This window comes from Pseudomonas sp. IT-P4 (genome assembly GCF_949767755.1).
GTDB classification, from domain to species: Bacteria; Pseudomonadota; Gammaproteobacteria; order Pseudomonadales; family Pseudomonadaceae; genus Aquipseudomonas; species Aquipseudomonas monachiensis.
Genome location: NZ_CATKPX010000045.1, coordinates 453,139 through 509,141 on the forward strand (window position 1 = coordinate 453,139; position 56,003 = coordinate 509,141).

Here is a 56,003-nt window from a genome sequence, read left to right on the forward strand (position 1 = left end):
GCCAACGGGCGCGATTGAATCAATGGCTTCGGTGATGACGGGCTGTTGGCCGCGGGGCTCAACGTCAGATCGGTTACCGCAGTGGCCGGGTTGTTTTTAGAAGTCATTGTTCGCCATCTACCTGGGCTGATTGGTTGGCCGACTCGCAGTCGTCGAACCGTCACGGAATACAATCGCGTCTTTTTTCAGCGCGTACTTGGACCATGCCTTGGTCTTTAGCCTGAGTATTGCTCGGGGTGAATCCTTTCCTAAGTCATGATGAATCGGCCAATATTCGGTGATCTTTAATCAAGAAGAGGCAAAATGATGTCAACGCTACCTTCGCTAGGGTTTGCCGGGATCGGCCTGATGGGGCTGCCGATGTGCCGGCGCCTGCTGGCCGCGGGTTACCCGCTGGCGGTGTGGAATCGCAATCCGGACAAGTGCAGGCCGCTGGTGGAGGCGGGCGCGCGTCAGGTCGCCAGTCCGGCCGAGCTGTGCCGGCACGCTGACGTGGTGATGCTGTGCCTGGCGGATACTTCGGTCGTACGCGAGGTGGTATTTGGTCCGGCAGGCGTTGTGGAGGGCGCAAAAAAGGGCCAGCTGCTGGTGGATTTCTCCAGCCTGGAGCCCAACGCCACGCGGGAAATGGCCGCAGCACTTGCCGCTAGAACGGGCATGGGCTGGCTCGACACGCCGGTGTCCGGCGGCGTGGTCGGTGCCGAGGCTGGAAGCCTGGCGATCATGGTCGGCGGTGAATCACAGGATCTGGAGCGGGTCCGGCCTGTGCTGTTGAACCTGGGGCAGCGTGTAACACACATGGGCGGCGTCGGGGCAGGGCAGGTGACCAAGGCGTGCAATCAGATGATCGTCGCCTGCAATGCATTGGTGATTGCCGAAGTGGTCGCGCTGGCGGAGCGTTCCGGGGTCGATGCCAGCCTGATCGCCGAAGCGCTGGCCGGCGGCTTTGCCGATTCGAAACCCTTGCAGATCCTGGCCCCGCAGATGGCGCAAAACCGTTTCGAGCCAGTCAAGTGGCATGTGCGCACCTTGCTCAAGGATCTGGATACAGCGGTGAAGTTTTCCCGTGAGCAAGGCTCGGCAACACCGATCAGCGGCCTGGCCGCGCAGTTGATGCGCCTGCATGGAAGTCAGGGTTTCCTTGAAAAGGACCCGTCTACATTAGTGCAGATGTACCGTGAGCCAGGCTCAGCGTCGTGACGGTGCAGGTGTCCTTGCGCTGGTTGATTTCGTTCAGCACCGGAAGCAACTCGGCCAGTGGCACTGGCCGGCTCAGCAGATAGCCCTGAACGAAGTCACAACCGTGGTTTTCCAGGAATTGGTACTGCTCGAAGGTTTCGACCCCTTCGGTGACCACTTGCAGGTGCAGGGTATGGGCCATGACGATGATGGCCTGGACAATCTCCATATCCTGGGTCGCCTTGGGAATGTCCTGGATGAACGAACGGTCGATTTTCAGCGTGTTAAGCGGCAAGCGCTTGAGGTAGGCCAGGGATGAATAGCCGGTGCCGAAGTCATCGATCGACAGCGAAACGCCGAGAGCGCGTATCTGCCGCAGTAGCACCAGGGTGTTGGCGATATTGCCCATCAAGGCGTTTTCGGTAACCTCCAGTTCGAGCCGGTGGGGCTGCACACCGGAGGCTCGCAATGCGTATTCGATTTCATCGGCCAGTTCTTCGCGCGCCAGGTTCAGGGGCGAACAGTTCACGGCGATCTTCAGGTCCTCACAGCCTTGGCGCGACAACTCGCCCAAGTCTTCGCAGGCCTTGCGCAGCACCCAATTGTCCAACTCGGCGATCAGGCCGTTGGCCTCGGCGATGGCGATAAAACGATCCGGTACGAGAAAACCGTGGACCGGGTGTTGCCAGCGGATCAAGGCTTCGAGTTTGCTGACCTGGCCGGTCTTGAGGTCATAGATGGGCTGGTAATAGAGCATCAAACCGGTGTCTTCACGCAGGGCGTGGCGCAACTCCTCTTCCAGTTGCAGCTCGAGTGTGGCGCGGGTCTTCAGGTTGGCGCTGAAAAAATTCAGTCCATTGCGACCGCTGCCTTTGGATTGATACAGCGCCAGATCGGCGTTCTTCAACAGTTCCTCACAGGTCTTGCCGTCCTCCGGAAACAGGCTGATGCCGATGCTTGTGGTCATGACCATGCGCCTGCCGGCCAGCTCGATGGGCTCCTTCATCTTGAGCATGATGCGTTGGGCCATATGCCGCGCTTCTTCACGATCACGCAGATCGATGAGCAGGCAGAACTCGTCACCACCGAAGCGCGCGACCACGTCCTCGTGACTGCGAATCGAGCTCTTGATGTGCCCGGCAAGCACCTTTAGCAGTTCGTCACCGGCATCGTGGCCAAGGCTGTCGTTGATCCGCTTGAAATGGTCGATGTCCAGGAACAGGACCGCCAGCATTCCACCTTCGTTGGTTTTCTCGATGAGTTTTTCGGCGAAGATCTGGTTGAACCCGCGGCGGTTGATCAGGTTGGTCAGCGCGTCGTAGTGCGCCACCTGTTGCAGCGACATGCGCGCCTGGTCCAGTTGGCTGAGCAGGGAGTTGACCCGTTGCAGGTCGTGGTCCTTGTGTTGCAGTTTTTTGTCCGCCAGTGCCGCGCTGATGCTGCTGCCGATGATCAGCAGGGCCATGACCGTCACGGTCAGTGCCAGTTGCAGGTGGCTGTGTTCGCCGGATTGCACCGGCACGCTGTCGCTGGGCAGCACCAGGTTGAAAGCGGCCATGGCCGTGAGGTGCATGCCGAGGATACCCGCCCCGAGCACCAGGCTGGCGCAGCATTTAAAGAGCTGATGCAGCATGCCGACGCCGTCGCGCAGATACCATGCCAGCAATAAGGCGGCCAGCGCGGCACCGATCGCGATCGCGATGGAAAGGGCGAACAGGCCCGGATGGTAATAGACCGAGGCCTCGGAGTGCATGGCCGTCATGCCCACGTAATGCATGGTCGCGATGCCCAGGCCGATTCCGATCGATGCCTTGAGACAGCGCTGCAAACTCAAGTCCGGTAGGCTGAGGGTATGCATGGCCAGCCACGCGGCGAGCAGCGCGATGGTCAGCGAAAACAGCGTGACAGGCAGTTGGTAGTGAAGATCGACAGGCGCCTGGAAGGCCAGCATCCCGACGAAGTGCATGGCCCAGATACCGCCGGCCAGGCATCCGCTGCCCACCCAGCGCCAGAGTGTCTTGGACGCGGATTTCTCAGCGTGAGCAACCCGTTCGGCCATGTCCAGTGTCGCGAAACAGCCGACACAGGCGACCAGATAAGCGAGCAGCACCAGAAAAGGGTCATGTGTGCAATTGAGTATGACCTGCCCGCTCTCTGGTAGCTCGGTAATGAAATGCAAACCAAGCCACTCCATAGCATGCCCCATCGTTATCCTTCAGGCCGGCGCAAGTGGCGACGGCGAATGCCTTGGAGTATAGAGGGCGTGGATGGAGCGCAAGCGGTAGTGGCACATTGGTGCCAATGATTTTGACATTAGCCTGATAGCGATTAGTGCTAGTAGTCAGGCGATTTGCTTCTGAGGCGTCTCGAACGCAGGTTGCAGTGCCGGCAAGCCGAAAGCGGCACGGGCCGCATCGCAATCGGGATTGGCCAGGCCATCGACCCAGGAAGCGTCGAATTCCCGACAGGTGCTGGAGCGTTTTTCGTAAATCGAGCACTGCACCGTACTGCCCACGTCTCCGACCAGGCTGGTGCAGCGTACGGGTTTGCAGCCGGTGCCGAGCATCGCGACCCGACTGGGGCTGATCTGCTCGACAAGCTCATCGGGTACCGTCCCCCCGGACGAGGCGCATTCACCCCAGAAAAATGACACGCGAAAGTGAGAACAGCAGGCACCGCAATTCAGACACGGACTGGCTTCGGACATGGGCAATTATCTAAGGAAAAGTGGAGACACAGGGGGGAAACAAGGCCGCTATTCTAGGCTTCGCCAACGGCTTGGGAAGGGGGGCTCAAAGGTATTTTTCATAGGCTGGACGGGCTACGAAATACCCTGTGGGAGCGGCGGTGCGCGATGGGTTGATATCAGCCTGGCGAATAATGAAAGACAGTCGTGGCCGGCCTGTCTAGATTGCAAAGTCCGGGGGCAGTGACGCCCCAAAAACAATAAAAGAGACGGACCCATGCAGAACTCGACCCAAGCGGCCAATGCCTGGCGCATTCTGTTCCTGTTGTTCCTGGCCAACCTGTTCAATTTTTTCGACCGCACCATCCCGGCCATCATCATCGAACCCATTCGCATGGAATGGCACCTCAGTGATTTCCAGTTGGGGATCATCGGGACGGCATTCACCATCGTCTACGCCATTGCCGGCTTGCCGCTGGGGCGCATGGCCGATACCGGTTCGAGGAGCAAACTGATGGGCTGGGGGCTGGCGGTGTGGAGCGGGTTGACCGCCGTCAACGGCATGGTGGGCAGTTTCTGGAGCTTCCTGATCGTGCGCATGGGCATCGGCATTGGCGAGGCCAGCTACGCGCCAGCCGCCAACTCGCTGATCGGCGACTTGTTTCCGGCTCACCGCCGGGCGCGGGCCATGGGGATCTTCATGTTGGGGCTGCCATTGGGGCTGTTGCTGGCGTTCTTCACCATTGGCTGGATGGTCAAGGCCTTTGATAGCTGGCGCGCGCCGTTCTTTATCGCGGCGGTGCCCGGGCTGATCCTGGCGATCTTCATGTTTTTCATCAAGGAACCCAAGCGCGGCGCCGCCGAGAGCGTTCAGGTTTCGCAGGAAAAGATCGATCGACCGATCCGGCGGGTACTGGCTGTGCCAACCTTCCTGTGGCTGGTGATGGCCGGCCTGTGTTTCAACTTCGCTACCTATGCCTGCAACTCGTTTCTGGTACCGATGCTGCAACGCTACTTCCTCATGCCGTTGCAGGATGCCGCGGTCGCCACCGGGGTTATTGTCGGCGTGACCGGTTTGGTCGGCCTGACCCTCGGAGGCTGGATTGCGGACAAGATTCACCAGCGGGTCGCCAACGGGAGGCTGTTGTTTGCCGCCTTCAGCCTGGTGATTTCGACGGTTTGCACCGCATGGGCGTTGCATTCCGGGCGAATCGAGATCGGTGTGTTTGTTGCGGTGTTTAGCCTGGGTTGGTTGTTTGCCTACAACTTCTACACCTGCGTGTACACGGCGATTCAGGATGTGGTCGAACCGCGTTTGCGGGCAACGGCGATGGCGCTGTTCTTTGCCGGGCTGTACCTGTTGGGCGGTGGCCTGGGGCCGGTGGTGGTCGGGGCCTTGTCGGATCACTTCGCCCACACGGCGATGCTTGCGGCGGGCGCGGAACAGATGACCGAGGCGTTTAAAGCAGTCGGCCTGCATGACGCGATGTACCTGATTCCGGTGGCGCTGTTGTTCACCGTGGTGTTTCTGTTCCTGGCTTCACGGTGTTTCGTGCGCGATGCCAAGCGGATGAAGGAAGGGTTGGTGGCGGTGGTTGAGCCTGACAGTTCTGCAGTGACTGCTTAACCGCCTTCGCGAGCAAGCCCGCTCCACATTGGTTTTGTGAACGCCACAGATCAAGTGTGGAGCGGGCTTGCTCGCGAAGAGGCCCTGCGCATCACTACAAAAACCAGATAAACAAAAAAGGCCCGCATCACTGCGGGCCTTCTTTTTATAGCGGTGGAAGAGGGTTGTTAACCCGCCACCAATACTCGAATCGCTTCCAGTCGCAGCGCAGCCTTGTCGAGCATGGCCAGGCCTTGCTCGCGTTGTTTGCGCAGGGCCACCAGTTCGCTGTCGCGCACGGTCGGGTTGACCGCTTGCAAGGCGGTCAGGCGCGCCAGTTCTTCGTCGGTATCGGCGGCCAGGCGACGTTGCGCCTCGGCGACACGTTCAGTGTGGCGCGGCAGGATCTTCGCTTCACCGGCGTTGATCCGTGGCGTCAGTTGGTCACGCTGGGCCTGGATGAACTTGTTGGCGCTGGCACGCGGCACGCTTTCGAGCTGGTCGTTCAAGGTCTCGAACGACACGCGGGCCGACAGGTCGTTGCCGTTGGTGTCGAGCAGGCAGCGCAGGGCGGCCGGCGGCAGGTAACGGCCCAGTTGCAGCGAGCGCGGGGCAACCACTTCGCTGACATACAGCAGTTCCAGCAACACGGTGCCCGGCTTGAGTGCCTTGTTCTTGATCAGCGCCACGGCGGTGTTGCCCATGGAACCGGACAGCACCAGGTCCATGCCGCCCTGGACCATCGGGTGCTCCCAGGTGATGAACTGCATGTCTTCGCGAGACAGCGCCTGGTTACGGTCGTAAGTGATGGTCACGCCTTCGTCATCGCCCAGCGGGAAGCTGGCATCGAGCATTTTTTCACTCGGTTTGAGGATCAGTGCGTTTTCCGAATGGTCTTCGCTGTCGATGCCGAAGGCGTCGAACAGGGTTTCCATGTAGATCGGCAGCGCGAACTGATCGTCTTGCTCAAGGATATCCTCCACCAGCGCATCGCCTTCGCCCGCGCCGCCGGAGTTCAGCTCCAGCAAACGGTCGCGACCGGTGTGCAGCTCGGCTTCCAGACGTTCACGCTCGGTGCGGGCTTCGTCGATCAGCGCCTGCCATTCGCCATCGTCGGCTTCTTCGAGCAGTGGCAGCAGGCGCGGGCCGAACTGGTGCTGCAAGGCGTTGCCGGTCGGGCAGGTGTTGAGGAATGCGTTCAGCGCTTCGTGGTACCACTGGAACAGGCGCTCTTGCGGGCTGGTTTCCAGGTATGGCACGTGCAGTTCGATGATGTGCTTCTGGCCGATCCGGTCCAGACGACCGATGCGTTGTTCCAGCAGGTCCGGGTGGGACGGCAGGTCGAACAGCACCAGGTGATGGGAGAACTGGAAGTTGCGACCTTCACTGCCGATTTCCGAACAGATCAGCACTTGCGCGCCAAACTCCTCATCGGCGAAGTAGGCAGCGGCGCGGTCACGCTCGAGGATGTTCATGCCCTCGTGGAACACCGTGGCCGGGATGCCGGAACGCACGCGCAGGGCGTCTTCCAGGTCCATGGCGGTTTCGGCGTGGGCGCAGATCACCAGTACTTTGGTGCGCTTGAGCATCTTCAGCTGGTCGATCAGCCATTCGACGCGCGGGTCGAACTTCCACCAGCGTTCCTCTTCGCTGGCGTCCGGTTGGGCCTGGAAGCTGACTTCCGGGTACAGCTCGGCGTGATCGCCCAACGGCAGTTCGAGGTATTCGTCCGGGCACGGCAGCGGGTACGGGTGCAGCTTGCGCTCCGGGAAACCCTGCACGGCGGCGCGGGTGTTACGGAACAGTACGCGGCCGGTGCCGTGTCGGTCGAGCAGTTCGCGCACCAGACGGGCACTGGCTTCAGTGTCGCCATCATTGACCGCGGTCAGCAGGGCTTCGCCTTCATTGCCGAGGAAACCGTGGATGGTCTTGTGCGCTTCAGGCGACAGGCGTCCCTTGTCGAGCAGTTCCTGAACGGCTTCGGCCACCGGGCGATAATTTTCGCTCTCGGCGCGGAAGGCTTGCAGGTCATGGAAACGGTTCGGATCCAGCAGGCGCAGACGAGCGAAGTGGCTGTCCTGGCCCAGTTGTTCCGGGGTGGCGGTCAACAGCAGCACGCCGGGAATGGTTTCGGCGAGTTGCTCGACCAGCGAATATTGAGGGCTGACCTGATCTTCATGCCACACCAGGTGGTGAGCTTCGTCGACCACCAGCAAGTCCCAGCCTGCCGCGAACAGCGCGTCCTGGGCCTTCTCGTCGTCCACCAGCCACTCAAGCGCGACCAGCGCAAGCTGGGTGTCTTCGAACGGGTTGCTGGCATCGCTTTCGATGAAGCGTTCTTCGTCGAACAGAGCGACCTGCAGGTTGAAGCGGCGGCGCATCTCGACCAGCCACTGGTGCTGCAGGTTTTCCGGAACCAGGATCAGCACGCGGTTGGCACGGCCCGAGAGCAATTGGCGATGGATCACCAGGCCGGCTTCGATGGTTTTGCCCAGGCCCACTTCGTCGGCCAGCAGAACCCGTGGCGCGATACGGTCGGCGACTTCGCGGGCAATGTGCAACTGGTGCGCGATCGGTTGCGCACGCACGCCGCCCAAGCCCCAAAGGGCGGACTGCAACTGGCGGCTGGTGTGTTCCAGGGTGTGATAGCGCAGGGAGAACCAGGCCAGCGGGTCGATCTGGCCGGCGAACAGACGGTCGCTGGCCAGGCGGAACTGGATGAAGTTCGACAGTTGGGTTTCCGGCAGGGTGACCACTTCGTTCTGTCCGTTGAGGCCGTGGTAAACCAGCAGGCCATCGACGTCATCGACTTCGCGAACAGTCAGCTTCCAGCCTTCGAAGTGAGTGATGGAATCACCGGGCGAAAACCGCACACGGGTGAGGGGCGCATTCCTTAGCGCGTACTGGCGAGTGTCGCCAGTGGCCGGATAGAGCACGGTCAACAAGCGGCCGTCCTGTGCCAGAACGGTGCCTAAACCCAGCTCGGCTTCGCTGTCACTGATCCAGCGTTGCCCCGGTTGATACTGCTGCGCCATGCTGCCTGACTCCCACCTGAAAAAGCGGGCTATCTTAACGGAATGAGGGCTTCAGGGCCAAAGGACTCTCAGAAAAACTCACAGTCATACGTTAGTCCACCTGTGCATGACGCGCCGCCCGGTGCACTAATGAGTGCCAAATGAGTCACAGTTTGCGACCGATGGCTCAAGTCGCCATCCCCGCAGCCGACAGCCTGCTGACAGGAGACTGAAAACCATGCTGCCACCGATGCTCCCCTTGAGTGCCGTGCCGATCACTTCACAGACCGACCCGATCCGTCAGCGTCCGGATATTCCTCCGGTGGTGCCGGTGCAGGAAAGCTCCAGTGAAAGTACGATCGACCTGCAAAAGCGCAATCCTGAAGAGGACGGGCTGGTGCTGCGCGAGGAACAGCGCCGCAGACAGGAGCAGGAACGACGTCGCCACGAGGCCGATCATGACCCCGAGGCTCACATGGCGATTCCCGGGGATGAACTCAATGCCGATAACACCGTGCCGGTGGCACCGCTGATGGAAGATCAGCCGCGGCAGGGGCTGTGGGTCGATATCGAGATTTGAGCGCAGGCTGGTCAGCTCAGTCATCAAGCCGCATTATTAGCGCAGGGTTGCCGACCGCTACGGCAGCTGAAACTCATTTCAAGCGATGCACTGACCGCCATGAGCCAAGACGACAAACTGATTGACCTCAATGCCGAGCGCGCCAAGCGCGTTCATGACCTCAATGAAAAGCGGCTCAATGAAGTTCGCCAGGCGTTCGAACAGGCCATGCCGTTGGGCAAGGCTAAAAAAAAGCCGAAGAACAAACCGAAAAAACGCTGAAATCCCCCCGCATTCATTGATGCGGGTCAAACTTCTCCCTTCCTCTTGCCCAGTCTCGGGCGACATTGATCCCGGTCAATATTCTCTCCTGCCCGTTTGGTTAACTTAGCCCTATCGCAACAGGGCAGGTACAGGAGACGCGTCATGTTTTTCGACAACGTGGTGATCGCCGGAGTGCTGACTGTCAGCCTCATGTTTGTATTTTTTGCAGGGTTCGGACTTTTTATCTGGAAGGATTCGCACAAGCGGAAATAACCGCAGTTCTTTCCAGATGTAATGAGCACGCAAGGCATTTTGGGCAACTTCGGTTGCCCTTTTTTTTGTCTGCAGATTTGTACGATATTCCCTGTAGGAGCTGCCGCAGGCTGCGATCTTTTGATCTTGCTTCTTAAAAATAAAATCAAAAGATCGCAGCCTGCGGCAGCTCCTACAGGGGGAGTGTGGTGTTTTGGCAGCAATAAAAAAGGCGCGTTCCTTGCGGAGCGCGCCTTTTCTGGTTTGGCTGCTTATCAGCTGCCAAGGGCCTTCGAGGCCAGCCAGAACAACCCGGCCGACAGGGCCACGGTGGCTGGGAGGGTCAATACCCAGGCCAGCAGGATGGTTCTGACGGTGCCGCTTTGCAGGCCGCTCTTGTTGGCGACCATGGTGCCCGCCACGCCCGAGGACAGCACGTGGGTGGTGGAAACCGGCAGGCTGAAGATGTTGGCCATGCCGATCAGGCTGGCGGTGGTGATCTGCGCCGACATGCCTTGGGAGTAGGTCATGCCTTGCTTGCCGATTTTCTCGCCAATGGTCAGTACCACGCGTTTCCAGCCGACCATGGTGCCCAGGCCCAAGGCCAGTGCAACCGCCAGGATCACCCAGAACGGAGCGTATTCGGTGGTGGTGGTCAGGTCCTTGCGCAGTTTGTCCAGGTCAGCCTTTTCACGGGGGGCGAGCGTTGGCAGCTTGCTGACTTTCTTCGCCGTGTCGTCCAGGCAGAGCAGGTAGCGACGTACTTCGATGCGGCTTTCCGACGGCAGCGAGTGGTAGTCGGCTACACCCTTGAGGGTGCCGAGCAGGGCGGTGATGGTCGGTTCGGTCTGTTGCGGGTTGCAACGGAATTTCTCCGGCAGATCGCCATCCAGGCTCTTGCCCAGGGCCAGGAACTCGCCCAGTGTTTCGGAATTACGCTGGTAGAACTGGCTCAGGTGCAACGTGGCGTCGCGAGTCCGCTCGATCTGGTAGGTCGTGCTGTTCAGGTCGAGGACGAACTGCGCCGGCACGATACCGATCAGGACCAGCATGATCAGGCCGATACCTTTCTGGCCATCGTTGGAACCGTGCACGAAACTCACGGCCATGGCCGAGATCACCAGTACCAGGCGATTCCAGAATGGCGGGTGCTTCTTGTCGTCGATCTTGCGGCGCTGTTCCGGCGTCTTGTGCATCTTCGACAGTGGACGCCACCATTTAAGGCCGATCAGGATCAGCGCGGCGATCAGGAAGCCGGCCATCGGCGAGAACACAAGCGACATGGCGATATCGATCGCCTTCTGCCAGTTCACGCCATCGGCCAACGGTATGTCGTTGATCAAGGCGTTCGCCAGGCCCACACCGAGAATCGAACCGATCAGCGTGTGGGAACTGGACGCGGGAATACCGAAGTACCAGGTGCCCAGGTTCCAGGTAATGGCGGCGGCGAGCAACGAGAACACCATGGCCAGCCCGTGACCGGTGTTCACATTGATCAGCAGTTCTACCGGCAACAGGTGGACGATGGCATACGCCACGCCGACCCCGCCCAGCAGCACGCCGAGGAAGTTGAACACACCGGAGAAGAACACCGCCAGATGAGGCGGCATGGCTTTGGTGTAGATAACGGTCGCCACCGCGTTAGCGGTGTCATGAAAGCCGTTGATGAACTCGAAGGCGAGGACAAAGGCCAGGGCGAGCAAGAGGCTCACAAGCACCCAAGCATCCAGTCCGCTGAATAAATCGATCATGAAGGTTTTCTGACCCGGTCATAAGGGGGCGCGATTATGCCAGAAAAGACTGCTAATCAATGCACTAGCTGCTCATCGGTAACATTCTTCAACGAATTTTTTTGCCGCCGTACCTGAAAACCCACGGTTTTGCTGCGTTTTTTAAGTCATTGATTTAATTGAAAAAATACACTGTCACAAAACCTTCACGGCCCGTTAAGAGGGGCTTGAACGGATGTGAGAAAAATCTGAGAAATAGGTCAGATCCCGGAATTCTGTCGGATTCGGCGACGGTGATGGCCGCTGCCCGCTCGTAGCGGGCGCGAAAGGCAGCATCCATACATCCCGCTTTTAGCGGGTGCAGAGGCAGGCCTTTGTCAGGATCAGGCCGAAGCAGTCATGGCTCTTCGGCTTTGAGTTCCTTTTCCATTTTTTGAATTTCCTGCTGGAAAACCTGATCCTGAACAGTGGCGCGTTTACGCCAGGGTTTGCGTTCCGGTTCGGGCTGAGCGGCGTAAGTGGTGACTTCTCCGCCGTAAACTTCCTTGTAACGTTGTTCCTGGCGCTCTAGTTCCGCGCGCAGTTCGTCTTTCGTCACAGTGCTACCTGATTGAGTTGGGATAAATTCTGGTGAAAACGCGCTGCATCAAATCGTTTGATCACGTTCGTCGAATGAGACAATGCCGTCAAGGCATCGTTTTTGACAACAACGTGATCAATACTTCCATGTCACAGGCGGCCACGGCACCAGAGATAAACAGCTGACGTAGCTTCAGTTTCCTGGTTCGGCAAGCGCATCGGCAAGGCTGTGCAATGCGAATCTGGCGCTTGCAACGGGCAACGGCGATGGATCAGCGCGTTGCCGGGCAGCGGGTTCGGCAAGTAAAAAACCGGAGCGCTACTAAATTGTATTATAGCGGCCGATTTGAAGAACACTATCTCCAAAGAGTTAAAAGTTGTTCTTGGTGTGTGACCGTTTTGTTGCCTGCAACTTTACAATGAAGTAGAGCGTCGACTGATACCAGATCGCTGCGATGCCTTTCTGACGCCATTAAGTCAGGTAAGTTTCGGTAATTGGATTGCCCCATTAAGTCCTGTGCCGAGTCAACGTAAACATAGGGGTGAGAGTCGGCGAAAACCGGGTGTCGGTGGATCGGGTTGTTCATAGGGTGGATTGCGATTATCGGTCGATCGTTCGATAATCGCACGGAGTTGGCAGGCCGGGCTTGAGCGTCAGGCGCCAGCCCTTTGTAATAGTCGCTGATCCGAATGGGTAAAAGGACCTTGTATGAACGATCAAATGCGCAATTCCTTCGCTTCAGTGGCTCCTCCCATCGTTGCCTCACCAGCCAAACGGATCCAGGCGCTGACCGGCGACCCGGATTTCATGACGTCCCTGGCCCGTGGCCTGGCCGTGGTGCAAGCGTTCCAGGAGCGCAAGCGGCACCTGACCATCGCCCAGATCAGCCACCGCACGGAAATCCCCCGCGCCGCCGTGCGCCGTTGCCTGCACACCCTGATCAAGCTCGGCTACGCCACCACCGACGGCCGCACCTATTCGCTGCTGCCCAAAGTGCTGACCCTCGGTCATGCCTATGTGTCATCCACGCCGCTGGCGGTTTCCGCCCAGCCTTACCTGGACCGCATGAGCGAACAACTGCACGAGGCCTGCAACATGGCCACGCTGGAGGGTGATGACATTTTGTACATCGCCCGCTCCGCGACCACCCAGCGCCTGATTTCGGTGGATCTGTCAGTGGGTGGGCGCTTGCCGGCCTATTGCACGTCGATGGGGCGCATCCTGCTGGCCGCGCTGGATGACACGTCCCTGGGCGAATACCTTGACCACGCCGAATTGCAGGCCAAGACCAGCCGCACGATCCACACCCCCGAGGCGCTACTCGAATGCCTGCAAGAAGTACGACTGCAAGGCTGGTGCATCGTCGACCAGGAACTCGAGCAAGGGCTGCGTTCGATTGCCGTCCCGGTGTACGACGCTTCCGGGCAGGTGGTTGCGGCCCTAAACGTCAGCACCCATGCGGGGCGGGTCAGCCGCAATGAACTGGAGCAGCGTTTCCTGCCCGGTTTGTTGAGTGCCAGCCGAGACCTCAGCGCCCAGCTGTTTGCCTAAGCTGTTCGATAAACGCACAGAGTCGCGTTTATCGAATTGACGCTGTTTCCTCCGGATCATTACTGTCGCGGCTTCGTCAGCATCTGCTGACACCGTTCGACTGCGATCCGTGGAATAAAAATAATGAACCAGCCTCAGTCTGCTGTAGGTAACTGCCTCGACGTGCAGTCCTTCATCAATGCCCAACCCATTTCGCGCTACCAGTGGCGCGTGGTGATCCTGTGTTTCCTGATTGTCTTCCTCGATGGCCTCGACACCGCGGCCATGGGTTTCATCGCCCCGGCCCTGTCCCAGGACTGGGGTATCGACCGCGCCAGTCTCGGCCCGGTGATGAGTGCGGCGTTGATCGGCATGGTCTTCGGCGCACTGGGCTCCGGCCCTCTGGCTGACCGCTTCGGGCGAAAAGTCGTACTGGTCGGCGCGGTGCTCTTGTTCGGTGCCTTCAGCCTGGCCTCGGCCTACAGCACCAATGTCGATCAGTTGCTGGTGTTGCGCTTCCTGACCGGCCTGGGTCTGGGTGCCGGCATGCCAAACGCCACCACGCTGCTGTCGGAGTACACCCCTGAGCGCAAAAAGTCCCTGCTGGTGACCAGCATGTTCTGCGGCTTCAACCTCGGCATGGCTGGCGGCGGATTTATCTCGGCCAAGCTCATTCCGGCCTTTGGCTGGCACAGCCTGTTGCTGATCGGCGGAGTTCTGCCGCTGATCCTCGCCGTCGTTCTGCTGTTCTGGCTGCCGGAGTCGGCGCGTTACCTGGTGGTGCGCAACCGCGGCACGGACAAAGTGCGCAAGGCACTGGCGCCGATCGACCCGACGGTAGTGGCCCAGGCGTCCAGCTTCAGCGTGCCGGAACAGAAATCCGTGAAGGCACGCAATGTGTTCGCGGTGATCTTCTCCGGTACCTACAGCACCGGCACCTTGCTGTTGTGGCTGACTTACTTCATGGGCCTGGTAATCGTTTACCTGCTGACCAGTTGGCTGCCGACCCTGATGCGTGACAGTGGCGCGAGCATGGAGCAGGCCGCCTTCATCGGCGCGCTGTTCCAGTTCGGTGGCGTTTTGAGTGCGGTAGGCGTGGGCTGGGCAATGGACCGGTTCAATCCGCACAAGGTCATCGGCACTTTCTACCTGCTGGCCGGGGTGTTTGCCTACGCGGTAGGGCAGAGCCTGGGCAACATCACAATCCTGGCGACCCTGGTACTGGTGGCCGGGATGTGTGTCAACGGTGCGCAATCGGCAATGCCGTCACTGGCGGCGCGGTTCTATCCGACTCAGGGGCGGGCCACCGGCGTGTCGTGGATGCTCGGCATCGGCCGCTTCGGCGCCATTCTCGGGGCGTGGATGGGTGCGACGCTGCTGGGGCTTGGCTGGAACTTCGAGCAGGTGCTGACGGCGCTGGTGATTCCGGCGGCGCTGGCAACGACGGCGGTGGTGATCAAGGGCATGGTCAGTCATGCGGATGCGACCTGATTCCGGTTTGAAATAGTGGTGTAGCAGTAAAAGATCGCAGCCTGAGGCAGCTCCTGCAGGGGAATGTGTAAATCTGTAGGAGCTGCCGCAGGCTGCGATCTTTTGGGGGGCAGGCTATAAAGATAGCCAGGCAACAATATGTTCGATAATCGAACGGTTAGTCGATTATCGGATTGTTTGGCGTTTTGCACGGGCTTAATCTTCAGTCATTCCGGCGCTGCGCATCGGCGCCTTCTTCCACTGTCGGTTAACAATAAACGGGAGCCTGCCCCAATGGCTGAAATCCTTTCGCTGCACGACGCGGTGAAGCAATTCGTAAACGACGGCGATACAGTCGCGCTCGAAGGCTTTACTCACCTGATCCCGACGGCGGCGGGTCACGAAATCATTCGCCAGGGCAAGAAAGACCTGACCCTGGTGCGGATGACCCCTGACTTGATCTACGACCAGTTGATCGGTGCCGGTTGTGCTCGCAAGCTGATTTTCTCCTGGGGCGGCAACCCGGGTGTCGGCTCCCTGCATCGCCTGCGTGACGCCGTAGAGAAACAGTGGCCCCACGCGCTGGAAATCGAAGAACACAGCCATGCCGACCTGGCCAATGCCTACGTCGCCGGCGCTTCCGGCCTGCCATTCGCGGTGTTGCGTGCCTACGCCGGTTCCGACCTGCCGAAGGTCAATCCACTGATCAAATCGGTTACCTGCCCGTTCACTGGCGAAGTGCTGGCCGCCGTGCCTTCGGTGCGCCCGGACATTACCGTGATTCACGCGCAGAAAGCCGACCGCAAGGGCAACGTGCTGCTCTGGGGCATCCTCGGCGTGCAGAAAGAAGCCGCACTGGCCGCCAAACGCTGCATCGTCACCGTTGAGGAAATCGTCGACGACCTCAATGCACCGATGAACTCCTGTGTATTGCCAACCTGGGCCTTGAGCGCGGTTTGCCACGTACCTGGTGGTGCGCATCCTTCCTACGCCCACGGTTACAACGAGCGCGACAACCGCTTCTACCAGGCCTGGGACCCGATTGCCCGCGACCGTGAAACCTTCACCGCGTGGATCAACGAATACATCCACGGCAGCGCTGACTTCAGCGAGTTCCAGGCCAAACTGGCCGCCGCTTCGGAGGCGAAGTAATGACTTACACCACCAATGAAATGATGACCGTCGCCGCCGCTCGCCGTCTGAAGAACGGTTCGGTGTGCTTCGTCGGTATCGGCCTGCCGTCGAAAGCGGCCAACCTGGCGCGCCTGACTTCCTCGCCTGATGTGGTCTTGATCTACGAATCGGGTCCAATCGGTGCCAAGCCAAGCGTACTGCCGCTGTCGATTGGTGACGGTGAACTGGCGGAAACCGCTGACACCGTAGTCCCGACCGGCGAGATTTTCCGTTACTGGCTGCAGGGCGGGCGCATTGACGTCGGCTTCCTCGGCGCGGCGCAGGTCGACCGTTTCGGCAACATCAACACCACCGTCGTGGGTGATTACCACTCGCCGAAAGTGCGTCTGCCAGGTGCCGGTGGCGCGCCGGAGATTGCCGGATCCGCCAAGAGCGTGTTGATTATCCTCAAGCAGTCGTCGCGCTCCTTTGTCGACAAACTGGACTTCATTACCTCGGTCGGCCACGGCGAGGGCGGTGATTCGCGCAAGCGTCTCGGCCTGCCAGGCGCCGGTCCGGTGGGGATCATCACCGACCTGTGCATCATGGAACCGGAGGAGGGCACCCACGAATTCGTGGTCACCGCACTGCACCCGGGCGTGACCCGCGAGCAAGTGGTTGCGGCCACCGGTTGGGCGATTCGCTTTGCCGACCATGTCGAGCAAACCGCCGAGCCGACTGAAGTCGAACTGACCGCGCTGCGCGACCTCGAGGCCCGCACCGCTGCCGCACACGGCCAAGCCCCCGGAGAAGCGTGATGCGTGACGTTTATATCTGCGACGCGATTCGTACCCCCATCGGCCGCTTCGGCGGTGGCTTGTCGACGGTGCGTGCCGACGACCTGGCTGCCGTGCCGATCAAGGCCTTGATGGAGCGCAACCCGTCGGTGGACTGGAACGCCGTGGACGAGGTGTTCCTCGGCTGCGCCAACCAGGCCGGTGAAGACAACCGTAACGTCGCGCGTATGGCGCTGTTGCTGGCGGGCCTGCCGGAAAGTATTCCTGGCGTGACCCTCAACCGCCTCTGCGCTTCGGGCATGGATGCCATCGGCACCGCGTTCCGCGCCATCGCCAGCGGCGAGATGGAGCTGGCGATCGCCGGTGGCGTCGAATCGATGTCCCGTGCGCCGTTCGTGATGGGCAAGGCCGATACCGCGTTTTCGCGCAACATGAAGCTCGAAGACACCACCATTGGCTGGCGCTTCATCAATCCGTTGATGAAAGCGCAGTACGGCGTGGACGCTATGCCGCAGACCGCTGACAACGTGGCCGACGACTACAAGGTGTCCCGCGCCGATCAAGACGCGTTCGCCCTGCGCAGTCAACAACGCACGGCCGCTGCGCAAGCCGCCGGGTTCTTCGCCGAAGAAATCGTTGAAGTGCGCATTGCTCACAAGAAGGGTGAAACCGTGGTCAGCCAGGACGAACATCCTCGCGCCGACACCACCCTGGAAGCCCTGACCAAACTCAAACCGGTCAACGGCCCCGACAAAACCGTCACCGCCGGCAACGCCTCGGGTGTAAACGACGGCGCCGCCGCGTTGATCCTGGCCTCGGCCGAAGCGGTGAAAAAACACGGCCTGACTGCCCGCGCCAAAGTGCTGGGTATGGCCAGCGCCGGTGTTGCCCCGCGTGTAATGGGCATTGGCCCGGTGCCGGCGGTGCGTAAACTGATCGAACGCCTCGGTGTGGCGGTCAGCGATTTCGACGTGATCGAACTCAACGAAGCCTTTGCCAGCCAGGGTCTGGCGGTGCTGCGTGAACTGGGGATCGCGGACGACGCGGCCCAGGTCAACCCGAACGGTGGCGCGATTGCCTTGGGCCATCCATTGGGCATGAGCGGTGCGCGGTTGGTACTGACCGCTTTGCATCAACTGGAAAAAACCGGCGGCAAGAAAGGTCTGGCGACCATGTGCGTCGGTGTTGGCCAAGGTCTGGCTTTGGCGATCGAGCGCGTCTGACGCGCTCTGAAGACTTATAAGAACTGAGGAATGTTTCATGACTGACAAGCCTGGTTACCGTCGTCCGCAGGAAGGCACTCAACCGCCGTACCTGCATCCGACCTACCAATCAACCAACCTGCGCTCGCCGTCGAAACCGTTGGTGTTCCTGCCGCATTCGTTGTCGGAAATTACCGGTCCGACCATCGGCGCCGAGCGCGTCAATGAGAAGGACAGCGACCTGACCGCCCAGCACGAGGGACAGCCACAGGGTGAGCGCATCATCATCCACGGTCGCGTGCTGGATGAAAACGGTCTGCCGGTGCCCGGGATTCTGGTGGAGATCTGGCAGGCCAACGCCGCCGGTCGCTACGCCCATGCCCGCGACCTGCACGACGCACCGTTGGACCCGAATTTCACCGGCACCGGCCGCACCGTGACCGACGCCGATGGCTGGTACCAGTTCCAGACCATCAAGCCTGGTGCCTATCCGTGGGGCAACCACCACAACGCGTGGCGCCCGGCGCACATCCATTTCTCGCTGTTCGGGCCGAGCATCCTGACGCGTCTGGTGACGCAGATGTATTTCCCGGGCGACCCGTTGCTGGCGTACGACCCGATCTACAACTGCGTGCCCGATACCAGTGCCAAGGAGCGCTTGATCGCCGCGTTCGATCTGGAAAAAACCATCCCTTCCTATGCCCTCGGTTATCGCTGGGACATCGTTTTGCGCGGCCGCGACGCCACGCCGATGGAGAAATAAGATGACGCTGACTGCTACCACGTCCCACACCGTCGGGCCGTACTACCACATCGGCCTGACCTGGCTGAACCGCGAAAACCTGACCGTCGAACAAACCCTGGGCGAACGGGTGGCGATCACCGGGCAAGTGGTCGATGGCAATGGCGACATCGTCAACGACGCGATGCTGGAAGTCTGGCAGGCCAACGCCGCCGGCAAGTATGACCACCCGGAAGACGACCAGGACAAACCCCTGGACCCGAACTTCGAAGGCTTTGGCCGGGTGCCGGTGGATGCCGAAGGGCGTTTTCGTTTCACCACCATCAAGCCCGGTACGGTCGAGGGGCTCAAAGGCACGACCCAGGCTCCGCACCTGGTGGTACTGGTGTTTGCCCGTGGCCTGGTCAAGCACTTGCTGACGCGGATTTACTTTGATGGCGAAGCCGCCAACGTCAACGATCCGTTGCTGGAATGCGTGCCGGCCGAGCGTCGCAATACGCTGCTGGCCAAGCGGGATGCGGCGGGTGTGTACCAGTGGAACGTGATTCTGCAGGGCACCGATGCCGAGACGGTGTTCTTCGACTATTAAGTGAACACCATCCCCTTGTGGGAGCGGGCTTGCTCGCGAAAGCGGTATGTCAGGCAACATTTTTATCAACTGACACTACGCCTTCGCGAGCAAGCCCGCTCCCACAGTGGATTTTTGTTGCTGACGTATTGTGGAACGGGAGTGTTGCTAAGTGTGTCTAGACTCTCACTGTCCCCAAAGAGTGAAAAAACAATGACAACACCCACTGCGCCCATAGCTCTTTATACCGGCGAAGAACGCAAGAAGCGGATCTTCGCCATTGTCGGTGCCTCGTCCGGCAACCTGGTCGAATGGTTCGACTTCTACGTCTACGCCTTCTGTGCGATCTATTTCGCACCGGCCTTTTTTCCGTCCGATAACCCCACGGTGCAACTGGTCAACACCGCTGGCGTGTTTGCCGCCGGGTTCCTGATGCGACCGATTGGCGGCTGGATTTTCGGGCGGTTGGCGGACAAGCACGGACGCAAGAATTCGATGTTGATCTCGATTCTGATGATGTGCTTCGGCTCGCTGCTGATCGCCTGCCTGCCGACCTATAACAGCATCGGGGTCTGGGCACCTATCCTGTTGCTGTTCGCCCGTTTGCTGCAAGGCTTGTCGGTGGGCGGTGAGTACGGCACTACCGCGACCTACATGAGTGAAGTGGCGCTCAAGGGCCAGCGCGGTTTCTTCGCCTCGTTCCAGTACGTGACCCTGATCGGCGGCCAGTTGCTCGCGGTGTCGCTGGTGGTGATCCTGCAACAGTTCCTCACCGAAGATGACCTGCGTGCCTACGGCTGGCGGATTCCCTTCGTGGTGGGTGCCATGGCGGCGCTGGTTTCGCTGTATCTGCGTCGTTCGCTGAAAGAAACCACCAGCAAGGAAATGCGCGAAAACAAGGATGCCGGCAGCATCAGCGCGTTGTTTCGCGACCATAAAGCCGCGTTCATCACCGTACTCGGTTACACCGCCGGTGGCTCGCTGATTTTCTACACCTTCACCACGTACATGCAGAAGTACCTGGTAAACACCGCCGGCATGCCGGCCAAGACCGCCAGCTACATCATGACCGGCGCGTTGTTCCTCTATATGTGCATGCAACCGATTTTCGGCATGCTCGCCGACAAGATCGGCCGGCGTAACTCGATGCTCTGGTTCGGCGCCCTCGGCACGCTGTTCACCGTGCCGATCCTGTTGAGCCTGAAAAGCGTGACCAGTCCATTCCTGGCCTTCGTGCTGATTACCGTGGCGCTGGCAATCGTCAGTTTCTACACCTCCATCAGTGGCCTGGTGAAAGCCGAGATGTTCCCGCCCGAGGTGCGTGCACTGGGTGTCGGCCTGGCATATGCGGTGGCGAATGCAATCTTCGGTGGTTCGGCGGAATATGTGGCCTTGAGCCTCAAGGCCGTGGGCATGGAAAACTCCTTCTATTGGTACGTTACGGTGATGATGGCGGTGGCATTCCTGTTCAGCCTGCGCCTGCCGAAACAGCCGAAGTATCTGCAGCAAGACCTTTGATCTTCACGCGCGGGTCGCAAAGGCCCGCGCCTTCAGGAACTGTTTATGAACCAGCGACCGGGCAATCAATTGTTCGATGCCTATTTCACTGCCCGCGATATGCGTGAGGTGTTCTGCGATCAGGGCCGGGTCCAGGCCATGCTCGATTTCGAAGCGGCACTGGCCCGGGCCGAAGCGCGGGCAGGGTTGATTCCGTCGAGTGCTGTCGCGCCGATTGAAGCGGCTTGCCGTGCCGGGCTTTACGACTTTGCGGCGTTGGGCGAGGCGATTGCCACGGCCGGGAATTCGGCGATTCCGTTGGTCAAGGCGCTGGGTAAACAGATCGCGGCCACCGATGCCGAAGCCGAACGCTATGTGCATCTGGGCGCGACCAGCCAGGACGTGATGGACAGCGGCCTGGTGCTGCAACTGCGCCGCGCGCTGGAACTGATCGAAGGCGACCTGGCACAACTGGGGCAGACCCTCGCGTCCCAGGCCCAGCGCTACGCGACCACGCCATTGGCCGGACGCACCTGGCTGCAGCATGCGACGCCGGTCACCCTTGGCATGAAGGTCGCCGGCTGGCTGGGGGCAGTGACCCGCAGTCGTCAACGTTTGGCCGAACTCAAGCCGCGTCTGCTGGTGCTGCAATTTGGTGGCGCGTCCGGAACCCTGGCGGCCCTTGGCGAGCAGGCCATGCCGATTGCCCAAGCGCTGGCCGAGGAGCTGCAACTGACCTTGCCCGATCAGCCGTGGCACACCCAGCGTGATCGCGTGGTGGAGTTCGGCGCCGCGCTCGGCCTGATCGCCGGCAGTCTCGGCAAGCTCGGGCGTGATATCAGCCTGTTGATGCAAACCGAGGCCGCCGAAGTGTTCGAACCCTCGGCGCCGGGCAAGGGCGGTTCCTCGACCATGCCGCACAAGCGTAATCCGGTGGGCGCGGCGGTGCTGATTGGCGCGGCGACGCGTGTGCCGGGTCTGCTGTCGACGCTGTTCAGCGCCATGCCTCAGGAACACGAGCGTAGCCTGGGCCTGTGGCATGCCGAGTGGGAAACCCTGCCGGAGATTTGCTGCCTGGTGTCGGGCAGCCTGCAGCAAGCGCTGTTGATCGCCAAAGGACTGGAAGTGGATGCCGGGCGCATGGCTCGCAACCTCGATTTGACCCAGGGCCTGGTGCTCGCCGAAGCGGTGAGCATCGTCCTCGCGCAGCGGGTTGGGCGCGATACCGCGCACCATCTGCTGGAGCAATGCTGCAAACGCGCCGTTGCCGAACAACGTCACCTGCGCGCGGTCCTCGGCGACGAACCGCAAGTGACCGCCGAGCTGTCGGCGGCTGAACTCGATCATCTGCTGGACCCCGCCCACTATCTCGGTCAGGCCCAGACCTGGGTCGAGCGGGCGGTGGCTGAACATTCTGCATTGACTGCCTGAAGGAGACTTGCTGTGGCTTTTGTACAACTCGCCGAGGGCGAACTGCATTACCAACTCGATGGACCGGTCGATGCGCCGGTGCTGGTGCTGTCCAACTCCTTGGGCACGGACCTGCACATGTGGGACGCGCAGATCCCGGCGTTCACTGAGCATTTTCGCGTGCTGCGTTTCGACACCCGTGGTCACGGCCAGTCGCTGGTGACGCCGGGCCCGTACAGCATCGAGCAACTGGGCCGCGACGTGCTCGCCTTGCTGGATGCCTTGCACATCGAGCGCGCGCATTTCTGCGGATTGTCCATGGGCGGGTTGATCGGCCAGTGGCTGGGGATCAATGCCGGCGGGCGCCTGAACAAACTGATCGTGTGCAACACAGCGGCAAAAATCGGCGATCCGTCGGTGTGGAACCCGCGCATTGAGATGGTGCTGCGCGATGGACAGGCGGCCATGGTTGCCCTGCGCGATGCGTCGATTGCCCGCTGGTTCACCCCGGATTTCTCCGAAGCCAACCCGGCGGCAGCCAAGCAGATTACCGACATGCTCGCGGCCACTTCGCCAGAAGGCTATGCGGCCAACTGCGGGGCGGTGCGCGATGCCGATTTCCGCGATCAGCTGTCTTCGATCAAGGTGCCGTTGCTGGTGATTGCCGGTAGCGAAGATGCGGTAACGCCACCGTCCGGTGGGCATTTTATTCAAGAGCATGTGCACGGGGCCGAGTACGCCGAGTTCTACGCCGCGCACTTGTCCAACGTCCAGGCAGGCAATGCGTTCAGCGAGCGCGTGCTGGCGTTCCTGTCGGCTGACTGAGGGTTTTCCTGTGGATGAGAAACAACGTTACGACGAGGGGATGGAAATCCGTCGCGCGGTCCTCGGCGACGCCCACGTCGACCGCAGCCTGACCGCCCTGACCGAGTTCAACTCGGAGTTTCAGGAAATGATCACCCGCCACGCCTGGGGCGACATTTGGACCCGCCCGGGCCTGCCGCGCCACACCCGCAGCCTGATCACCATCGCCATGCTGATCGGCATGAACCGCGAGGGCGAACTCAAACTGCACCTGCGCGCCGCCGCCAACAATGGCGTGAGCCGTGGCGAGATCAAGGAAGTCATCATGCAGAGTGCAATCTATTGCGGGATTCCGGCGGCCAATGCGACGTTCCACCTGGCCGAGTCGGTGTGGGATGAGTTGGGGGTTGAGTCGCGGGAATAGGGTGGCAGCTTCAAAAAAGATCGCAGCCTGCGGCAGCTCCTACAGGGGTAAGTGAACACCTGTAGGAGCTGCCGCAGGCTGCGATCTTTTGATTTTTAAAGCAGGCTGATCGGATAGCTGATGATCACGCGGTTCTCATCGAACTCGTTGTTGCTGTAGTCGCGGCGCATGGTCGAGTTGCGCCACTTCAGGTTCAGGTCCTTCAGCGCACCGCTTTGCACGGTGTAGCCCAGTTCACTTTCCCGTCCCCATTCCTTGCCGTCGGTGATAGTGCCGGTGTGCACATTGTCACCGCTGATGTAGCGGTTCATCAGGGTCAGGCCCGGTACGCCCACGGCGGCGAAGTTGTAGTCGTGGCGTACTTGCCAGGATTTCTCCTGGGCATTGTCGTAGCTGGAGTTGTAGCTGTCGTTGGCCAGTGTGCCGCCGCTGGTGCCGTTGACCCGCATCCAGGCGTTGTCGCCGGTGAGTTTCTGCAGCCCGACATAGAAGGTGTGGCCGCCGTGCTTGGCCGAAAACAGGCCATACAGGGTCTTGTTGTCCAGCTCGCCGGCCCGGGCGCTGCCGTCATCCTTGCCGTAGAAGAAACCCAGGTTGGCGCCCAGGGTCCAGTCGCCGATCGGCTGGCTGTGGATCAGATTGATGAATTGCTGGCTGTAGATGTCCTTGAGCTCGGCATTCCACAGACCGATCTGGGTGCGCTTGTCGTTGAACACGTATTCGCCGCCCTGAAAGTTGAAACGGTCGGAGGTGAACGCGGCTTTGCCGGTCATCGACATGTCATCCATGCTGCTGTCGTCCCGTGGGCTGTTCTGGCGGAACTGGCCGCCGTAGAGCGTCAGGCCATTGATCTCCTTCGAGGTGATCTGGCCACCACGGAAGGTTTGCGGCAACGAGCGACCGTCGTCCGAACGCAGGATTGGCAACACCGGCATCCACTCGCCGACTTTGACTTCGGTCTGCGACAGCTTGGCCTTGAACGCCACGTTGGTGCGGCCAAAGTTGTCTGCCGGGCGACCGTCATGATTCAGCGGCAGCAGTTGTGTACCGCCGGTGCCTTTACCGCCGTCGAGCTTCACCGAATACAAACCGAGCACATCCATGCCGAACCCGACGGTGCCCTGGGTGAAGCCGGATTTGGCGTCGAGGATGAAACTTTGCGTCCACTCTTCAGCCTTGCCCTGAGCCTTGGTCGGGTTGGTGAAGTTGCGGTTGATGTAGAAGTTGCGCAGGTTCAGGTTGACCTTGGCCCCTTCGACAAAACCCGACTCCTCGGCGTAGGCGGGCAGGGCGGCGCTGGCCAGGGCGGTGGCGATCAGGCCGGGAACGAAATACTGCGCGGTGGAAGACGTCATGAGCTCGGGTCTCTCTAATTCTTGGGGATAAAGCGCGGTGATGCCGCAACCCGGGGTTGCAGACGAATATTTGAAATCAGCACAAAACGAAGCGGGTCAGCCGGAGAGGGCAGGGCGCGGGGGCATGGTGTCGAACCTGTTGTTATTGGTTTTGTGGTTCGGATGGTGCGTGGAATGTACTGGATGGTTCAATCGTAAAAAACGGGTTTTGGGCGATTATCGAACGCAAGATTGATTCGGGTTTTGTGGTGTGTTGGCCGGCCATAGGACAACAAAGATTTTCAGACTGCCAACAAAAAGCCCACCAAAAGGTGGGCTTCGTGTTTTCACAGCGCTATCAGAAGTACTTCATCTTCGGCGCTTCTTCTTTCAACGGCTCGTTCTTCGCCGTCTGTTCGTTCCAGCCACCACCCAGGGCCTTGTACAGGTTGACCTGGCTGACCAACTGCGCCAGACGGTCGGTAATCAACACCTGTTGCGCACTGAACAGCTGACGCTGGGCATCGAGGAAGGTCAGGTTGCTGTCGACACCGATGCGGTAGCGACGCTCGGCCAGGCGGTAGTAGTCCTGGTTGGCATTGACGAAATCTTTCTGCGCCTGCAACTGCTGGACGTAGGTCTGGCGGGCGGCCAGGCCGTCGGCGACTTCCTGGAAGGCCGTTTGAATGGACTTCTCGTAGTTCGCCACGCCAATGTCTTTCTGGATCTTCGAGTAATCCAGGCTGGCGCTCAGGGCGCCGGCGTTGAAGATCGGCAGGTTGATTTGCGGCTGGAACAACCAGGTGCCCGAGCCACCCTTGAACAGACCGGACAGGTCCGGGCTCAGGCTGCCCGCATTGGCTGTGAGGCTGATGCTCGGGAAGAACGCAGCCCGCGCCGCGCCGATGTTGGCATTGGCGGCCTTGAGGTTGTACTCGGCCTGAAGGATGTCCGGACGACGATGCAGCAGGTCCGACGGCAGGCCGGGCGGAACGTCGCTCAGCAGGTCGTCGTCAAGCGGTTTGGCTGCTTGCAGGTTGGCCGGGACGCCGGTACCGAGCAGCAGCACCAGGCTGTTTTCGTCCTGGGCGACCTGACGGGTGTACTTGGCCAGTTGCGCACGGGCGTTTTCCACCGAGGTACGCGACTGCGCCAGGTCCAGGGCCGAGGCGACGCCGACTTCGTTGCTGCGGGCGGTGAGCTTGTAGCTCTCCTCGAAGGCAGCCAGGGTGTCCTGGGTCAGCTTGTACAGTTCCTTGTCGGCCTGCCAGGTCAGGTAGGCATTGGCCACGCTGGCCACCAGGCTGATCTGCGTGCTGCGGCGGCCTTCTTCCGTGGCGAAGTACTTCTGCAGCGCTTCTTCGTTCAGGCTGCGCACCCGACCGAACAGGTCGAGTTCGTAGGCGCTGACGCCAACAGTTGCCGAGTAGGAACTGGTGATGCCTGCTTCGCCGGTCTGCGAAGCGTCAGCCGGAAGCCGCTGACGGCTGCCGGTGCCGTTGGCCGAGACGGCCGGGAACAGATCGGCACGGGAGATGCGGTATTGAGCCGCAAACGCGTCGATGTTCAGGGCCGCGACACGCAGGTCACGGTTGTTTTCCAGGGCCACCTGGATCAGCTGTTGCAGCGCCGGGTCATGGAAAAACTGCTTCCAGCCCTGCTCGGCAGCCGCTTGCGCCGGTGCCTGGGCCGGCGAGTATGCCAGGCCCTGCGGGTACTGGCCCGCCACCGGCGCTTCGGGCTGCTGATAATCAGGTATCAGCGAGCAGCCACCGAGCACGAAGGCGGCGACTGCCAGGGAGAGTAGCGACTTGCTCATTGGCCAGCCTCTTTAGGAGTTTCAGTAGCATCATCCTGGTCGGCGATTTTGCGCTGGCCTATGGACGACACGGTGACGAAGAACAGCGGGACCCAGAAGATCGCCAGCACAGTCGCCGTGATCATACCGCCGATCACGCCGGTACCGATTGCATGCTGGCTACCGGAACCTGCGCCCGTGGATATCGCCAGTGGTACCACACCGAGGACGAAGGCGAGCGAGGTCATGATGATCGGTCGCAGACGCATGCGGCAGGCCTCGATCGCTGCATCGCGCAGGCTACGCCCTTGTTCGTGCAGTTCCTTGGCAAATTCGACAATCAGAATGGCGTTTTTCGCCGCCAGACCGATAGTCGTCAACAAACCTACCTGGAAGTACACGTCGTTGGACAAACCGCGCAGGCTAGTGGCCATCAGTGCACCGATGATCCCCAGCGGCACCACCAACATCACCGCGATCGGAATCGACCAGCTTTCATACAACGCCGCCAGGCACAGGAACACCATCAGCAGCGACAGGGCGTACAGCGCCGGTGCTTGCGAACCGGACAGACGCTCTTCATACGACAGGCCGGTCCAGGAAATACCGACACCCGCCGGCAGTTTCCTGGCGATGGCTTCGACTTCGAGCATGGCTTCACCGGTGGAGTATCCCGGAGCCGGGGCGCCGAGGATTTCCATCGCTTCCACGCCGTTGTAACGGGCCAGTTTCGGCGAACCGTAGATCCACTCGCCCTTGGCGAACGCCGAGAACGGAACCATGGTGCCGGTGGCGTTACGCACGTACCACTTCTGCAGGTCTTCAGGGCTCATGCGAGCACCGGGCTGGCCTTGCACGTAAACCTTCTTCACACGACCGCGGTCGATGAAGTCGTTGACGTAGCTACTGCCCAAGGCAATCGACAACGTGTTGTTGATGTCAGCGATGGTCACGCCCAGGGCGCTGGCCTTCTCGTCATCGATCTCCAACTGGTATTGCGGTTCGTCGTTCAGGCCGTTCGGACGGACCTGGGACAGGATCTTGCTTTGCGCCGCCATGCCGAGGAACTGGTTGCGCGCCTGCATCAGTTTTTCGTGGCCGATACCGGCACGGTCCTGCAGGAACACGTCGAAACCGGTGGCGTTACCCAGTTCCAGTACCGCTGGTGGCGCGAAGGCGAACACCATGGCATCGCGGAAGGTGAAGAAGTGCTGCTGGGCACGGGCCGCCACCTTGAACACGTTGTTGTCGGCGTTACGTTCGTCCCACGGACGCAGCATGATGAACGCCATGCCCGAACTCTGGCCACGGCCGGCGAAGTTGAAGCCGGTCACGGTAAACACCGAGTTCACCGCATCGCCTTCGCCGCCATCCTTGCCAGGGCGCAGCAGGAATTCACGCATTTCATCCACCACCACCTGGGTGCGCTGGGCCGTGGAGCCGGCCGGGGTCTGCACCTGGGCGAACAGTACACCCTGGTCTTCTTCCGGCAGGAACGCCGTTGGAATGCGGGTGAACAGCCAGATCATGCCCACCACGATCAGCAGGTACGCCAGCAGATACGGGATCTTGCGCTGCAGGATATTGCCGACACCGCGTTCGTAGCCGCGAACGCCGCGGTCGAAATTGCGGTTGAACCAGCCAAAGAAACCACGCTTGGGTACACCATGCTCGCCTTTCGGGATCGGTTTGAGCATGGTGGCGCAAAGCGCCGGGGTGAAGATCAGCGCGACCAGTACCGACAGGGCCATGGCCGAGACGATGGTGATCGAGAACTGCTTGTAGATCACACCGGTGGAGCCGCTGAAGAACGCCATCGGCAACAGAACCGCCGACAGCACCAGGGCGATACCGACCAGTGCGCCCTGGATCTGGCCCATGGATTTCTTGGTGGCTTCCTTGGGCGACAGGCCTTCTTCGCTCATTACCCGTTCGACGTTTTCCACCACGACGATGGCGTCGTCCACCAGCAAGCCGATGGCCAGCACCATGCCGAACATGGTCAGGGTGTTGATGCTGAAGCCGGCGGCCGCGAGGATCCCGAACGTACCGAGCAATACCACCGGCACAGTCATCGTGGTGATGATGGTGGCGCGGAAGTTTTGCAGGAACAGGAACATCACCAGGAACACCAGTGCGACCGCTTCGACCAGGGTGTGAACCACGCCCTTGATCGATTCGGTCACCACCGGGGTGGTGTCGTACGGGAACACCACTTCCATCCCTTCAGGGAAGAAGGGCTTGAGGCTGTCGATGGTCGTGCGCAGGGCTTTTGCGGTGTCGAGAGCGTTGGCACCGGTGGCCAGTTTCACCGCCAGGCCGGAAGCCGGGGCGCCGTTGAACTGGGCGTTGATGCTGTAGTTCTCGCCACCCAGGCCGACTTCGGCGACATCCTTGAGGCGAACCTGGGAACCGTCCTTGTTGACCTTGAGCAGGATCTTGTCGAATTGCTCCGCGGTCTGCAGGCGGGTCTTGCCGATGATGGTTGCGTTCAGCTGGGTGCCGGGCAGGGCAGGCAGGCCGCCGAGCTGGCCGGACGACACCTGGACGTTTTGCGCGGCGATAGCGGTCTTGACGTCGATCGGGGTCAGGTTGAAGTTGTTCAACTTGGCCGGGTCGAGCCAGATACGCATGGCGTACTGCGAACCGAACACCTGGAAGTCACCGACACCGGCGGTCCGCGAGATCGGGTCCTGCATGTTCGACACGATGTAGTTGGACAGGTCGTCCTTGGTCATGCTGCCGTCACGCGACACCACGCCGATCACCAACAGGAAGTTCTTCACCGCCTTGGTGACGCGGATACCCTGTTGCTGCACTTCTTGCGGCAGCAGCGGGGTGGCCAGGTTCAGCTTGTTCTGGACCTGAACCTGCGCGGTATCGGAGTTGGTGCCTTGCTCGAAGGTCGCGGTAATGGTCATGGTGCCGTCGGAGTTACTTTCCGACGAGACATAACGCAGGTGGTCGATACCGTTGAGCTGTTGCTCGATCACCTGAACCACGGTGTCCTGAACCGTTTGTGCCGAAGCACCCGGGTAGGCCACGGAGATCGCAATCGCCGGAGGCGCAATGCTCGGGTACTGGTTGATCGGCAACCGGAGGATCGATAGTGCCCCGACCAACATGATCACCAGGGCAATTACCCAGGCGAAAATCGGACGGTCGATAAAAAATTTCGACATGGTTTACTCCCCTTTGCCGCCAGACGCTTTATCAGCTGCCTGGGCGGGGGCCGGGTTCTTTGCGGCTACGTTGGTCGCTTCACTGGCCTTGACTTCGATGCCGGGTTTGACGAATTGCAGACCTTCGGTGATCAGGCGATCGCCGGCCTTCAGGCCGTCTTCGATCAGCCATTGGTTGCCGACGGTGCGGTTGGCCTTGAGTTGACGCAGTTCGACCTTGTTGTCCGGGCCGACAACCAGTGCGGTTGGCGTCCCCTTGAGATCGCGGGTCACGCCTTGTTGCGGGGCCAGGATCGCCGCGCTGTTCACACCGGCCAGCAACTTGGCGTGCACGAACATGCCAGGCAGAAGGGTGTGGTCAGGGTTCGGGAAGATGGCGCGCAGGGTGACAGAACCGGTGGTCTGGTCAACCGAGATTTCGGAGAACTCCAGCTTGCCGTCCAGCTTGTACTCGCTGCCGTCTTCGAGGGTCAGCTTGACCGAGGCTGCGTTATCGCCGGCCTTTTGCAGGCGACCGCTTTCCAGCTCACGGCGCAGTTGCAGCAACTCGACCGAGGACTGCGTCACGTCGACGTAGATCGGGTCGATTTGCTGGATCACCGCCATCGCGTCGACCTGGGCATTGCTGACCAGCGCGCCTTCGGTCACCGAGGAGCGGCCGATGCGGCCGGTCAGCGGGGCATAGACCTTGGTGTAGCGCACGTTGATCTGTGCGGTCTGCAGCGCGGCTTCCGATTGCAGGCGATTGGCCACGGCAGTGTCGTATTCCTGACGGCTTACGGCTTGTTCGTCGACCAGTTGCTTGTAGCGGTCGGAAATCGACTTGGTCGAACGCAGGTTGGCTTCGGCGCTGGCGAGCGTTGCTTCATAAATCGACGGGTCGATCTGATAGAGCTGCTGGCCGGCCTTGACGTCACTGCCTTCCTTGAACAGGCGCTTGAGAATGATGCCGTTGACCTGCGGGCGGACTTCGGCAATGCGGAACGCACTGGTACGGCCTGGCAGATCGGATGTCAGGGTGAAAGCTTGCGGTTGCAGAGTCACGACGCCGACCTGAGGCGGTGGGGCGGCCGGTGCTGCCTCTTCCTTTTTGCATCCGCTGAGCAGCGATGCCAGGGCGACGGCGGCGACCAGAGCGGTAACAGCTGGCTTGAATTGCATGAAAATCCTCGGGTCAGGCGCGCAAGGTGCGCACTAGAAAGGTGGAAGGTTGAAAAATGTTTGCCGAGTGGATAAGTAGCTTGCTAAGGAATATACTTACGTACATGGCTGTTTGTAAATACCCAGGCTATGTACCCGCGCCGTTACACAAGCCGTTGAAAGGTTGAAATTGTAGGCCGGGGACGCCCCCCCAGAACGTTCGCCCCACTTTTATTCAGCCGATGTTCAGGCATCGCTGAAGCACCCTGATTGAGGTTGTACTGCCATGGTCCGTCGTACCAAAGAGGAAGCTCAGGAAACCCGCGCGCAAATTCTCGTGGCGGCCGAAAAGGCCTTTTACGAGCGAGGCGTGGCGCGTACCACCCTGGCGGACATCGCGACCCTGGCCGGCGTCACTCGAGGGGCCATCTACTGGCATTTCAGCAACAAGGCGGATCTGGTGCAGGCCATGCTCGACACCCTGCATGAGCCGCTGGAAGAAATGGCCAAGGCCAGCGAGAGCGAAGACGAACTCGATCCCCTGGGCTGCATGCGCAAGCTGTTGATTCATTTGTTTCATCAAATTGCGCTGGACCCGAAAACCCGACGCATTAACGAGATTCTTTTTCATAAGTGCGAATTCACCAATGAAATGTGCGATCTGCGCCAACAACGGGTGTCAGCCAGCCTCGAATGTAATGTGCGGATCGGCCTGGCCCTGAGCAATGCCGTGAACCGTGGCCAGTTGCCGGAAAACCTCGACACTGCCCGCGCCGCGATCAGCTTGCATGCTTATATTGATGGCATCCTGTACCAGTGGCTGCTGGCCCCCGACAGTTTTGAATTGCACGCCGAAGCCGAGCGTTGGGTCGATACCGGTCTGGATCTGTTGCGCTTTAGCCCCAGCCTGCGCAAATAAAGCAAAATGCGTAATCGGCGCCTTGTGTGTCAACCGTTGAAGCCGAAGATGAACAGTTCTTCACGCGCCCTTCCACAATGGGGTGCTTTTATATACTTACAGTCGGCAGGTTGACAGGTAGCAAGCTCAGTAAATTGTAGGGAATTTGTGTCGAGTGCTGTGAGTACCTGCCGATGATCGTGGGGACAGTGTCAAACCGTCACATATTAAAAAGCCCCGGCTCTTTCGAGTCGGGGCTTTTGGTTTTCAACAGTTGTCGATTACAGCGTCGGGTAGTCGATGTAACCAACCGGACCCGGGGCGTAGAACAGTTCCGGGCGCGCTTCGTTCAGCGGTGCATCAGCCTTCAAACGTGCCGGCAGGTCAGGGTTGGCAATGAAAGGTACGCCGAATGCGACTGCATCGGCCTTGCCGCTGGCGAGCAACGCGTTGGCGCTGTCCTTGGTGAAACGCTCGTTGGCAATGTAGGGGCCGCCGAAGGCTTCCTTGAGTTGTGGACCGAGGCTGTCGGCACCTTCTTTCTCCCGCGAGCAGATGAAGGCAATGCCACGCTTGCCCAGTTCGCGAGCGACGTAGGTGAAGGTTTCGGCCAGGTTGTCGTCACCCATGTCATGCAGGTCGGCGCGTGGCGACAGATGCACGCCCACACGGCCGGCCCCCCAGGTTTCGATCGCCGCGTCAGTCACTTCCAGCAGCAGGCGGGCACGGTTTTCCAGGGAGCCGCCGTAGTTGTCGGTGCGCTGGTTGGTGCTGCTTTGCAGGAACTGGTCGAGCAGGTAACCGTTGGCGGCATGGATTTCCACACCGTCGAAGCCGGCGGCCTTGGCGTTCTCGGCGCCGACGCGGTAAGCGTCGACGATGTCGGCGATTTCAGCGGTTTCCAGGGCGCGCGGCACCGGGAAGTCGGCCAACGGACGCACCAGGCTGACGTGGCCCTTGGGCTGGATGGCGCTCGGGGCGACCGGGGCTTCATCGTTCAGGTACAAACCGTGGGAAATGCGACCCACATGCCACAGTTGCAGGAAGATCTTGCCGCCCGCGCCATGGATCGCCTTGGTCACGTTGGACCAGCCACGCACCTGATCGTTGGACCAGATGCCCGGGGTGTCCGGGTAGCCGACGCCCATTGGCGTGACCGAAGTGGCTTCGCTGAGGATCAGGCCGGCGGAGGCGCGTTGCACGTAGTACTCGGCCATCAGCGCGTTGGGCACGCGACCTTCGTCGGCGCGGCAGCGGGTCAGTGGCGCCATGATGATGCGGTTGGCCAACTCGAGGTCGCCCAGTTTGATCGGATCGAAAATAGTCGTCATTTAATGGCTCTCTTTTGGAGATCAGTTAGAAGTAGCTGGGGCCAGATCGGGATTGCCGCTCTGACGGAAAGTAATCAGGGTCACCAGCAGGGCGAGTACCGCCAGTACGGCTGCCGCGAGGGGCACGCTGGTCAGGCCGAAGCCGTGGGCGATCACGCTGCCGCCGACCCAGGCACCCACGGCGTTGCCGATGTTGAAAGCGCCAATATTCAGGGTTGACACCAGGTTCGGTGCGGCCTTGCCGAAGGTCACCACGTTCACTTGCAGCGCCGGTACGGCGGCGAAGCACGCGGTGGCCCAGAGGAACAGGGTGATTTCGGTCGGGATCAGCGCGACGCTGGTCCAGGTCAGCACGGTGGACACCACGGCCATGGTGATGAACACGCCGATCAGCGTCGCGGCCATGCCTTTGTCGGCCAGCTTGCCGCCGATGATGTTGCCGACCGTCAGGCCCAGGCCGATGAGCATCAGGGTCCAGGTCACGCCACGGGGCGAGACGCCGGTCACTTCACCCAGCAGCGGGGCGACGTAGGTGAACAGGGTGAACACCGACGCGGCAAACAGCGCGGTCATGCTCAGGGACAACCAGATACCGCCGCCCTTGAGTGCGGCCAGTTCGGCGCGCATGTCGAGTTTTTCTTCATCACGCTTGGCCGGCAGGAAGCGGATCAAGCCGATCAGTGCGATCACACCGATCACGGTCACGGCCCAGAAGGTCGAACGCCAGCCGGCTTCCTGACCGAGGGCGGTGCCCAGCGGTACGCCGAGGACGTTGGCCAGGGTCAGGCCGGTGAACATCAGGGCCACGGCCGAAGCGCGTTTGTTCGCAGGCACCAGTCCGGCGGCTACCACCGAACCGATACCGAAGAAGGCGCCGTGGCACAGGGCGGTGACCACACGGGCGAACATCAGGACGTTGTAGTCGCCGGCGACTGCGCAAAGCAGGTTGCCGACAATGAAGATGCCCATCAACGCCACCAGGGCTGCCTTGCGCGGCAGTTTGGCGGTGGCCAGCGCCATGAACGGCGCACCGATGGCCACGCCCAGGGCGTAACCGGTCACCAGCCAGCCGGCACCGGGAATCGACACACCGAGGTCAGCCGCCACGTTGGGCAGCAGGCCCATGATGACGAACTCGGTGGTGCCGATGGCGAAGGCGCTCAAGGCGAGGATGAGTAGCGAGAGGGGCATTGGTTAATTCCTTGTCGGCTGGCTGACGTTAAGGGTCAGAGCTCTTTGTTGAATATGCGGAGGAACTCCTGAATGGTTTCCTCGTTACGTTTGAAAAAATGCCACTGGCCGACTTTACGGCTGCTGATCAGGCCGGCGCGTTGCAGGGTCGCCAGGTGTGCGGACACCGTGGACTGCGACAGGCCGCAACGTTGATCGATCTGCCCGGCGCAAACGCCGTGCTCGTTACTATGGGACTGGTCGGGAAATTCGACGGTCGGGTCCTTGAGCCAGTGCAGGATTTCTCGCCGTACTGGGTGTGCCAGGGCTTTTATTATTTCGTCGAGATTGATGGTCATGATGTGGGCTCGTGATGTTTAAAACGCTATATCGCGATGAGGCGAACTTTAAATCGGTATTTCGCGATATACAAATATGATTTGGCTCTGACCAGCTCACATTTCGGTATATCGAGTTATAACGATATGGTGAGTGTAACAAGACAAGGGGGCAGTGCTAAGCTGCGCCCATGAACTATCTCGCACATCTTCACCTCGGTGGCCAGCGTCCTGGCCAATTGCTCGGCAGTCTGTATGGCGATTTCGTCAAGGGACGGCTGCAAGGGCAGTTCGCTCCGGAAATCGAGGGGGCTATCCAGTTGCACCGCAGCATCGACGTGTTCACCGATCGCCATCCGCTGGTGGACGTCGCGTTGTCGCGTTTTTCCCTGACCCGTCGTCGCTACGCGGGGATCGTGCTCGACGTGTTTTTCGACCATTGCCTGGCTCGTGACTGGACTCTGTACGCCGACCGGCCGCTGGAGCTGTTCACTTCAGACGTGTACCGGGTGCTGTCCAGCGAACGACAACTGCCGGAGCGGCTGGCGAAGATTGCGCCGCACATGGTGGCCAATGACTGGCTGGGTTCGTATCAGGAATTCGAAGTGCTGGAGCAGGTGTTGCGCGGGATCTCGCGGCGCCTGACCCGGCCGGAAGAGCTGGCGGCGGCGATGCAGGAGTTGCGGCGGTTGTATGAACCGTTGAGCGAGGACTTTCGGTTGTTCTATCCGCAGCTGCAGGATTTTGCCCGGAACTATCCAACACCATAGAACCCCTGTGGGATCGCCGCACCGCCGCTCCCACAGGGTTTACTGTTGAATCGGAGATTGAATCAAGCCGCAATGGCAGGGCGCATCGGTGCGCGCTGAGGTTCTGCGACAGCTCCAAACAACGCCTTCTGCACCGCCTGCTGTGCCTCGAACGCCAGGGCCGCGCGCTCCCGACCTTCGCAAGCGATTGGCTTGAGCAGATGAATCTCCACGCCGCCACGGTCATTGGCAAACAAGCGCATCAGATGCGAAAGCAAGTCATCGTCGCCAATGAACGGCGCCAGCGCGCAAGGCTGGCCATCACGCACATAACGAATCGCCACCGGCTGCATCGCCACATCGGAGTCGATGGCGGCGGACAGCAGGCGGCCGTGGAAAGTACGCAGCGAACGGCCGTCGGTGGTGGTGCCTTCCGGAAACATCAGCAGGGGGTGTGCCTGTTCCAGGTGACGGGTCATCTGCTTGCGGATCAACTGGCTGTCACCCGAGCCACGGCGGATAAACAGGCTGCCGGCCTTGGCCGCCAACCAGCCGGCCACCGGCCAGGTGCGCACTTCGGCCTTGGACAGGAACGACAGCGGCGTGAGCATCCCCAGCAACGGGATGTCGGTCCAGGACACGTGGTTGCTGACCCACAGCATCGGCGTCTTCGGCAGCTCGCCGTGGACGGTCACGTCGAAGGGCAGGGCGTTGCTCAGGCGGGCCATGAAAAAACGCGACCAGCGCTGACGACGCGCCATCGAGTGGGCCAGGCCCAGGCGCTCGAACAGCCCGAACACACTGGCCATACAAAGGCCCAGCGTCACCACCAGCAGCACTCGCGCGATTCGCGCGTACACCCGCAGCCGGCTCATTACACAGCCGCCTTGAAGTGTTTGGCGTAACGCGGGCACAGCTCGTCGCGTTTGAGCAGGATGAACACGTCGGCGACCTGGAAATCTTCGTCCCAGCATGGCTCGCCGCAGATCTTTGCGCCCAGGCGCATGTAGGCCTTGAGCAGCGGTGGCATTTCGGCAATCACGTTCGACGGGATGGCCAGGCTCGGCAGCGGGTTTTTCGGTTCGGCGCGCAGGTGTTCGGTGCACAGGTAGCGTTCGCGCAGACGCTGCATGATCGCGTGGGCCTGTACACCGCCGTCCTGCATCGGAATGCTCGCGCAACCCATCAGGTAGCTGTAGCCGCCCTGGTTCAGGACTTCGGCCAGCTCGCCCCAGAGCACGGCGATGGTGCCGCCGTTGCGGTAGGCCGGGTCGACGCAGGTGCGACCGATTTCCAGGATCGGGCCTTGCAGGTGCACCAGGCCGTGGAGGCTGAATTCTTCTTCGCTGTAGAATTTGCCCAGGCTGCTGGCAGCCGTGTGGTCGAGCAAACGGGTGGTCGCCACCAGACGGCCGGTATTCAGGTCACGCACACCGATGTGGGCGCAGTGAACGTCGTAGTCATCCATGTCCAGACCCAGTTCCGCGCCTTTCAGCTTGGCGTTGAACTCACCGCTGAACACGTTGAAGCGCAAGGCCTGGGCCTCCTGCAATGCCTCGGCGCCCACCAGGCGTTCGGCTTGCAGGCGGCGTTCGTTGCCGGTGTCGCTGATGCGGGCGATCTGAGTCATGGCGAATCTCCGTGCGGGCTGCTCACCTGTCTTTGGGCTACAGCGAATCGACTTGTCTAGCCGTGTTGTGCAAAGTCAGGCTATGTAGCCCCGGTGTCATCGCCATTAAGCTTTGGTGATGCTTATATGACAGCCCTCGAGGAGCCCCTTATGCCCTGGCAAACCCTGTTGAACCGCCGTGATCGCTTGCCCGCCAACCCGGATCTGGCCGAAGGCTTCGCGACTTTGTTGCAGCAGTTGGGCACGGTCGCACCGTTTGAACTGGCGGTGCTTGGCGGGCGGCTGATGGCGACGCCGGGGCTGGCGTTTCTGGTGGGGTATCAGGCGGCCTTGCGCATGCTCTGGCCAAGCGCGCCACTGAGCCTGGGTGCGCTGTGCGCCACCGAACAGCGCAGCCTGCGCCCGGCCGACATGCAAACCCGGTTGAGCGGTTTGCGCCTGAGCGGACGCAAGGATTTCGTCACCGCCGGTAATGCAGCCGACTGGCTGCTGGTGGCTGCGCGCAGTGAGGAGCCCGGCGCAGATCCACGCTTGAGCCTGGCGGTGATCTATCGCGACGAGCCGGGTGTGCGGGTGGAAAAGCTGGCGCCGATCCCGTTGATGCCGGACATCAGCCATGGCCGCCTGTTTCTGGATAACGCGCTGTGCGAGTTGCTCGCGGGGGATGGTTGGGACGCGTACGTCAAACCGTTCCGCACGCTGGAAGACATCTATGTACTGAGCGCCATGACGGCGTGGTTGTATGGCGTCGGTCAGGAATGCGATTGGCCGCAAGGCTTGCAACTGCGATTGCTGGGGTTGCTGGCGGGGTGTGCGGAAGCCAGCCGCCAGCCACCGACCCATCCGGCCGGGCATGTGATGCTTGGCGGGTTGTTTGCTCTGTTCGATGGGCTCAAGGCTGAGGTGAATGAAGCGCTGGCTGGAGGGCCTCCAGAGTGGGCGACGATGTGGCAGCGGGATCAGGCGGTGATGGATTTGGCGGCAGGGGCTCGGGGCAAGCGGTTGGCCAAGGCAATGGCAGACCTCTGACGATTCCGGGTAGGAGCTGCCGAAGGCTGCGATCTTTTGATCCTGTTCTTTTCGGTATGGCCAAAGAGCAAAATCAAAAGATCGCAGCCTTCGGCAGCTCCTACAAGGGTCGCGTGAGTGTCATTTAACTGGGCTAGGCTGATCCGGTTATTCCCTGTGAGCCCCCGCCATGCCCAAAGGCTTGTCCCTGATTTTCCTGCTGTTGCTCAGCCTCACGGCCCAGGCTGAAAACTGGCCCGCCGAGCAATGGCCGACCGCCCCGACGCCCGCTGGCCCGGCGCTTCAAGCCCTGGAAGCCTATGCCTTCCCACCCCGCGATGACACTACTCGCCAGGGCATTCGCACCGATGCCTTGCTGGTGATCCGCGACGGCCAGTTGATCTACGAACGCTACGCCGGCCCGACGACGGCCGAGACGCCGCACCTGACCTGGTCGATCAGCAAGAGCCTGATGGCGACGGTCCTCGGTGTGGCTTACGGCGAAGGCTTGTTCAAACTCAGCGACCCTGTGGCGAAGTTTTATCCGCCCCTGCAAAAATACCCCGACATGACCATGGCCGACCTGCTGCACTGGGCCTCGGGCCTGGACTGGCAGGAAGACTACGAATACGCGCCGCTAAAGTCTTCGGTGGTGGCCATGCTCTACACCCGTGGTCACCACGACATGGCGGCGTTCACCGCGGCCCATGCGGAGTACGCAGCGCCCGGCCAGGCATTTCGCTACTCCAGCGGTGACAGCAACCTGTTGTCCGCCGCATTGAAAACCATCGTCGGCCCCAGCCGCTATCCCGACTATCCGTGGACTGCGCTGTTCGAGCCGCTGGGCATTCGCCATGCCATTTGGGAAACCGATGACACGGGCACTTTCGTCGCTTCTTCCTATGCCTACCTCACTGCAAGGGACCTGGCCCGGGTCGGTCTGTTGATGGCCCGCGAGGGGCGCTGGGCAGACAAGCAATTGCTGCCCAAGGACTGGGTGGCGTTCAACCGCGAGCCGTTCACTCACTATCACGCCGGTCAAGACGATGCCGTCCCCGGCGGCCAGTGGTGGCTCAATCGAGCTGTTGAGGGCGTGGCACGACCCTGGCCCGATGCCCCCGCCGACACCTTCGCCGCGTTGGGTCATTGGGGCCAGGCAATGTATGTGATCCCCAGTGAACAACTGGTGATCGTCCGCTACGGCGATGACCGCGACGGTCGTTACCGGCACAACCAATTGCTGCAGCTCGCGCTCAAGGCCTTTGCCGGGAAGGTGCAGCCATGAGCGGTTTCATTCGCCGTCGACCGGTCAGTTCCCTGTTGCTGATCCTGCTGATCGCCATGCTCGGCTGGGTCTGGCATGAGCGGGTTGCGCTGTGGGCGTTCCCCGACATCATCAGCGCCTACACCGCCAAGGAATACTGTTCGTGCCGCTACGTGATGAACAACGACGCCGAGTACTGCCGCGGCTATGTGAAACAGTGGCTGCCCGCCAGCGGCTTTGCCGATGACCCGTTCGGCAAGCGCGTCACGGTCAGCGGCATGGGCCGCAGCAACAGTGCGGCGTGGATCGGCGAGCGCCAGGGCTGCCGCTTGCGGCCCTGATTTCCCTTCAGGTTCCACTCTGTGGAACCACATTCGATTGTCCTTGCGCGCGACTCGCGGTTATCTGGCGGTGAGCGCGACCTGCTGTCGCGAAATCACAGCGAACAACAAGAACGGGACTACACCCGGCCCGAGGACAATCGTCATGACCCGATATCAGCACATCCTTGCCTGGCTCAACGACGTGGCCAGCGACCTGCACGCCACCCGCCAGGACATCCACGCCCACCCGGAACTCGGCTTCGAGGAAAACCGCACTTCGGCGCTGGTGGCCAAATCCCTGGCGGATTGGGGCTACGAGGTGCACACCGGCATCGGCAAGACCGGTGTGGTTGGCGTGCTGCGTAACGGCAGCAGCCCGCGCAGACTCGGCTTGCGGGCGGACATGGACGCGCTGCCGATCAACGAGAACACCGGCGCAACCTACAGCAGCCAGCATCAGGGCTGCATGCACGCTTGTGGGCATGACGGCCACACCACGATGCTGCTGGGCGCGGCGCGCTACCTGGCGGCGACCCGCCAGTTCGATGGCACCCTGACGTTGATTTTCCAGCCTGCCGAAGAAGGCCAGGGCGGTGCCGAAGCGATGCTCGCCGATGGCCTGCTCGAACGTTTCCCCTGCGATGCGTTGTTCGGCATGCACAACATGCCGGGGCTACCCGCCGGCCATCTGGGGTTTCGTGAGGGGCCGATGATGGCCTCCCAGGATTTGCTTAACGTCACCATCGAAGGTGTCGGCGGCCACGGTTCGATGCCGCATCTGGCAGTCGACCCGCTGGTGGCGGCGGCCAGTGTGGTCATGGCCCTGCAGACCGTGGTCGCGCGCAACATCGATGCGCAGCAGGCGGCGGTGGTCACGGTGGGCGCGTTGCAGGCCGGGGAGGCGGCCAACGTCATTCCACAGCAGGCGATCCTGCGCCTGAGCCTGCGGGCACTGAATGCCCAGGTGCGCGAGCAGACCCTCGAACGCGTGCGCGCAATCATCGAATCCCAGGCCCGGAGTTTCGGATGCAGTTCGCGCATCGAACATCGCCCGGCCTACCCGGTGCTGGTCAACCACGCGGCCGAAACCGAGTTCGCCCGGCAGGTCGGTGTCGAGTTGGTTGGCGCTGATGCGGTGGACGGCAACACCCCCAAACTCATGGGCAGCGAAGACTTCGCCTGGATGCTGCAACGCTGCCCTGGCGCCTACCTGTTCATCGGCAATGGCGTGTCGCGGCCGATGGTCCACAACCCCGCCTATGACTTCAACGACGACATCCTGCTGACCGGTGCCGCGTATTGGGGCGCGCTGACCGAGAGCTGGCTCAAGCCTGCCTGACTCCTGGCACTTTCTACTGCCGCTGGACCGGGTGCGCGCTGCCGTGCCCGCCGTTTCCCAACAGGTTTCTGGAGAGCTCCCCATGCACACTTCGAGCACAGGCGTTTCGCGCACCCGGCAGGTGGTCGCCGCGGTTATCGGCAACGCGCTGGAATGGTATGACTTCATCGTTTACGGCTTTCTGGCCAGCATCATCGCCCGGCAATTTTTCCCCTCTGACGACGAATACGCATCCTTGCTGATGGCCCTGGCGACTTTCGGCGTCGGCTTTTTCATGCGTCCGGTGGGCGGCATCCTGCTGGGGATGTATTCGGACCGCAAAGGGCGCAAGGCGGCGATGCAGATGATCATACGCCTGATGACCGTATCCATCGCACTGATTGCGTTTGCGCCGAACTACGCCGCTATCGGGATGGGCGCGCCGCTGTTGATCGTGGTTGCGCGGATGCTGCAAGGCTTCGCCACAGGTGGCGAGTACGCCAGCGCCACGGCGTTCCTGGTGGAGAGCGCCCCGGCACACCGCAAGGGTTTGTACGGCTCGTGGCAACTGGTCGGGCAATGCCTGGCGGTGTTCTCCGGGGCGGCGATGGTCGCCTTGTTCACCCACCTGCTGTCCCCTGAGGCACTGGAGAGCTGGGGCTGGCGGATTCCGTTTGTGCTGGGCTTGCTGATCGGCCCGGTGGGCTTGTGGATTCGCAAGCACATGGAAGAACCGGAAGAATTTCTCGAAGCACGCAAACAGGCCAAAGGCGCGAGCCCAAGCCTGATGCAAGTGATCCGCGAACACCGACGCAGCATTCTGGTGTCCATGGGCCTGGCCTGTGGCGCGACCGTGTCGTTCTACGTGGTGTTGGTGAACATGCCGACTTTCGCCCACAAGAATCTCGGCCTGCCGCTGGATCAGGTGCTGCTGGTGCAAATGCTCGCGGTGGCGCTGATGACCGTGATCATTCCCTTGTCTGGCGCACTGTCGGACCGCCTCGGCCGCCGCCCGGTGTTGATGGCCTTCACCCTGGCGTTTTTCCTGATGGTTTATCCCTTGTACGTGTGGGTGGCGGCGGCGCCATCGGTGGAGCGTTTGCTGGTGATGCAACTGTTGCTGTGCAGTGCGATCGGTGGTTTTTTCGGCCCGGCTCCGACGGCACTGGCCGAGCAGTTCCCGATCGAAGTGCGCTCCACCGGGGTGTCGGTGGCTTACAACGTCGCGGTCATGGTCTTCGGCGGGTTCGCGCCGCTGATCGTCACCTGGCTGAGCAAGGTTTTGGCGACTCCGGTGGCGCCATCGTTCTACGTGTTGTTCGCCTGCTTGCTGACGTTGCTCGGCACCTACTGCATGCAGGAAGCACCACGGGCAAAAAGATCCGTTGAACTCAATCTTGGGGTGAAACCTTGAGCAGCAATCCGATTGTTGAAATGGAGGCCGATGCGCTGTCCCGGGCCATTCATGGGCGGCAGGTGTCCTGTCGCGAGGTGATGCAGGCGTATCTGGCGCAGATCGAACGCTTCAATCCACAGGTCAATGCGCTGGTGTCCCTGCGTCCGGCCCAGGCGTTGCTGGCAGAGGCCGACGAGCGTGATAGCGAACTCAACCGGGGTCAGTCCCGAGGCTGGATGCACGGCATGCCGCAAGCGGTCAAGGACCTGGCGGCCACCGCCGGTTTGCGCACCACAATGGGCTCGCCGCTGTTCGCCGAGCAGGTTCCGCAACACGACGCCATCAGCGTGGCGCGGGTGCGCGACTGCGGGGCGATCATCATCGGCAAGAGCAACGTCCCGGAGTTCGGCCTCGGCTCGCAAACCTACAACAGCGTGTTTGGCACCACCACCAACGCCTACGACCCGACCCTGGTTGCCGGCGGCAGCAGTGGCGGGGCGGCGGTGGCGCTGGCGTTGCGCATGCTGCCGGTGGCCGACGGCAGCGACATGATGGGCTCGCTGCGCAATCCGGCGGCGTTCAACAACGTCTATGGATTGCGTCCGTCCCAGGGGCGCGTGCCGTTCGGGCCCGGGCCGGAAATGTTCGTCCAGCAACTGGCAACGGAAGGCCCGATGGGCCGCACGGTCACCGATGTTGCCCGTTTGCTCGGCACCCAGGCCGGGTATGACCCGCGCGTGCCGTTGTCGCTGACTGAAGATCCGGGGATATTTCATCAGTCGTTGCAGCAGGATTTCCGGGATGTGCGACTCGGCTGGCTGGGGGACTACAACGGCTACCTGCCGATGGAGCCCGGCGTCATGAGCCTGTGTGAATCGGCGTTGCAGGACTTCGCCGCCCTGGGTTGCAAAGTCGAGGCCTGCCAGCCGGACTTCTCCATGGAACGCCTGTGGCAAACCTGGCTGGTGCATCGCCACTGGCTGGTGCAAGGCAGCCTCGGCGGGTTGTATGCCGATCCGCAAAAACGCGAACGACTCAAACCCGAAGCCCGATGGGAAGTCGAGGGCGGGCTGCGTCTGACGGCGGCGGATGTCTATCAGGCCTCGGTCAGTCGCAGCGAGTGGTATCGAGCGCTGAACGAATTGTTCGAACGTTACGACTTCCTGCTGCTGCCTACCGCCCAGGTGTTTCCTTTTGATGCACAAACCCCTTGGCCGCGCGTCGTTGGCGGGCAGGCCATGGACACCTACCACCGCTGGATGGAGGTTGTCATCGGGCCGACCCTGGCCGGGTTGCCGAGCATGAATGTGCCGGTGGGATTCAACCTGGCCGGACTGCCGATGGGCCTGCAAATCATAGGTCGGGCCCAGGCTGACCGCGCGGTGTTGCAACTGGCGTTTGCCCATGAGCAGTTGACTCAATGGGTCAAGCGCAGGCCGCCCGGCTGTCTGCAAAATACCTGAGACTGGCCGACAGGCCCGCATCTTGCTGCGCAAAGTGAACATCCATCTGCGCTTAGGGAGATCGAACCTATGGAGAGCAAGGCAGAATCCGGCAGCGTGCGTTCCGTCGAGCGCGCCCTGGCGATTGTCGAGTTGCTGGGTGAGCATCAGGCGTTGGGGCTGGAGGAGTTGCACTACTTGACGAACCTGCCCAAGGCCACGGTGTCGCGCATGTTGCTGACGTTGCAGGAGCAGGGCTGGATCTATCGCGGCCTGAGCGATCGGCGCTACCGGTTGTGCGCCAAGCGCCTGTTTGGTGACAGCCAGCAGCGCTTCAAGCGGCGCCTGGTGGAGAACGCCGCGCCGCTGTTGCTGGAGTTGAGCGAGCGCACCGGGCTGGTGGCGGACTTGTCGTGTTTTGATGGTGAGCGGATCGAGGTCATGGAAAGCGCGATTCCCACGGTGCTGCGCAAGCGATACCCGAACAACTGTCAGATCGTCGGCCAGCACGCCAGCCTGTTCCATTCGGCCATGGGCCGGGCGTGCCTGGGCGAACTGGACAGCCATGAAGTGGAGCGTCTGGCCAGCCGTGAGCGAGTGACGGACGAAGCCTTGTTCAACACCACTGAGCAGGCATTGCATCAAGGCTTCGGGCAGCGCACCGAGGGTTATTGGGAGTATCCGGTGCGCCTGCCGTTCCTGATTCGCGCGGTGGCCCTGCCGATCCGCACCGATGGCCGCCTGGTCGGCAGCATGGCGCTGCACTGGCCGATGGATCAGGCGCCGGTGGAGCGGGTACTCAACCTGCACCTCAACAGCCTGGCCGCGACCATTGGTAATGTGCAACAGGCGATGGCCTGAGTGGAACTTGTGATGGTTTAGAGACTCAAGGCAACACATTTCTTGCAACCTGTGTCAGGCCGGTTAAGGTTCAGCACAGGTTTCTCTGCCTGACGAGTCTCTATGTTCAAGCGCTCCGCCCTCCGATCCCTCGTTTTTCTGCTACTGACGGGTGCCGCATTGTCGGCCCGCGCCGACTGGTACCTCGACGGCGAGTCTTCGCGCCTGTCGTTTGTCAGCACCAAGAATGCCAATGTCTCTGAAGTGCAGCGCTTCCTGGTCCTGCACGGCAAAGTCGATCCCGAGGGGCTGGCGCAGGTGGAAGTCGAGCTGGAGTCGATCAACAGCGGCATCCCGCTGCGCGATGAGCGCATGCGCAAGGAACTGTTCCAGATCGACCGGTTTTCCGACGCCTTGATCACCACGAAAATCGATCTGCGCCCGATCAACGACCTCGCTCCCGGCGCGCAACTGGAGTTGCGCCTGCCGCTGACCGTCGACCTGCATGGTCAGAAACACACGTACAACGCCCAATTGCTGGCGACCCGGCTCGATGACCGGCGCTTTCAGGTGGTGACCCTCGAACCGCTGGTGATCAATGCCGAGGATTTCGATTTGGCTCCCGGGCTGGAAGCGTTGCGCAAAATGGCCGGCCTGTCGGCGATCAGTCTTTCAGTGCCGGTGAGTGCGGTACTGATATTCACGGCGCGCTGACATGGCCGGAGCGATTTTTCCCTGGCGTGAAGGCAACCACTTCGAACTGCTGATCGATGGTCCGCAATTCTTCCCGCGCATGCTGGTGGCGATTGCCCGTGCCGAAGAACAGGTCGAACTGGAGCTGTATCTGGTGGAGGCGGGTGCCTGCGCCGAAGCCATGGTCCAGGCGCTGGTCCAGGCTGCCGAGCGCGGTGTGCGGGTGCGTTGCCTGTTCGATGACTACGGCAGCCTCGCGTTCACACTGACCTTGCGACAGCGCCTGATGGCGGCCGGGGTCGAATTGCGTTTCTACAATCGCCTGAACTGGCGGCGCTGGGTTGGTAATTTCTACCGCGATCACCGCAAGCTGTTACTGGTGGACCAGAGCCTGGCCGTGGTCGGCGGCACCGGTGTCACCGACGAGTTCTGGACACCGGGCGAAGACGTCAGCGAATGGCACGAAGTGATGGTGGAAATCACCGGGCCGCTGGTGCTCGACTGGCAGTTGTTGTTCGATCGTCAGTGGATTGCCAACCGCCATCGACGTGCCTGGCGACCGGCCTCGCATTTCGGTCTGCCGCGCCTGCCACGGGTGCCGTCCGTCGGAGAGGGCATGGGTCGGGTGGCCTATGCCGACGCCCGTCAACACCGTGACATTCTGCAATCGCTGGTGCGTGCCCTGAACAGCGGTCAACGACGGATCTGGCTGGCCACACCGTATTTTTTGCCGACCTGGAAAGTCCGCCGTTCCCTGCGCCGGGCCGCTGCCCGTGGCGTCGATGTGCGGTTGCTGCTGACCGGGCCCCGTACCGACCATCCGTCCGTGCGCTATGCCGGGCATCGCTACTACCCGCGACTGCTCAAGGCGGGGGTGAATATTTACGAATACCAGCCGTGCTTCCTGCACCTGAAAATGGTCCTGGTCGATGATTGGGTGAGCATCGGCTCGTGCAATTTCGATCACTGGAACCTGCGCTTCAACCTGGAAGCCAACCTGGAGGCCCTGGACCCCGGATTGACCCGCTCGGTGGCGGCGAGTTTCGAGCGGGACTTTGGGTTGAGCGAGCAAGTCAGCCTGGAGGAATGGCAGCGCCGACCGCTGTGGAAACGGGTCAAGCAGCGGGTGTGGGGATGGGTGGATCGGGTGGTGGTGAATCTGCTGGATCGACGGGGATAGCCCGTATTTTTTGACCACCACAAACCACTGTGGGAGCAAGCTCGCTCCCACAGGGTTATTGCGGTGTTTGATTAATTACAGCAACTCAAAACTCTGCTGCGTCACGTCCTCTGAATCCAGGCCGATCTGCACGTTGAACTTGCCCGGCTCCGCCGCGTACTTGAGCTGGGTGTTGTAGAACTTCAGATCGTCCTCGGTGATGGTGAAGTGCACGACTTTCTGTTCGCCGGCCTTGATCATCACCTTCTGGAAGTTCTTCAGTTCCTTGATCGGGCGGATCATCGAGCCTGCCACGTCCTGGATATACAACTGCACCACGGTTTCGCCGTCGCGCTTGCCGGTGTTTTTCACTGTGACGCTGGCGTCGAGCTTGCCGGTCTTGTTCAGCGTGGTCGACGACAGGGCCATGTCGCTCAGGCTGAAGTCGGTGTAGCTCAGACCGTAACCGAACGGGTACAGGGGACCGGTGGTGTCATCGAAGTACTGCGAGGTGTAGTTGCCCGGCTTGCCCGGGGTGAACGGTCGGCCAATGGTCAGGTGGTTGTAGTAGGTCGGAATCTGGCCTACCGAGCGCGGGATGCTGATCGGCAGTTTGCCCGACGGGTTGTAGTCGCCGAACAGCACGTCGGCGATGGCGTTGCCGCCCTCGGTGCCGCTGAACCAGGTTTCCAGGATGGCGTCGGCCTGTTCCTTCTCTTCGAGGATCGTCAGTGGACGGCCGTTCATCAACACCAGTACCAGCGGTTTGCCGGTGGCTTTCAGGGCCCGGATCAGCTCGCGCTGGTTTTCCGGGATGTTCAGGTCGGTACGGCTCGACGATTCGTGGGACATGCCACGGGATTCGCCGACGGCGGCAACCACCACATCAGCATTCTTGGCCGCTTTTACCGCTTCGTCGATCAGCACCTTCGCCGGACGCGGGTCATCCACCACTTCCGGGGCGTCGAAGTTGAGGAAGTTCAGGTAACCGAGGATTTTCGGGTCGCTGGTGATGTTGGCGCCACGGGCGTAGATCAGTGTCGATTTGTCGCCCAGGGCGTTGGTCATGCCGTCGAACAGGGTCACCGATTGAGCAGGGCGACCGGCGGCGGCCCAGCTGCCCATCATGTCGATCGGTGCCTTGGCCAGCGGACCGACCAGGGCAATTTTCGCTGTTTTCTTCAGGGGCAGGGTTTCGTTGCTGTTTTTCAGCAGCACCTGGCTGCGACGTGCCACATCACGGGCCTCGGCGCGGTGCAGGCGGCTGTCGGCGTAGGTGTCGACCGGATCATCCTCGGCCTTGCCGATGCGCAAGTACGGGTCCTTGAACAGGCCCATGTCGTACTTGGCGCCGAGCACCGCACGCACGGCGTTGTCGATGTCGCTCTGCTGGATCTCGCCGGCCTTCAGCAGCCCTGGCAGCTCTTTGCCGTACAGGGTGTCGTTCATGCTCATGTGGATGCCGGCTTTGATCGCCAGCTTCGCCGCTTCGCGACCGTCGGCGGCAACGCCGTGCTTGATCAGCTCGAAAATCGCCCCGTGGTCGCTGACCGCCAGACCCTTGAAGCCCCACTCCTTGCGCAGCAGGTCGTTCATCAGCCAGGTGTTGGCCGTGGCCGGCACGCCGTTGATCGAGTTCAGCGCGACCATGACCCCGCCCGCGCCGGCATCGATGGCGGCGCGGTACGGCGGCAGGTAGTCCTGGTACATCTTGACCGGGCTCATGTCGACCACGTTGTAGTCGCGGCCACCTTCAACGGCGCCGTACAGGGCGAAGTGCTTGACGCTGGCCATGATGCTGTCGGCGGCGTTGGCGCCCGTGCCCTGGAACGCCTTGACCATCACACCGGCAATGCGCGACACCAGGTAGGTGTCTTCGCCGAAGCCTTCGGAAGTACGGCCCCAGCGCGGATCGCGGGAGATGTCGACCATTGGCGCAAAGGTGATGTCGAGGCTGTCAGCCGCGGCTTCCTTGGCGGCGATGCGCCCGGACAGGCCGATGGCGTCCATGTCCCAGCTCGAGGCCAGGGCCAGCGGGATCGGGAAAATGGTGCGGTGGCCGTGGATCACGTCGTAGGCGAAGAACATCGGGATCTTCAGGCGGCTGCGCATGGCCGCGTCCTGCATCGGGCGGTTTTCCGGGCGGGTGATCGAGTTGAACGTACCGCCGATGTTGCCGGCCGCGATTTCCTTGCGGATCATTTCGCGCGGCATTTCCGGACCGATGCTGATCAGGCGCAACTGGCCGATTTTTTCATCGAGGGTCATTTGCTTCATCAGGTTGCTGACGAAGGCTTCCTTGTTCTCCAGGGGTGCGGGCGTCGTGGCGGCCAATACGTTATGACTGGCCAGGCTGACGAACAGGCCCAGCAAACACAGCTTCTTCATGAATAGTTTTCTCAAGGGCCCAAACGGCGATGTACACGCCGGCCAGCCAAAATTTAGGGAGCGTCTATTGTTGTTCGGGTGCCTGCTCAAAAGACCAGAGCCAAAAAACACAGCCAGATGGCGGATGCGTTTTCGCGCAGGGCCTCTTTTTAGCCCATCGGCCCGTTGCAATCCAGAGGCGCGGGCGATTATGCCCCAAGAGCCGGCCCAGAAGGTTTCACGGTCGGTTTTTTCATGAAATGCACAAGGGAGCATCATCCTGATGAATGTAAGTCCAACCTACCGCTCGCGTTTGCAGGTCGTCACGCTGCTGATGCTGGCCTCGTTGCTGACCGCCTGTGGCATCAACAACATCCCTACCCTCGACGAACAGGCCAAGGCCGCCTGGGGCCAGGTGCAGAACCAGTATCAGCGGCGCGCCGACCTGATTCCCAACCTGGTGGAAACCGTCAAGGGCTATGCGGCCCACGAGAAGGAAACCCTGACCGCCGTCATCGAGGCCCGGGCCAAGGCCACGTCGATCCAGGTGGATGCCTCGACTCTGGATGATCCGGAAAAACTCAAGCAGTACCAACAGGCCCAGGATCAGCTCAGCGGCGCCTTGAGCCGTTTGATGGTGGTCTCCGAGCGTTATCCGGACCTCAAGGCCAACCAGAACTTCCTCGCCCTGCAATCGCAGCTTGAAGGCACAGAGAACCGCATCAGCGTGGCCCGTCGCGATTTCATCCTCGCGGTGCAGAAGTACAACACCGAGATCCGCACGTTCCCCGGTCGCCTGTGGCACACCGTGATGTACAGCGACCTGCCGGTACGCGAGACCTTCGAAACCACGCCGGGTTCGGAAAAGGCCCCCGAGGTCAAATTCTGAATCAACCCTGTAGGAGCTGCCGTAGGCTGCGATCTTTTGACTTTGATTTTTTCGCGAGCGCTAAAGGTCAAGATCAACAGATCGCAGCCTGCGGCAGCTCCTACAGAGCCAGGCTTGGAACGGAAGAGGTTGCCAATGCGTGTGTTTAAAACGGTCCTGTTGCTGTTGTTGTGGGTGGTGGCGATCGCTGCCCGGGCCGAGCTGAACTTTCCGGCGCTGACCGGGAGGGTGGTCGACAATGCGCAGATGATCGAGCCATCGGTGCGCCAGCAGCTCACCCAACAACTTCAGGCTCATGAGCAAGCCACCGGCGAGCAGCTTGTGGTCGTGACGATGCCGGATTTGCAAGGCACCGACATCGCCGACTTCGGTTATCAACTCGGGCGCCACTGGGGCATCGGGCAGAAGGACAAGAACAACGGCGCCCTGCTGATCATCGCCCGGGACGAGCGCCGGCTGCGTATCGAAGTCGGGTACGGCCTGGAGGATCGCCTGACCGATGCCCAGAGTTCGGTGATCATCAACCAGGTCATCACCCCGTCATTCAAGACCGGCAATTTCAGTAAAGGCATCAGTGACGGCGTAGCGGCGATGCTGGTGGTGCTGGGCGGCAACCCCCTGGACGAACCCTCCACGGCGTATGAATCCAGAGGCGATCCGGGGGAGGATTTCATCGCGCGGCATCCCGGGTTGTTCGTGTTTTTGGTGATGTTATTCATCCTGACTGTTTTTGTGTGCCAGATGCTCGGTATCCTTCCTGCCGGCCGGGGCGGCTCCGGTGGATCCGGGGGTGGATTTGGCGGTGGTGGATTTGGCGGCGGCGGTGGAGGGGGAGGTTTCAGTGGCGGCGGGGGCAGTTTCGGCGGGGGCGGTTCGTCCGGCGGCTGGTGATAATAAAAACGAGCAGGCACTTCACGACATGGCATTACTGACTGAACACGAACAACGCAAGGTGGCCGAGGCCATTGCCCGGGTCGAGCGCGAGACCGACGCAGAACTGGTGACCGTGCTCGCGGCCCGCGCCGACGACTATGCGTACATCCCGTTGCTGTGGGCCAGCCTGCTGGCGCTGCTGGTGCCGGGCATCGTGCATTACTTCACCGGTTGGCTGACCCTGCACAGCCTGCTGCTGGTGCAGTGGGCCATCTTCATCGTGCTGTGCCTGGTGTTCCGCCTGCCGAAAGTCACCACCCATCTGGTCCCGCGCTCGGTGCGACACTGGCGCGCCTCGAACCTGGCGCGTCGGCAGTTCCTGGAGCAGAACCTGCACCACACCGAGGGCAGCACCGGCATGCTGATTTTCGTTTCCGAGGCCGAGCGTTATGTGGAGATCCTGGTGGATGAAGGGATTTCCAGTCGCCTGGACAACAAGAACTGGGACGCGATCGTCGCGACGTTCACCCAGCAGGTTAAACAGGGGCAGACGTTGCAGGGTTTTGTCAGTTGCGTCGAGGCCTGTGGCGAGTTGCTCAAGGTGCATGTGCCGGTGACCCATGTGCGCAACGAGCTGCCGAATCGTCTGGTGGTGTTGGGTTAAGCCAGGGCTTCATCCACTTTTGTAATGCGCCGCGACACAGTTGCGGAGCGTTGTCCGCCGCGGAGCTTGTCTTCAACATCTCTCTCATGGTGCGCGCCCTGCGATGGGCGTTCTGTATAGAGGGAGTTCTTATGAAAACGCAACAATCGCTGGATACCCGGGTGGAGGATGCACCCGCAAACGCAATGTTTACTCCGCGAGTGCAACTGACAACGAAAGAGACACAAGCCCTGGAGTGGTGCCTCAAAGGCAAGACCACCTGGGAGATCGCCAGGATTCAGAGTTGCTCGGAATCCACCATCAACTTCCACTTCTCCAATATCCGTCGCAAGTTTGCCGTCAGATCTCGCAACGCTGCCGTGTTCAAAGCGCTGGAGTCGGGAGCCATCACTGTTGATCCATCGCAGTCGCGAGATAATCCATGAGCCTGACTGATTCGACCTACAACAGTATCAGCGGACTCATGGTGGGGTTGGGTATTGCGACGTTGCCGGTTATCAATGGAGAAGTCCTGTTCGGCGCGACGCTTGGCGCGTGGCTGGTCACGACCACTCGCGCCAACTTCAAGGCCTGGCAACGCATCGGTTCCTGGCTGTTGTCGGCGGGTGTCGGTTACCTGTTTGCCCCGGTCGCCCAGCCACTGGCGCCTTTTCTGACAGCCGGTGTGACGGCCTTCCTGTGCGCGCTGCTGGTCATTCCCATCAGCATCAAACTCATGCAGTGGATCGATGGCGCCGGCCTCGGTGACATCCTTCGTCATCTCAGAGGGCGAGGGCAATGACCTTTGAGATGGCGGCTCTGGTGTGGGTGACGGGGGTGGCTCACCTGATCAGTGCGTTCAGGCTGGCGTGTTACCAGCGCGACGAGCTGCGTTACAACTGGCGCGACAGGATATTGATCAGCTTGTGTGGCGCAGTGTTTTGCCATGCCGGCATCGATGTATTGCTGACATTCCTGCCGGTGAGCCCATGGCATGCAGGGGTGAGTGTTTTTTCATGCGTAATGATTGTTCGCAGTAGTGGCAACATTATTGTTTTGTGGCATGCCTTCAAGCATTGAAGCGTCGGACTTCAAGTCAGGTTTTGTTCGAGTGTCCAAGTGTTGCCAGGATGGCGGCCATTTCCGAAAGTTGCGTTTCCAGATCCCTCAGGCGTCGCTTTTCCTCCAATGCGCTTTGTATTGCGCAGCGGTCATCCTCATCAAGCAATCGCCACAGCGAAAGGATGGTGTTTTCCTGTGTTGTTGCAGTTTCCGCAACATTTGCAGTCGCGTTGACATGGGTTTGCCGCAGCATCGGCCCCTCGCCCAGCAGCAACCAGTCAAGGGAGATGCCGCGAGCTTGTGCAATGTCTACGCATAATGAGTATGGCGTGCTGTCACGGCCTTTCCAGCTACTGAGTGTCTGGGGGCTGATCTGTAGTGCAGTAGACAGGGAAGCGTCAGTTTTTGTACCCGTTACTTGCTTCAGGCGGGCCAAAACAGCTTGTGATTTTTTGCTACGCAATTTGAGCCTCTTCCTTTTGACATATGCTTTTTGAGTGCTTAACGTATGCGTAATGAGTACTTTTTTTCTTGTAAGTAATCAATCATCAACTATGAATCAGAAGAATACGATGTCGAAACTTCCTAATGGTATCAGGGTGATTTCCTACGAGCTTGGCTCGTATCTATTACGTGTCCGCCCGTTGCACTTCCTTTTGTCTGGCGGACGTTATTTGCAGCACCGGACTTTTACGAATTGTGTTTCAAACAGTATTGCGTTTGATCAATTCGATTACCACCGGATGGCCCAAGGGAAACATATATGAGTACTTACAAGATGGTGTGCCCGCACTGCCTGAGCAGGATGCGCATACGTACCAGCGAAGGACGGCATATTTTCCTGCGGGTGGCGTACCTGCAATGTACGTCGGAGGCCTGTGGCTGGTCGGTGCGGGCCGAGTTCGAAATGACCCATGAGCTTTCCCCCAGTGGCATGCCCAATCCGGCCGTGCATTTGCCGTGCGCCGGGCCTGATTTGCGCCGCGCCGCGAAGCCTGTCGCCGAGAGTGCTCCGGCGGCGCAAGCGCAACAGGAGCCTTGAGCATGAAGGAGGTTGATGAACAGGCCCATTTGAATGCGGAACTATTGGCCATAGCTCAGGCGTTTCTGGCCCGTCATGAAGGCGAGGGTGTGATTGATGATCAAGTGTTGTTCTGCCGTGCGGTGAGGCATTTGCAGAGTCTGGATATGCCGATGCACCAGGCGGAGCGGCTGGTCAGCCACGCGTACGGATTACTCAAGTCCAGCAACGATCGCCGACGTCTGGATCTGGCTGCAAGCTCCGAAACTGTCGCCGTGGTCACTGATCCGGTCAACGGTCTGACGTGGGCGGTGCCGGTAGGGTTGATCGTCAAGTTCGTCATCAACTCGCCGACCAACCGCAAACTTCGACTGGTGGAGCCATGATGTAGCGATGGTTGGATTCAGGTCCCGATCGGCGGGAACGGGGCCTGGCGCAAAATTACTCCGTGCCCAAAACACTCGTCCCCCCTAAAATACCCGGCATTCCCCGATTCGTATTGCCGAGGCCGTTTTTCCATGTCCGTCACCGCCACTCCCGCCAGCCTCGCGCCGGATCATCACGCCCAGTTCATCGACCTGCTGCAATCGAGCCTGGAGCACAACGCGTTCATCAAACTGGTGCTGGCCAAGTACGTGGGCGATGAAACGGACCTGCAGCGGATCATCATCAAGCCGGTGACGGTCAAGGCGCAGCCTTGCCTGTCTTTTGTCTACCGCTACAAGACCCGCGATATCACCAAGAACCTGCCACTGGCCGAAGGTGTGGCGAGCATTTCCGGGCTGCTGCCGGCGTCGTTCAAAAATGCGCATTTGTTGTCGTTGACCGACGAAGCCCAGCTTGAATACAGCAAAAAGGGCAAGTCATCGCTGTTCAAGAGCCAACCTCAGCAATTGCGCGAAGTGCCATCGGCCGAGCACAACCGTGAGAAAAACCGTTTTCTTGACCTGAACCGGCCGTTTCTCGCCGACCTGGGTGTGACCAACAAGCAGCATGAGCTGATCCCGGCGATGTCGCGCAAGTGGAAGCAGATCAACAAGTTCATCGAAGTGTTCAGCCATGCGCTGACCTCGTCACCCCTGGCGCTGGACAAGCCGGTGCGTGTGGCGGACTTCGGATCGGGCAAGGGCTACCTGACCTTCGCCATCCACGATTACCTGCGCAACACCTTGAAGGCCGAAGGCGAGGTGACCGGCGTCGAACTTCGCGAAGACATGGTCAGCCTGTGCAACACCGCCGCCGCCAGGCTTGAACACCCCGGCCTGGTGTTCAAGTGCGGTGACGTGCGTAGCGTGGCGCCGAGCGAGCTGGACGTGATGATCGCCCTGCATGCCTGCGATATCGCCACTGACTATGCGATCCACACCGGCATCCGTTCCGGCGCTTCGATCATCATGTGCTCGCCGTGCTGCCACAAACAGATCCGCCTGCAAATCCAGAGCCCGGCGCTGCTCAAGCCGATGCTGCAGTACGGCTTGCACCTGGGCCAGCAGGCCGAGATGGTCACCGACAGTTTGCGCGCGTTGTTCCTTGAGGCCTGCGGCTACGAGACCAAGGTGTTCGAGTTCATCTCGCTGGATCACACCAACAAGAACAAGATGATCCTGGCGGTCAAGCGCGCCGAGCCGGTGGACCCGGCCCAGTTGCTGGCGAAGATTCAGGAGTTGAAGGATTTCTATCACATCAGCGAGCATTGCCTGGAAACATTGCTGCGCGCTGACGGTTATTTGAGCTGACCCAAAAAAGATCGCAGCCTGCGGCAGCTCCTACAGTGGTCCTGTGCATTCGTAGTAGCCGGTTGTTACCCACCCCACCGGATAAGGACTACCTTGAATACTCCTGCACGCCCACTTCCAGAGGAGTTCTCCCCATGGCTGCGAAAAAAATTCTGATGCTGGTCGGTGATTACGTCGAAGACTATGAAGTGATGGTGCCGTTCCAGGCGTTGCTGATGGTCGGCCACACGGTACACGCCGTTTGCCCGGACAAAGCCGCCGGCCAGACCGTGCGCACGGCGATCCATGACTTTGAAGGCGACCAGACCTACAGTGAAAAACCCGGTCACCTGTTTGCCCTGAACTTCGATTTCGCCAAGGTCAACGCGGCCGATTATGACGCGGTGCTGATTCCGGGCGGACGCGCGCCGGAGTACCTGCGCCTGAACGAAAAAGTCCTGGAACTGGTGCGCGCGTTCGACAAGGCCGGCAAGCCGATCGCTGCCGTGTGCCATGGCGCGCAGTTGCTGGCGGCCGCGGGTGTTCTCGAAGGTCGCGAATGCAGCGCTTATCCGGCCTGCGCTCCGGAAGTGCGGCTGGCGGGCGGTACGTATATCGATATTCCGGTGACGGACGGCCATGTCCAGGGCAATCTGGCCACGGCTCCGGCCTGGCCTGCGCACCCGAACTGGCTGGCCGGTTTCCTGGGATTGCTGGGTACCAAAATCACGCTGTAACGAGGCCGTGTCCATGTGCGAGCTGTACGTCAAAGCCGACCCGATACTCTATGAATCGCGCTCCCGCTCTCTGCGCATCTGCGGGGTGGTCACCACCCTGCGGCTGGAGAATCAGTTCTGGGACATCCTCAGCGAAATCGCCGAGGTCGACGGCATGACCACCAATCAGTTGATCGCCAAGCTGTATGAAGAGGTGATGGACTACCGCGGCGAGGTGGTCAATTTCGCGTCGTTCCTGCGGGTGAGTTGTACGCGG

The 56,003-nt window shown here is 60.8% G+C and carries 55 protein-coding genes (2 of these 55 only partly in view); 38 read left to right on the forward strand and 17 right to left on the reverse strand.

All coding sequences use genetic code 11. The features are described from left to right. Positions 1-107: the beginning of a hypothetical protein gene (locus ACM6IT_RS20015; protein ID WP_056720819.1), read on the reverse strand. Its footprint begins 2,089 nt before the window's first position; only the first 107 of its 2,196 coding nucleotides appear in the window; the start codon lies at positions 105-107; its stop codon lies off the left edge, out of view. A gap of 196 nt (positions 108-303) precedes the next feature. Between ACM6IT_RS20015 and ACM6IT_RS20020 the strand changes: the two genes are divergently transcribed. After that, positions 304-1,200 carry an NAD(P)-dependent oxidoreductase gene (locus ACM6IT_RS20020; RefSeq protein ID WP_414918550.1) on the forward strand — a complete coding sequence of 299 codons (897 nt, stop codon included), beginning with the start codon at positions 304-306 and terminating at the stop codon, positions 1,198-1,200. Here the strand turns inward: ACM6IT_RS20020 and ACM6IT_RS20025 are convergent. Beyond that, positions 1,157-3,373 (reverse strand): putative bifunctional diguanylate cyclase/phosphodiesterase, encoded by a 2,217-nt coding sequence (locus ACM6IT_RS20025; protein WP_414913842.1) that lies wholly within the window; start codon positions 3,371-3,373, stop codon positions 1,157-1,159. The genes ACM6IT_RS20020 and ACM6IT_RS20025 overlap by 44 nt on opposite strands. A gap of 147 nt (positions 3,374-3,520) precedes the next feature. Then, complete coding sequence (locus tag ACM6IT_RS20030; RefSeq protein WP_046043993.1) at positions 3,521-3,886, reverse strand: YkgJ family cysteine cluster protein; 366 nt, start codon at positions 3,884-3,886, stop codon at positions 3,521-3,523. A 256-nt stretch (positions 3,887-4,142) separates the two neighbouring features. On the opposite strand from ACM6IT_RS20030, the gene ACM6IT_RS20035 reads away from it, so the two are divergent. Beyond that, on the forward strand, positions 4,143-5,492 hold the full coding sequence (locus ACM6IT_RS20035; RefSeq protein WP_414918551.1) for a spinster family MFS transporter: 1,350 nt from the start codon (positions 4,143-4,145) through the stop codon (positions 5,490-5,492). A gap of 167 nt (positions 5,493-5,659) precedes the next feature. Here ACM6IT_RS20035 and rapA read toward each other — a convergent pair whose 3' ends face one another. Next, positions 5,660-8,506 (reverse strand): RNA polymerase-associated protein RapA, encoded by a 2,847-nt coding sequence (rapA, locus tag ACM6IT_RS20040; protein WP_056720815.1) that lies wholly within the window; start codon positions 8,504-8,506, stop codon positions 5,660-5,662. Positions 8,507-8,723: 217 nt separating this feature from the next. On the opposite strand from rapA, the gene ACM6IT_RS20045 reads away from it, so the two are divergent. The 3 genes from ACM6IT_RS20045 (at position 8,724) to ccoM (ending at position 9,581) form a co-directional block, all read left to right on the forward strand. Beyond that, entirely contained in the window at positions 8,724-9,065 is a 342-nt protein-coding gene (locus ACM6IT_RS20045) for a hypothetical protein (RefSeq protein WP_056720814.1), read from the forward strand. Positions 9,066-9,164: 99 nt separating this feature from the next. Next, positions 9,165-9,326 carry a hypothetical protein gene (locus ACM6IT_RS20050; RefSeq protein WP_008074569.1) on the forward strand — a complete coding sequence of 54 codons (162 nt, stop codon included), beginning with the start codon at positions 9,165-9,167 and terminating at the stop codon, positions 9,324-9,326. A gap of 144 nt (positions 9,327-9,470) precedes the next feature. After that, entirely contained in the window at positions 9,471-9,581 is a 111-nt protein-coding gene (ccoM, locus tag ACM6IT_RS20055) for a cytochrome c oxidase subunit CcoM (protein ID WP_007976669.1), read from the forward strand. A gap of 254 nt (positions 9,582-9,835) precedes the next feature. Here ccoM and ACM6IT_RS20060 read toward each other — a convergent pair whose 3' ends face one another. Both ACM6IT_RS20060 and ACM6IT_RS20065 read right to left on the reverse strand, forming a co-directional pair. Continuing rightward, positions 9,836-11,311, reverse strand: coding sequence for an inorganic phosphate transporter (locus ACM6IT_RS20060; RefSeq protein ID WP_056720812.1), 1,476 nt, complete (start codon positions 11,309-11,311; stop codon positions 9,836-9,838). A 376-nt stretch (positions 11,312-11,687) separates the two neighbouring features. Then, a complete protein-coding gene (locus ACM6IT_RS20065; RefSeq protein ID WP_008054177.1) occupies positions 11,688-11,888 on the reverse strand; it encodes a hypothetical protein in 201 nt (66 codons plus the stop codon). A 690-nt stretch (positions 11,889-12,578) separates the two neighbouring features. Between ACM6IT_RS20065 and pcaR the strand changes: the two genes are divergently transcribed. The 11 genes from pcaR to pcaC all read left to right on the forward strand — a co-directional run bounded on the left by pcaR (position 12,579) and on the right by pcaC (position 23,427). Next, a complete protein-coding gene (gene pcaR / locus ACM6IT_RS20070; protein WP_008054175.1) occupies positions 12,579-13,421 on the forward strand; it encodes a pca regulon transcriptional regulator PcaR in 843 nt (280 codons plus the stop codon). A gap of 123 nt (positions 13,422-13,544) precedes the next feature. Beyond that, a complete protein-coding gene (locus ACM6IT_RS20075) occupies positions 13,545-14,891 on the forward strand; it encodes an MFS transporter (protein WP_056720808.1) in 1,347 nt (448 codons plus the stop codon). Positions 14,892-15,164: 273 nt separating this feature from the next. Beyond that, the gene (locus ACM6IT_RS20080; protein WP_008054173.1) at positions 15,165-16,022 is read left to right on the forward strand and encodes a CoA transferase subunit A; all 858 of its coding nucleotides are present in this window, start codon (positions 15,165-15,167) and stop codon (positions 16,020-16,022) included. Continuing rightward, positions 16,022-16,801, forward strand: coding sequence for a CoA-transferase subunit beta (locus ACM6IT_RS20085; protein WP_056720807.1), 780 nt, complete (start codon positions 16,022-16,024; stop codon positions 16,799-16,801). Before ACM6IT_RS20080 ends, ACM6IT_RS20085 begins: the two co-directional genes overlap by 1 nt. Then, the gene (gene pcaF / locus ACM6IT_RS20090; protein ID WP_414918552.1) at positions 16,798-18,003 is read left to right on the forward strand and encodes a 3-oxoadipyl-CoA thiolase; all 1,206 of its coding nucleotides are present in this window, start codon (positions 16,798-16,800) and stop codon (positions 18,001-18,003) included. The genes ACM6IT_RS20085 and pcaF overlap by 4 nt, the downstream gene beginning before the upstream one ends. Positions 18,004-18,040: 37 nt before the next feature. Then, on the forward strand, positions 18,041-18,745 hold the full coding sequence (gene pcaH / locus ACM6IT_RS20095) for a protocatechuate 3,4-dioxygenase subunit beta (protein ID WP_056720805.1): 705 nt from the start codon (positions 18,041-18,043) through the stop codon (positions 18,743-18,745). A gap of 1 nt (position 18,746) precedes the next feature. Further along, positions 18,747-19,313 carry a protocatechuate 3,4-dioxygenase subunit alpha gene (pcaG, locus tag ACM6IT_RS20100; RefSeq protein WP_414913837.1) on the forward strand — a complete coding sequence of 189 codons (567 nt, stop codon included), beginning with the start codon at positions 18,747-18,749 and terminating at the stop codon, positions 19,311-19,313. Between the two features lie 192 nt (positions 19,314-19,505). Next, complete coding sequence (locus ACM6IT_RS20105) at positions 19,506-20,810, forward strand: MFS family transporter (protein ID WP_223541658.1); 1,305 nt, start codon at positions 19,506-19,508, stop codon at positions 20,808-20,810. 45 nt (positions 20,811-20,855) lie between these two features. Further along, positions 20,856-22,220, forward strand: a complete 1,365-nt coding sequence (locus tag ACM6IT_RS20110) for a 3-carboxy-cis,cis-muconate cycloisomerase (RefSeq protein ID WP_414918553.1) — start codon at positions 20,856-20,858, stop codon at positions 22,218-22,220. Positions 22,221-22,232: 12 nt separating this feature from the next. After that, the gene (pcaD, locus tag ACM6IT_RS20115) at positions 22,233-23,024 is read left to right on the forward strand and encodes a 3-oxoadipate enol-lactonase (RefSeq protein WP_056720799.1); all 792 of its coding nucleotides are present in this window, start codon (positions 22,233-22,235) and stop codon (positions 23,022-23,024) included. Positions 23,025-23,034: 10 nt separating this feature from the next. Beyond that, positions 23,035-23,427, forward strand: coding sequence for a 4-carboxymuconolactone decarboxylase (gene pcaC, locus ACM6IT_RS20120; RefSeq protein WP_414918554.1), 393 nt, complete (start codon positions 23,035-23,037; stop codon positions 23,425-23,427). A 95-nt stretch (positions 23,428-23,522) separates the two neighbouring features. Here the strand turns inward: pcaC and ACM6IT_RS20125 are convergent, their stop codons facing one another. From ACM6IT_RS20125 to emhA, 4 genes are all read right to left on the reverse strand, one after another. After that, complete coding sequence (locus tag ACM6IT_RS20125; protein ID WP_414918555.1) at positions 23,523-24,782, reverse strand: OprD family porin; 1,260 nt, start codon at positions 24,780-24,782, stop codon at positions 23,523-23,525. 337 nt (positions 24,783-25,119) lie between these two features. Continuing rightward, complete coding sequence (gene emhC, locus ACM6IT_RS20130; protein WP_056720793.1) at positions 25,120-26,580, reverse strand: efflux RND transporter outer membrane subunit EmhC; 1,461 nt, start codon at positions 26,578-26,580, stop codon at positions 25,120-25,122. Further along, positions 26,577-29,741: an efflux RND transporter permease subunit EmhB gene (emhB, locus tag ACM6IT_RS20135; protein ID WP_414913833.1), complete on the reverse strand. Its 3,165-nt coding sequence runs from the start codon at positions 29,739-29,741 to the stop codon at positions 26,577-26,579. Before emhB ends, emhC begins: the two co-directional genes overlap by 4 nt. Before the next feature lie 3 nt (positions 29,742-29,744). Further along, positions 29,745-30,902, reverse strand: a complete 1,158-nt coding sequence (gene emhA, locus ACM6IT_RS20140; RefSeq protein ID WP_414913832.1) for an efflux RND transporter periplasmic adaptor subunit EmhA — start codon at positions 30,900-30,902, stop codon at positions 29,745-29,747. Positions 30,903-31,167: 265 nt separating this feature from the next. Between emhA and emhR the strand changes: the two genes are divergently transcribed. Next, positions 31,168-31,800, forward strand: a complete 633-nt coding sequence (gene emhR / locus ACM6IT_RS20145; protein ID WP_223541656.1) for an efflux system transcriptional repressor EmhR — start codon at positions 31,168-31,170, stop codon at positions 31,798-31,800. A gap of 260 nt (positions 31,801-32,060) precedes the next feature. Here the strand turns inward: emhR and ACM6IT_RS20150 are convergent, their stop codons facing one another. The 3 genes from ACM6IT_RS20150 to ACM6IT_RS20160 are packed head-to-tail and all read right to left on the reverse strand — an operon-like array spanning position 32,061 to position 34,639. Beyond that, positions 32,061-33,110, reverse strand: coding sequence for an alkene reductase (locus ACM6IT_RS20150; RefSeq protein WP_056720785.1), 1,050 nt, complete (start codon positions 33,108-33,110; stop codon positions 32,061-32,063). Positions 33,111-33,131: 21 nt separating this feature from the next. Then, the gene (locus ACM6IT_RS20155; protein ID WP_056720782.1) at positions 33,132-34,301 is read right to left on the reverse strand and encodes an MFS transporter; all 1,170 of its coding nucleotides are present in this window, start codon (positions 34,299-34,301) and stop codon (positions 33,132-33,134) included. Between the two features lie 35 nt (positions 34,302-34,336). Continuing rightward, positions 34,337-34,639: an ArsR/SmtB family transcription factor gene (locus ACM6IT_RS20160; protein ID WP_007976715.1), complete on the reverse strand. Its 303-nt coding sequence runs from the start codon at positions 34,637-34,639 to the stop codon at positions 34,337-34,339. 170 nt (positions 34,640-34,809) lie between these two features. Here ACM6IT_RS20160 and ACM6IT_RS20165 point away from each other — a divergent pair, with 170 nt between their 5' ends. After that, complete coding sequence (locus ACM6IT_RS20165; RefSeq protein ID WP_056720780.1) at positions 34,810-35,388, forward strand: ACP phosphodiesterase; 579 nt, start codon at positions 34,810-34,812, stop codon at positions 35,386-35,388. Between the two features lie 62 nt (positions 35,389-35,450). On the opposite strand, the gene ACM6IT_RS20170 is transcribed toward ACM6IT_RS20165, so the two are convergent. Together ACM6IT_RS20170 and olsB are read right to left on the reverse strand one after the other, a co-directional pair. Then, entirely contained in the window at positions 35,451-36,242 is a 792-nt protein-coding gene (locus ACM6IT_RS20170; protein ID WP_414918556.1) for a lysophospholipid acyltransferase family protein, read from the reverse strand. Beyond that, positions 36,242-36,997 carry an L-ornithine N(alpha)-acyltransferase gene (gene olsB, locus ACM6IT_RS20175; RefSeq protein WP_046041475.1) on the reverse strand — a complete coding sequence of 252 codons (756 nt, stop codon included), beginning with the start codon at positions 36,995-36,997 and terminating at the stop codon, positions 36,242-36,244. The genes ACM6IT_RS20170 and olsB overlap by 1 nt, the downstream gene beginning before the upstream one ends. A 150-nt stretch (positions 36,998-37,147) precedes the next feature. Between olsB and ACM6IT_RS20180 the strand changes: the two genes are divergently transcribed. The 9 genes from ACM6IT_RS20180 to ACM6IT_RS20220 all read left to right on the forward strand — a co-directional run bounded on the left by ACM6IT_RS20180 (position 37,148) and on the right by ACM6IT_RS20220 (position 46,461). Further along, on the forward strand, positions 37,148-38,026 hold the full coding sequence (locus ACM6IT_RS20180; protein WP_414918557.1) for an acyl-CoA dehydrogenase family protein: 879 nt from the start codon (positions 37,148-37,150) through the stop codon (positions 38,024-38,026). A gap of 169 nt (positions 38,027-38,195) precedes the next feature. Then, positions 38,196-39,290, forward strand: a complete 1,095-nt coding sequence (locus ACM6IT_RS20185) for a serine hydrolase domain-containing protein (RefSeq protein ID WP_414918558.1) — start codon at positions 38,196-38,198, stop codon at positions 39,288-39,290. Then, positions 39,287-39,610, forward strand: a complete 324-nt coding sequence (locus ACM6IT_RS20190) for an amidase (RefSeq protein ID WP_414918559.1) — start codon at positions 39,287-39,289, stop codon at positions 39,608-39,610. The genes ACM6IT_RS20185 and ACM6IT_RS20190 overlap by 4 nt, the downstream gene beginning before the upstream one ends. A 145-nt stretch (positions 39,611-39,755) precedes the next feature. Beyond that, a complete protein-coding gene (locus ACM6IT_RS20195; protein WP_056720771.1) occupies positions 39,756-40,931 on the forward strand; it encodes a M20 aminoacylase family protein in 1,176 nt (391 codons plus the stop codon). 82 nt (positions 40,932-41,013) lie between these two features. After that, on the forward strand, positions 41,014-42,324 hold the full coding sequence (locus ACM6IT_RS20200; protein ID WP_056720769.1) for a citrate-proton symporter: 1,311 nt from the start codon (positions 41,014-41,016) through the stop codon (positions 42,322-42,324). Continuing rightward, positions 42,321-43,769 carry an amidase gene (locus tag ACM6IT_RS20205; RefSeq protein WP_414918560.1) on the forward strand — a complete coding sequence of 483 codons (1,449 nt, stop codon included), beginning with the start codon at positions 42,321-42,323 and terminating at the stop codon, positions 43,767-43,769. The genes ACM6IT_RS20200 and ACM6IT_RS20205 overlap by 4 nt, the downstream gene beginning before the upstream one ends. A 69-nt stretch (positions 43,770-43,838) precedes the next feature. Further along, positions 43,839-44,609: an IclR family transcriptional regulator gene (locus ACM6IT_RS20210; protein WP_223541650.1), complete on the forward strand. Its 771-nt coding sequence runs from the start codon at positions 43,839-43,841 to the stop codon at positions 44,607-44,609. A 102-nt stretch (positions 44,610-44,711) separates the two neighbouring features. Beyond that, on the forward strand, positions 44,712-45,302 hold the full coding sequence (locus tag ACM6IT_RS20215) for a YceI family protein (protein ID WP_056720766.1): 591 nt from the start codon (positions 44,712-44,714) through the stop codon (positions 45,300-45,302). Between the two features lies 1 nt (position 45,303). Further along, complete coding sequence (locus ACM6IT_RS20220; RefSeq protein WP_056720764.1) at positions 45,304-46,461, forward strand: phospholipase D-like domain-containing protein; 1,158 nt, start codon at positions 45,304-45,306, stop codon at positions 46,459-46,461. Between the two features lie 75 nt (positions 46,462-46,536). On the opposite strand, the gene bglX is transcribed toward ACM6IT_RS20220, so the two are convergent. Further along, complete coding sequence (bglX, locus tag ACM6IT_RS20225) at positions 46,537-48,828, reverse strand: beta-glucosidase BglX (protein WP_414913823.1); 2,292 nt, start codon at positions 48,826-48,828, stop codon at positions 46,537-46,539. Between the two features lie 262 nt (positions 48,829-49,090). Between bglX and ACM6IT_RS20230 the strand changes: the two genes are divergently transcribed. From ACM6IT_RS20230 to ACM6IT_RS20255, 6 genes are all read left to right on the forward strand, one after another. Continuing rightward, on the forward strand, positions 49,091-49,696 hold the full coding sequence (locus ACM6IT_RS20230) for a LemA family protein (protein ID WP_414918561.1): 606 nt from the start codon (positions 49,091-49,093) through the stop codon (positions 49,694-49,696). 135 nt (positions 49,697-49,831) lie between these two features. Continuing rightward, positions 49,832-50,587 (forward strand): TPM domain-containing protein, encoded by a 756-nt coding sequence (locus tag ACM6IT_RS20235; RefSeq protein ID WP_414918562.1) that lies wholly within the window; start codon positions 49,832-49,834, stop codon positions 50,585-50,587. 28 nt (positions 50,588-50,615) lie between these two features. Continuing rightward, entirely contained in the window at positions 50,616-51,233 is a 618-nt protein-coding gene (locus tag ACM6IT_RS20240) for a TPM domain-containing protein (protein ID WP_056720756.1), read from the forward strand. A 131-nt stretch (positions 51,234-51,364) separates the two neighbouring features. Continuing rightward, positions 51,365-51,658, forward strand: coding sequence for a helix-turn-helix domain-containing protein (locus ACM6IT_RS20245; RefSeq protein ID WP_082562879.1), 294 nt, complete (start codon positions 51,365-51,367; stop codon positions 51,656-51,658). Next, a complete protein-coding gene (locus ACM6IT_RS20250; RefSeq protein ID WP_056720754.1) occupies positions 51,655-52,014 on the forward strand; it encodes a putative holin in 360 nt (119 codons plus the stop codon). The genes ACM6IT_RS20245 and ACM6IT_RS20250 overlap by 4 nt, the downstream gene beginning before the upstream one ends. Further along, entirely contained in the window at positions 52,011-52,292 is a 282-nt protein-coding gene (locus ACM6IT_RS20255; RefSeq protein WP_223541818.1) for a phage holin family protein, read from the forward strand. Before ACM6IT_RS20250 ends, ACM6IT_RS20255 begins: the two co-directional genes overlap by 4 nt. Before the next feature lie 16 nt (positions 52,293-52,308). On the opposite strand, the gene ACM6IT_RS20260 is transcribed toward ACM6IT_RS20255, so the two are convergent. After that, positions 52,309-52,737, reverse strand: a complete 429-nt coding sequence (locus ACM6IT_RS20260; RefSeq protein ID WP_223541819.1) for a helix-turn-helix domain-containing protein — start codon at positions 52,735-52,737, stop codon at positions 52,309-52,311. 300 nt (positions 52,738-53,037) lie between these two features. On the opposite strand from ACM6IT_RS20260, the gene ACM6IT_RS20265 reads away from it, so the two are divergent. The 5 genes from ACM6IT_RS20265 to ACM6IT_RS20285 all read left to right on the forward strand — a co-directional run. Beyond that, positions 53,038-53,316: an ogr/Delta-like zinc finger family protein gene (locus ACM6IT_RS20265; RefSeq protein ID WP_056720750.1), complete on the forward strand. Its 279-nt coding sequence runs from the start codon at positions 53,038-53,040 to the stop codon at positions 53,314-53,316. A gap of 2 nt (positions 53,317-53,318) precedes the next feature. Further along, the gene (locus ACM6IT_RS20270) at positions 53,319-53,681 is read left to right on the forward strand and encodes a hypothetical protein (protein ID WP_056720744.1); all 363 of its coding nucleotides are present in this window, start codon (positions 53,319-53,321) and stop codon (positions 53,679-53,681) included. 132 nt (positions 53,682-53,813) lie between these two features. Beyond that, the gene (locus ACM6IT_RS20275) at positions 53,814-55,031 is read left to right on the forward strand and encodes a class I SAM-dependent methyltransferase (RefSeq protein WP_414918563.1); all 1,218 of its coding nucleotides are present in this window, start codon (positions 53,814-53,816) and stop codon (positions 55,029-55,031) included. 134 nt (positions 55,032-55,165) lie between these two features. Beyond that, positions 55,166-55,747, forward strand: coding sequence for a DJ-1/PfpI family protein (locus ACM6IT_RS20280; protein WP_008051822.1), 582 nt, complete (start codon positions 55,166-55,168; stop codon positions 55,745-55,747). A gap of 13 nt (positions 55,748-55,760) precedes the next feature. After that, positions 55,761-56,003 carry the 5' portion of a ribbon-helix-helix domain-containing protein gene (locus ACM6IT_RS20285; protein WP_008051823.1) on the forward strand. 63 nt of this gene lie beyond the right edge of the window, so only the first 243 of its 306 coding nucleotides appear in the window; it begins with the start codon at positions 55,761-55,763; the stop codon falls past the right edge of the window.

Coding starts and splice junctions, on each gene's coding strand:
- ACM6IT_RS20020 (WP_414918550.1), top strand. CDS start 304: ATGATGTCAACGCTACCTTCGCTAGGGTTTGCCGGGATCGGCCTGATG.
- ACM6IT_RS20025 (WP_414913842.1), bottom strand. CDS start 3,373: ATGGAGTGGCTTGGTTTGCATTTCATTACCGAGCTACCAGAGAGCGGG.
- ACM6IT_RS20030 (WP_046043993.1), bottom strand. CDS start 3,886: ATGTCCGAAGCCAGTCCGTGTCTGAATTGCGGTGCCTGCTGTTCTCAC.
- ACM6IT_RS20035 (WP_414918551.1), top strand. CDS start 4,143: ATGCAGAACTCGACCCAAGCGGCCAATGCCTGGCGCATTCTGTTCCTG.
- rapA (WP_056720815.1), bottom strand. CDS start 8,506: ATGGCGCAGCAGTATCAACCGGGGCAACGCTGGATCAGTGACAGCGAA.
- ACM6IT_RS20045 (WP_056720814.1), top strand. CDS start 8,724: ATGCTGCCACCGATGCTCCCCTTGAGTGCCGTGCCGATCACTTCACAG.
- ACM6IT_RS20050 (WP_008074569.1), top strand. CDS start 9,165: ATGAGCCAAGACGACAAACTGATTGACCTCAATGCCGAGCGCGCCAAG.
- ccoM (WP_007976669.1), top strand. CDS start 9,471: ATGTTTTTCGACAACGTGGTGATCGCCGGAGTGCTGACTGTCAGCCTC.
- ACM6IT_RS20060 (WP_056720812.1), bottom strand. CDS start 11,311: ATGATCGATTTATTCAGCGGACTGGATGCTTGGGTGCTTGTGAGCCTC.
- pcaR (WP_008054175.1), top strand. CDS start 12,579: ATGAACGATCAAATGCGCAATTCCTTCGCTTCAGTGGCTCCTCCCATC.
- ACM6IT_RS20075 (WP_056720808.1), top strand. CDS start 13,545: ATGAACCAGCCTCAGTCTGCTGTAGGTAACTGCCTCGACGTGCAGTCC.
- ACM6IT_RS20080 (WP_008054173.1), top strand. CDS start 15,165: ATGGCTGAAATCCTTTCGCTGCACGACGCGGTGAAGCAATTCGTAAAC.
- ACM6IT_RS20085 (WP_056720807.1), top strand. CDS start 16,022: ATGACTTACACCACCAATGAAATGATGACCGTCGCCGCCGCTCGCCGT.
- pcaH (WP_056720805.1), top strand. CDS start 18,041: ATGACTGACAAGCCTGGTTACCGTCGTCCGCAGGAAGGCACTCAACCG.
- pcaG (WP_414913837.1), top strand. CDS start 18,747: ATGACGCTGACTGCTACCACGTCCCACACCGTCGGGCCGTACTACCAC.
- ACM6IT_RS20105 (WP_223541658.1), top strand. CDS start 19,506: ATGACAACACCCACTGCGCCCATAGCTCTTTATACCGGCGAAGAACGC.
- ACM6IT_RS20110 (WP_414918553.1), top strand. CDS start 20,856: ATGAACCAGCGACCGGGCAATCAATTGTTCGATGCCTATTTCACTGCC.
- ACM6IT_RS20125 (WP_414918555.1), bottom strand. CDS start 24,782: ATGACGTCTTCCACCGCGCAGTATTTCGTTCCCGGCCTGATCGCCACC.
- emhC (WP_056720793.1), bottom strand. CDS start 26,580: ATGAGCAAGTCGCTACTCTCCCTGGCAGTCGCCGCCTTCGTGCTCGGT.
- emhB (WP_414913833.1), bottom strand. CDS start 29,741: ATGTCGAAATTTTTTATCGACCGTCCGATTTTCGCCTGGGTAATTGCC.
- emhA (WP_414913832.1), bottom strand. CDS start 30,902: ATGCAATTCAAGCCAGCTGTTACCGCTCTGGTCGCCGCCGTCGCCCTG.
- emhR (WP_223541656.1), top strand. CDS start 31,168: ATGGTCCGTCGTACCAAAGAGGAAGCTCAGGAAACCCGCGCGCAAATT.
- ACM6IT_RS20150 (WP_056720785.1), bottom strand. CDS start 33,110: ATGACGACTATTTTCGATCCGATCAAACTGGGCGACCTCGAGTTGGCC.
- ACM6IT_RS20155 (WP_056720782.1), bottom strand. CDS start 34,301: ATGCCCCTCTCGCTACTCATCCTCGCCTTGAGCGCCTTCGCCATCGGC.
- ACM6IT_RS20160 (WP_007976715.1), bottom strand. CDS start 34,639: ATGACCATCAATCTCGACGAAATAATAAAAGCCCTGGCACACCCAGTA.
- ACM6IT_RS20165 (WP_056720780.1), top strand. CDS start 34,810: ATGAACTATCTCGCACATCTTCACCTCGGTGGCCAGCGTCCTGGCCAA.
- ACM6IT_RS20170 (WP_414918556.1), bottom strand. CDS start 36,242: ATGAGCCGGCTGCGGGTGTACGCGCGAATCGCGCGAGTGCTGCTGGTG.
- olsB (WP_046041475.1), bottom strand. CDS start 36,997: ATGACTCAGATCGCCCGCATCAGCGACACCGGCAACGAACGCCGCCTG.
- ACM6IT_RS20180 (WP_414918557.1), top strand. CDS start 37,148: ATGCCCTGGCAAACCCTGTTGAACCGCCGTGATCGCTTGCCCGCCAAC.
- ACM6IT_RS20185 (WP_414918558.1), top strand. CDS start 38,196: ATGCCCAAAGGCTTGTCCCTGATTTTCCTGCTGTTGCTCAGCCTCACG.
- ACM6IT_RS20190 (WP_414918559.1), top strand. CDS start 39,287: ATGAGCGGTTTCATTCGCCGTCGACCGGTCAGTTCCCTGTTGCTGATC.
- ACM6IT_RS20195 (WP_056720771.1), top strand. CDS start 39,756: ATGACCCGATATCAGCACATCCTTGCCTGGCTCAACGACGTGGCCAGC.
- ACM6IT_RS20200 (WP_056720769.1), top strand. CDS start 41,014: ATGCACACTTCGAGCACAGGCGTTTCGCGCACCCGGCAGGTGGTCGCC.
- ACM6IT_RS20210 (WP_223541650.1), top strand. CDS start 43,839: ATGGAGAGCAAGGCAGAATCCGGCAGCGTGCGTTCCGTCGAGCGCGCC.
- ACM6IT_RS20215 (WP_056720766.1), top strand. CDS start 44,712: ATGTTCAAGCGCTCCGCCCTCCGATCCCTCGTTTTTCTGCTACTGACG.
- ACM6IT_RS20220 (WP_056720764.1), top strand. CDS start 45,304: ATGGCCGGAGCGATTTTTCCCTGGCGTGAAGGCAACCACTTCGAACTG.
- bglX (WP_414913823.1), bottom strand. CDS start 48,828: ATGAAGAAGCTGTGTTTGCTGGGCCTGTTCGTCAGCCTGGCCAGTCAT.
- ACM6IT_RS20230 (WP_414918561.1), top strand. CDS start 49,091: ATGAATGTAAGTCCAACCTACCGCTCGCGTTTGCAGGTCGTCACGCTG.
- ACM6IT_RS20235 (WP_414918562.1), top strand. CDS start 49,832: ATGCGTGTGTTTAAAACGGTCCTGTTGCTGTTGTTGTGGGTGGTGGCG.
- ACM6IT_RS20240 (WP_056720756.1), top strand. CDS start 50,616: ATGGCATTACTGACTGAACACGAACAACGCAAGGTGGCCGAGGCCATT.
- ACM6IT_RS20245 (WP_082562879.1), top strand. CDS start 51,365: ATGAAAACGCAACAATCGCTGGATACCCGGGTGGAGGATGCACCCGCA.
- ACM6IT_RS20250 (WP_056720754.1), top strand. CDS start 51,655: ATGAGCCTGACTGATTCGACCTACAACAGTATCAGCGGACTCATGGTG.
- ACM6IT_RS20255 (WP_223541818.1), top strand. CDS start 52,011: ATGACCTTTGAGATGGCGGCTCTGGTGTGGGTGACGGGGGTGGCTCAC.
- ACM6IT_RS20265 (WP_056720750.1), top strand. CDS start 53,038: ATGAGTACTTACAAGATGGTGTGCCCGCACTGCCTGAGCAGGATGCGC.
- ACM6IT_RS20270 (WP_056720744.1), top strand. CDS start 53,319: ATGAAGGAGGTTGATGAACAGGCCCATTTGAATGCGGAACTATTGGCC.
- ACM6IT_RS20275 (WP_414918563.1), top strand. CDS start 53,814: ATGTCCGTCACCGCCACTCCCGCCAGCCTCGCGCCGGATCATCACGCC.
- ACM6IT_RS20280 (WP_008051822.1), top strand. CDS start 55,166: ATGGCTGCGAAAAAAATTCTGATGCTGGTCGGTGATTACGTCGAAGAC.